The following is a 57,272-nucleotide window of genomic DNA, read 5'->3' as shown; positions in this document are numbered from 1 at the left end:
GGCAAGAAGCTCATCGCGCACACTGGCGTTCTCCGCCAACAGCTCGGCATGCCGTCCGTGCCACGCCTTGAGCGCCTTGGCAAATGGCTCGCGGGCGGATTTGTCGGCCGTACTGCAGAAGCGCTCGACCTTTTGCAGCAGCGCGTAGGTGGAAGCGGGGAGATAGGAGGCGCGCCCGCGCACCAGCCGCTCGTCTTCCCCGGATTGGGCATGGACGCACACCGCATAGGCCAGCGATATCCCAAGAACAAACAGGTGCGGTCGGTTCATACGCGTGGCCATCGCTTAGAACTCTTCCCAATCGTCGCCCGCTGCCGCGGCCATGACCGGCTTGCGCACGGCCGGCGCGGGGGCTGGTACTGGGGCGATCTTGCGCGCCGCCGTCACCGGCTTGCGTGGCGCGGCCTGCACCGCCACGGCCGATGCGCGTTGTGCTCCCGTGTTGAACACCTTGACCACCTCGGCCAGCGCATTGGCCTGGTGCTGCATCGATTCCGCGGCGGCCGCGGATTCCTCGACCAGCGCGGCGTTCTGCTGCGTCACGGCGTCCATCTGGCCGATCGCGCGGTTCACTTCCTCGATGCCCGTGCTCTGCTCGGCGCTGGCCGCCGTGATCTCGCCGATCACGCCGCTGACCCGCTGCACGCTGGCGACGATCTCCTCCATCGTGCTGCCGGCTTGCGACACGAGGCGGCTGCCCTCGGCCACTTCGGACACGGAAGCGCCGATCAGCTCCTTGATCTCGCGGGCCGCCGTGGCGCTGCGCTGCGCCAGGTTGCGCACCTCACCCGCCACGACGGCAAAGCCGCGCCCCTGCTCGCCCGCCCGCGCCGCCTCGACGGCGGCGTTCAATGCGAGGATATTGGTCTGGAAGGCGATGCCGTCGATGGTGCCGATGATGTCGACGATCTTCTTCGACGCGGCATCGATCGAATTCATGCGGCCGACCACCTGCTGCACCACGTCGCCCCCTTTCGCGGCGGCGCTGGCGGCAGCGGCGGCCATGTCGTTGGCCTGCCGCGCGCTGTCCGCATTGGCGCGCACGGTGGACGTCAGCTCTTCCATCGACGATGCGGTTTCCTCCAGCGCGCTGGCCTGCTCCTCGGTGCGCGAGGACAGGTCGTGGTTGCCGGCGGCGATCTCCGCCGACGCGACCTTGATGCTGTCGGTGCCGCTGCGCACTTGCGTCACGATGTTGAACAGCGAACGGTTCATCTCCGCGAGGGCGCGCAGCAGCGTGCCCGTTTCATCGTTGCCGGTGGCCTCGATGCGGCTCGTCAGGTCGCCGGATGCGACGCGCGTCGCGGTCTCGACGGCCGCATGCAGCGGGCGCGTGATGCCGATCGTCAGCCACCAGGCGCTGGCCGAGCCCAGCACGAAGACCAGCAGCGTCAACGTCAGCACGAGCTGCCGGCTGCGGCTGTTGATCTCGTCGATATGCTTGGCGTTGCGGTCGATCTGCGCGCGCTGCAGCTGCAGCAGCTCCTGCACGGCGGCCTGGTAGGCGGTGGTGCCGGGCACGAACACGGAGTCGAACACCTTGCCCGCCTCGTCCAGCTGGCCGGCCGTCTTCAGCTTGGCGATCTGGTCGCGCGAGCTCAGATAGACCTTGCGCTGCTCGGAGATCTTCGCGAACAGCGCCTTTTCCTCGTCGGTGACGATCAGTTCCTCGATCTTTTTCTGCAGCTCCGTCGACAGGGCCGACGACTTCTTGCTCTCGTCGGCGAAGTAGGCGCCCAGCGACAGGTCGCTCGACTTGGCGATCGCCGTCGTGCGGCGCACGCCGCTGTCGATCTTGCCGGACCAGTCGCTGATCAGGCGTTCCTTCGCCAGCGGCGAGTCGAGCATCGCGCGGGTGGCATTGGCCACGTCGTTCAAGCGCCACAGCGCGATGGCCGCGATGGCGATCGCCAGTGAGATCGTGACGGCAAAGCCGAGTGCGAGACGTTTGCCGATGGCGAGATTACGGAAAAAATTCATGTAGGCCTCAGTTTGGATTTTCCCAGTTGCAATTTCAGTTGCGGAATTTATATTTTTGAATTTCTCGATAGCAACTAACCGAGAAGATGTTACCTTAGGAAAACATCGGTAACAGCCCGATTTGGGGGATGCGGATCAAATTTGGTTGAAAATGGCGCGAAAATGTCACGCTTCCGTTGTAAATTTGTTGAGGTGGCGCATGGCGCTATATCGCTGTTGTGCAGTTAAGACAGCAAACCAACCGATGGCGCCCAGCTCGGTGACAGCGCCCTCAGAACGACGCCTTCACCGTCAACCGGAAGGAACGGCGCTCCGCCGGATGATAGTGGATGTCCGCCACGCCTTCCGCCGGCTCTCCCGGCAGGCGCGAGGCATAGTAGTAGTCCACGTCGCTGACCCTGCGATCGAACAGGTTGAACGCATCCAGTTGCGCAGCCCAGCGCCGGTTGAAGCGGTAGCCGAGCCGCGCATACGCGATCGCGGTGGTGCCCGAGCGCTGGCTGTCGTCTTCGATCAGCGGGCGAGGCCCGATGTAGCGCATCTGGAAAGCGGCCGACCACGGGCCGACGTTGGTCATGGTGGCGCCGAACGACGCCACCTTGCCGATCGCGCCGGGAATGTGGTCGCCCGCTTCGTCATGCCCCGTGTAGCGGGCGCGCGACCAGGCCAGGTCGAGGTCGAGCAGCAGCCCCGCATTCGCGATGTAGTGGTTGTTCCATTCGACGCCGGAACGTTTGCTGCCGCGGCTGGGCGACGTGTCGCCCGCATCGCCGGAGAACACCAGTTCGGAGGCCGCGCGCAGCTTCCACACGGCGAGCGAGCTTTGCAGGCCGGGGACGATTTCCGTCCGGGCACCGATCTCGGCGCCGCGCGTCTTGACGAGCGGCGTGACCGGATCGACCGGCTCGCGCTCCTTCGGCGCCAGGTGGACGGTGGTGCCGCGCGCATCGTTGCTGTGAAAGCCCGCGCCGTATTGCACGAACAATTCGGTCGCCGCCCAGGGACCCAGTACGATGCCCAGCTTCGGCGACGTCGTGCCGGCGCCGACCTTGCCGGAGTTCTCGGCGATGTCGCTGGCCACGTCGAAGCGATAGCGGTCGTGGCGCAGGCCCGCCGTGGTCCGCAGCCAGTCGCGCCACTTGATCGTGTTCTCGACGAAGAGGCCGACACTGCCCTCCCTCACGGTGGACTCGCTGATCGTGCGCAGCGTGCGCTGGTCGCGCGTGGCGTACAGCGCCAGCGGCGACAGGTAGTCGTAGCGCCCCTGCACCCCCACCTTGTTGGCGATGTCCAGCGTGCCCCAGTGACTGAACCACGTGTGCGCAATGTCGAAGCCGCCCATGCGGCGCTTCTCGGTCTGGCGGGTCTGGTCGCCGTTTTCCGGATCGTCGAGGAAGTAGGTGAAGTTGGCGAACAGCGTCAATGCCGATTGCACGACGTAGGCATTCGCCTGCAGCAGCCTGTCGGCGCTGCGCTTGCGCAGCGTCGCCGACAGGCTGTAGCGCGACGTTTCGCCCGCATCGCTGGGATCGATCGTGCCGTAGCGATCGATCCGGCCACCCTGCACCGCGCGCAGCGGAATCTGGTTGCTGGCATACCAGGCGCCCTGGTAGAACATCCCGGTGACGGTGAACTGGTCGTCCCTGGCGCCCTGCGAGTAACGCAGCACGCCCAGGCTCTTGTGGAACGCTTCCGGCACCACCCACTGCCCGTCGTTGTGGGCGTACTCCGCGCCGTACAGAAGATTCCCCGCGCCCAGCGGCGTCGAGCCGGTGAGCACGGAGCGGACGTACTGGTGCTCGCCGACGGTGACGGCGGCGGTGTTTTCCTTCAGCCGGTTGGCCAGCGTCATGCGCGCGGCGCCGGCCGACGCGAAGTCGCCTTCGTCCGCATAGTAAGGGCCTTTGCGGTAGTTGATCCGGTCCACCAGTTCCGGGATCAGGAAGTTCAGGTCCGTGTAGCCTTGCCCATGCGCGTGGGTGCGCATATTGACCGGCATGCCGTCGACGAAGGTCGCGAAATCCGTTCCGTGATCCAGGTTGAACCCGCGCAGGTAGTACTGGTTGGCCTTGCCGTCGCCGGAGTGCTGCGTGACGATCACGCCAGGCACGAACTCCAGCAGTTCGCCGGGACGCAGCGCCGGGCGACTGGCCATCAACTCCGCCGTGACGGAACCCTGGCTGGCCCCGTCCGAGGTCCCGATGCCGTTATCGTAGTGTCCTACCAGTTCAACCCTGGCTGCCGCATCCATCTGTTGCGCCTGCGTCGTGACGGCCGCGCACAGCCCTCCCGCGATCAGGAAGATCGTTGTCTTGTTCATATTGAAAAGTGAAGTGACAACCCGGCTCACCTCCCGTGCGCCGGATCGAACAGCGCTGCGCCGTCGCCGGCGCGCGCCCCCCGTCTGGCCGGTATCCGGACTGGCAAGGCGAACCGTCCTGCCTTCCCATGCCGGCGGCACAGTGGCTTTGGAAGACGGCTTGTCGTCGCAGACGACGCTTGCTTACCGTTGCGGGGGCAGTACACCCTGGTCTGCGTGCTGCGGCTGCACGACCATGTGTTTCCCGTTTAACTGCGCGCATGAACGCGCGCGATGCACCAGACTGCGGCGATTATACCGGGCAGGCGCGGTGCAACGCCGTCGTCTCACGCCAGGCCGGTTTCCCCGGCCAGGTCCTGGCAGGTCCGGCGCAGGGCCCCGCGTAACCGAACGTAGCGCGCGGCGCACTACAGTTTGGCGCCGAGCTGCCGTTAACGCATCATGACCACCGTATCTTCCATGTCGAGCCTGTACGCGGCGCAGCGTACCGTGCCGGCGCCCTCCACCCGCCCCGCCTCTGGCGTGACCGCCGGCAGCGGCACCGCGCCATCGGCCATCGTCACGCTGAGCCAGGCGGGGCTGGACGCCGCCAGCCTTGCCGCCAGCACCACCCCGCCGCTGACCACCGCGCTGCGCTTCCACGACCGCGCGGCACCGCTGTTCGACGCGATCCGCACCGGCGCCGCGCTGCCCGCCAGCGCCGATCCGCTGCCCGACGATATCGACCACCACTTCACCCTCGACATCGTGACGGCGGGCGGCACCAAGGTCGGGTTGACGCTGGCCAGCCGCGGCGACGAGCTGCTGGTGCGGATGCATGCCGATGCCGCGCTGACCGATGCCGAGCGCACGGCCTTGGGCGATCTGGCACAGGGTTACCAGGATGCGATCGACGGCCTGGCCGCGCAGCCGCCCCGTGTGCGCCTGGCCGGTCTGACGAATGTGGATACCGGCGTACTGGCCTCGATCGACCTCGATGCGCAGGTGACGTTGCCGACCGTGCCGCCGGCCACGCAAGCGCTGGCCTTCCACCGCGATGCGCAGCAGCGCAGCGTGGCGCTGGACGGCCCCGCCGGCAAGGCGGAAGTGAGCGTGAAGACGGACGACCTGGCCGCGCTGGGCACGCGCCAGCAGCAGGACAAGGCGATTGCCGGCTACCTGCGCCAGTTCGACCAGGCGGCCGCGCGTGGCCATGCGGATGGCGACCTGATGGGCATGTTCAAGGACGCGTTCGCGGACCTGTCCCGTACCGCCACGCGGGACGATCCGGCCGCATCCGGCGCAAGCGCCGGGCGGTCGTGGAGCCCCACGCGGGAAGACCGCGTAGTGTTGACGGGGCTGGCCGACTTCACCGCGTCCGTCACCGCGACCACGCAGCACATCAACCCGGTGCGCCGCGACGAGGTGGACGGCTTCGCCTACCAGGTTGCCCAGCACACGCAGCTGGCCGGCGCCACGCGCGATGCCCGCTCGATCGCGCAGACGCAGGAATCGCACCTGACCGCGCAGTACCACGAGGCGCTGCAGCCGGGCGCGACGCTGGCGCTCGATTACGGGTCCGAAACGCAGAACTACAAGTACCACCAGATCGACGACTCGGCCAGCAGCGCCGTGCAGCTGCAGTACCGCGACGGGCGCCTGCGCCAGGCCACGTTGCGGCAGTCCGCCAGCCAGTCCGAGCGCATCACCGAGTTCGTGCTTGGCAAGCTGAAGTCCGACCGCACGATCCCGGCCGCCCAGCAGCTGATGCGCGACCTTGTCGCGACGCTGCAGCCGTATCGGGCGGAAGACGGCCGTGCCGGCGGCGACGTGTCGCCGGAGGTGCGCGAAGAGCGCCGCCTGCGTGCGCTGGACGCGCTGGGCGACGAGCTGGGATTGCTGGGCGCGGCCGGCGAGCTCGGTGCGCGCGACGGCAGGCTGCGGCTGCCCACGCTGGACTGAGGGCGCGCGGTAACCGCAACTTCCAACCGGCCCGCGCCAGCCGTGCAGCCGCCCGCGCCGTTGTGAAAGCGGCAGCGGTCTGTCGCGGCAATGCCGCACAACGCCGATAAATAGTTATCAAAACCCATTTTTTATTGCTTTTCGATATCGCGCCGGGATACATTCGTCCGGCGCTTCGCGTGCCGCCGTCCGATCCACCGCTCCATTCGATCCACCGCTCTATTTCCCGCGCGCCCCCGGGATCCCGAACCACCATGAACACCGTGCCCTCCTCCCACCTCAGCGCCGTCTGGACTACCGACGGCGTCGGCCGCTGCCTCTCCGTGCTCGCCAGCATCGATGGGCTGCTGCCGCCCATGTGCGGCGTCGCATTGCCGGCATGGATCGATGCGGTGCGTGCGGACGCCACGTGTTCCGGCGCCGTGGCGGAAGCGATCGGCGCGGCCTGGCCATTCCATGCCGAGCTGCCGCTGCGCTGCCTCGACGGCGCAACGCGGCACGTCGTCATCTCGGGTATTCCGCATGCCGGCGGCTACAGCGGCATGCTGGTGGACGTGACGACGCAGCACGCGGCGCTCGAACGCGCCCGGCGTGCGGCGGCCGAGCACGTGCTGCTGGTGGAGAACAGCTCGGACCTGATCGCGCACTGCGGGCCGGACGGCCGTTACGTCGCGATCTCGCCGTCCTACACGGCGATGATGGGCTGGGAACGCAGCGACATGATCGGCCGGCTCGTCACGGAGTTCCTGCATCCCGACGACCAGGCCCCCGCCCACGATGCGCTGCTGCGCATCTTCGCCGGCGCCGTGCTGCCCGACGTGGTGGAAGTGCGCAAACGCCATCGCGACGGCCATTACATCGCAGTGGGCACGAATGCGCGCGGCGTGACGGACCCCGCCACCGGCGCGAACCGCGGCGCGGTGCTGGTCTCGCGCGACATCACGCGCGACAAGGAGACGATCCGCAAGCTCGAGCTGCGCGTCACGCGCGATGCTCTGACGGGTTTGCCCAACCGCACATGGATCAACGAACGGGTGCAGGCAATGCTCGCGCAGGCCAGCGGCGCGGCGCAGGCTACCGTGCTGTTCATCGACCTGAACGGCTTCAAGGCCGTCAACGATACGCTGGGCCATGCGGCCGGCGACGAGCTGCTGCGCCAGGTCGGCAAGCGGCTGCAGGCCTGCATGCGGCCGGGCGATGCCGTGGGCCGGTTGGGTGGCGACGAGTTCGTCGTCGCCGCCGCGTGCAGCGACCGCTCGGCAGCCGCCGCGATCGCCCAGCGCCTGCTCGATGCATTGAAGGCGCCATTCGCCGTCGGCGAAACGGACGTGCGCGTGGGCGCCGCCATCGGCATCAGCCTGCATCGCGCAGGGCCCACAACGGCGGCCGCGCTGCTGGAACAGGCGGACAGCGCGATGTATGCGGCAAAGAGGCTGGGCGACGGCGGCTACCGGTTCTTCGAGAGCTGAGCCGCCGCCACTTCGCTCCCGCCGGTTACTGCACCACGCTCACCTGCAGCAGCGGCGACGCGGTACCGAACCATTCCACCCCTTCCTGCAGCACGCGCCACTGGAACGGATACGTGCCTGGCGTGGATGGCGCCGTCACGGTGAAGGCGAACGTCTTGGTCTGGCCCGGCAGCACGATTTCGGACGGGCTCGTGTTCAGCGTGGCGCGGCCGGTGCCCCAGATGGTGCTGTCGGCCGGGACTTGCGAACCGAGCTTGTAGCCTTCCCAGCCCCAGTTGGTCGTGCCGGTATTGCGCATCGTGATGCTGACGGCATAGCTCTTCCCGGCCTGCATCACGCTTGGCACCGACTGCGCGACGAATGCCGCGTTGCGCACGAGCGGGCGCTGCTTCTCGACGGCCGTGACGGCCTGCTTCCACGTGCCGTCCAAGGTCAGCAGCGAGAACGGCTGCTGGTCCTGGCTCAGCGAGAAGCTCCAGAACAGCGAACCGACGCCGGCCGCCGCGGTCTCCTTTAGTACTCACGGTAGGCGGTGGCACAGGTGGCTTCATCGGCTCCGCCCCGTCCAATGGCTCGGACAAGCCGCCCCGGCACAGTCCAACTCTTCGGACGCCCGCCTTTCCCACCCCAGCAACTTCTCCAACAAAAACAGCCACTTAGCAAATATTTAAGTTTGGCACAGCGTTTGCTATCAAGGAGCCACCGCCGCGGTGGCCTGCCGCGGCTTCAAAACAACGGAGACTGCAATGCGGAAAAAGCGCCCACTCACCCTCTACATCCTGATCGCGATGCTGCTCGGTATCGCGGTCGGCTACGCCTGCCACACCGTCTTTCCCGACAAGGCGCTCAGTGCCGAGATTTCCAGCCACATCTCGCTGGTGACGGATATCTTCCTGCGCCTCATCAAGATGATCATCGCCCTGCTCGTCTTCTCGACGCTGACGGTCGGTATCGCCGGCCTGTCCGACGGCAAAGCCGCCGGCCGCATCGGCGCCAAAGCGTTTTCCTGGTTCCTGCTCGCTTCGCTGGTGTCGCTGGCGCTGGGCATGCTGCTGTCGAACCTGCTGCAGCTCGGCACCAACCTCGGCCTGCCGCTGCCGCCGGTGGACGCCAGCACGGGCCTGAAGACGGCCGCGTTCACGCTGAAGGACTTCATCACGCACGTGGTGCCGAAGTCGCCGGTCGAGGCGATGGCCAATAACGAGATCCTGCAGGTGCTCGTGTTCTCCATCTTCTTCGGTGCCGCGCTGGGTGCGCTGGGCGAATCGGGCAAGCGGCTTGCGGGCGTCGTCGACGAGCTGGCGCAAGTGATGCTGCGCATGACCGGCACGATCATGAACTTCGCGCCACTGGCCGTGTTCGCCGCGATGGCGTCCGTCGTTACCGCCAACGGCCTGGGCATCCTGCTCACCTTCGCGCGGTTCATGGGCGGCTTCTACCTGGGCCTCGTCTGCCTGTGGCTGCTGCTGATCGGCGCCGGCTTCCTCGTGCTGGGGCCGCGCGTGCTGCGCCTTGTGGGCCTGATCCGCGAACCGTTCCTGCTGGCCTTCTCCACCGCCAGTTCGGAAGCGGCGTTTCCGAAGCTGCTGGTTGCGCTCGACAAGTTCGGCGTGCAGCGCCGCATCTCCAGCTTCGTGCTGCCGATGGGCTATTCGTTCAACCTGGACGGCTCGATGATGTACTGCACCTTCGCCGTGCTGTTCATCGCCCAGGCATACGGCATCGACCTGTCGCTGGGCACGCAGGTCACGATGCTGCTGTTGCTGATGCTGACCTCGAAAGGCATGGCCGGCGTACCTCGCGCATCGCTGGTGGTGATCGCCGCTACGCTTACCCAATTCCATATTCCGGAGGCCGGACTGTTGCTCCTGTTGGGCATCGACCAGTTCCTCGACATGGGCCGTTCGGCCACCAATGCCGTCGGCAACGCCGTGGCGACGGCCGTCGTGGCCAAGTGGGAAGGCGCGCTGGACACGCCCGCCCCCGCGGCGGCTCCGGCCGCAAAAAACGAGAGCGCGACCACCCGCGCCGCATGAAATCACTACAACAAGGAGATACCATCAAGATGAGCAAGCATATCAAGCACGCAGTCACCGCCGCGCTGGCTCTGGCCGGCGCCGGCGCCGCGCAGGCGCAATCCCAGGTCCAGCTCTACGGCATCGTGGACGCCGGCGTGGTGGCCGAGTACGGCACCCCGGGCGGCACGACGACGGCCGTCAGCGGCGGCATCGCGTCCGGCTCGCGGCTGGGCTTGAAGGGCAAGGAAGACCTGGGGGACGGCCTGGCCGCCGTGTTCGTGCTCGAAAGCGGCTTCGCCTCCGACACGGGCACCTCGAGCCACGGCGGCCGCCTGTTCGGCCGCCAGGCCTGGGTGGGCCTCACCGGCCCATTCGGCGGCATCAGTGCGGGCCGCCAGTATTCGCCGTACTACAAGGCGCTGGGCGACATGGCCGATCCGTTCGAGGACGGCTTTGCCGGCCAGGCGATGAACATCATTGCCGGCAACCGCCGCATGGACAACTCGGTGGCCTACCGCACGCCCGTGCTGGCCGGCTGGTCGGCCGAGGTGGCGTACGGCGCGGGCGAGGTGGCGGGCGACGCGACACGCAACCGCGAGCTGAGCGGCTCGCTGACGTGGGCGCCGGGCCCGCTGATAGTCATCCTGACGCACCACCGCCGCGAAGACCCGCTGCTGGCGGATCACGCCAGCAATTCCGCCGTCGTCCTGCGCTACACCTACGGCCCGCTCATCGGCCATGCCGCGTTCGTGCGCAACCGCGGCCCGGCCGGCGCGGACAGCCGCGACGGCCTGCTCGGCCTGACCTACAAGGCCGGCCCGCACCGCGTGCTCGTCTCCGTCGTGCAGCGCGACGACCGCACGGCAGCGCGCCGCGATGCGCGCCAGGTCGGCATCGGCTACCTGTACGCGCTGTCGCGCCGCACCGACCTGTACACTGCCTACGGCCACATCGACAACGACAACGGCGCCAGCTACAAGGTGGGCAACGCCACCGACGACGGTGCCGGCAACGCCGCCTTCAACCTCGGCATCCGCCACACGTTCTGACGCAATGCGCATGGCGGATTTGCTATAGTTGCCCGATGCAAGCCCAGCTCGAGAACATGGCCGATCCGCCCGCGGCAACACCGGCTGCACCGGCCCGCGCCCAGCCCCCGCGGGGCGGGCCAGGGCATGCCTTGGCCCGCCTGGCCTGGTGCGCGGCGCTGGCCGGCGGCGTGGCGCTGGCCGGTGCCGCGTACTGGTGGACCGAACGCGTCAGCACGGAACGGCTGCGCGCGGCCGGCGCGCAGCGCCTGGAAGTGTATGCGGCCAGCCTGGAAAACCTGCTGGACAAGTACGACTTCCTGCCGCACATGCTGGAGCTGGACAAGGATGTGCTGGCACTGCTGGAACACCCGGGCGACCCGGCACGCCGGCAGGAGGTGAACGCCTACCTGGAGCGGCTGTCGAAGCAGGCCGGCTCGCGCATCATCTACATCGTCGACCTGCAGGGCCGCACGCTGGCGGCCAGCAACTGGCGCGAGAAGAGCAGCTTCGTGGGCGACGACATCCGCTTCCGCCCTTACCTGCAGGATGCGCTGCGCGGCCGCCCCAGCGGCTTCTACGGCGTGGGCACCACCAGCGGCGAGCCGGGGTATTTCTACGCGCGCGGCGTGTACCGCGACGGGCGCATGCAGGGCGTGGCCGTCGTGAAGGTGAACATCGAGGAACAGGAGCGCGGCTGGGTGCAAGGCGCCGACAACGTGATGCTGGCCGACGCCAACGGCGTGGTGTTCCTGTCTTCCGCGCCGGCGTGGAAATACCACACGCTGCGCGCGCTCTCCCCCGCCGTGCGGGCGCACCTGGCGCAAACGCGCCAGTACTACCGGCTGCCGCTGCCGGCACTGCCGATCAGCCGCGACGAAACGCGTGCCGACGGCACGCGCGTGATGGTCATTGGCGGACAGACAGGCGGCGGCGCCCGCCCCATGCTCGTGCAACAGCGCTCGCTGGCGCCGCGCCAGTGGACGTTCATCCACCTGTCGGACCTGAGCCACGCGCGCGCCAACGCCCGGCTGGCCGTGCTGTTCGCCGGCGTGGCGTATGGCTTCCTGCTGCTGCTGTTCCTGTACGTGCGCCAGCGGCTGCGGGCCAAGGAGCAGTTGCAGGACGCGTACAACAACCTGGAAATGATGGTGGCCGAACGCACCGCGCGGCTGGAACGCACGACGCAGCGGCTGATGGACGAGGCCGAGGTGCGCCGCGAGGCCGAGCAGCAACTGCACCGCACGCAGAACGAGTTGTACCAGGCCGGCAAGATGGCTGTGCTGGGCCAGATGTCGGCGTCCATCACGCATGAACTGAACCAGCCGCTGACGGCGCTGCGCACGATGTCCGACAACGCCGTGCAGCTGTTCGAGCGCGGCCGCATGGCCGAAGCGCGCGAGAACCTCGTGAAGATCTCGCAGATCGTCGCGCGCATGGGCACCATCACGGGCAAGCTGAAAGGCTTCGCGCGCAAGTCCAACGCCGAGCTGGGCCCCGTCTCGATCCACACGGCGATCTCCAACGCGCTGGTGCTGGTGGAGCGCCGCATGCAGCTGGACAAGGTGGCGTTCACGCTCGATATCAGCGACGCCGACATCTTTGCGCTGTGCGACAGCAACCGTCTGGAACAGGTGCTGCTGAACCTGATGAGCAATGCGCTCGACGCACTGGCCACGTTGGAACGCGGCGCGCCCCGCGCGCTTTCGGTATCCGTGACGGAAGCGGCGGGCGCGGTGCGGATCCGCGTGGGCGACAATGGCCCCGGCCTGTCGAACGAGGCGCGCGAGCGGCTGTTCCAGCCCTTCTTCACCACCAAGCCGCAGGGCGAAGGCCTGGGCCTCGGCCTGGCCATTTCGGAACAGATCGTGCGCGACTTCGGCGGCAGCCTGCGCGCGGAGCCGAGCGAGGCCGGCGCGTCGTTCGTCATCGAACTGCGGGCGGCATCAGCGGAAAGACACGATGGATAATATCGAGATCATCCTGGTCGAGGACGACCCCACGGTGCGCGACGGCAGCGCCCAGGCGCTGGACCTGGCCGGCTTCACAGTGCACGCCTACGACAGCGCCGAAGCGGCCCGCGAACGGCTGCAGCCGCACTGCCGCGCCGTGCTGGTCAGCGACGTGCGGCTGCCCGGCATCAGCGGACTGGAATTGTTGGCCGCCGTGCGCGCCATCGATCCCGAGCTGCCGGTGATCCTCGTCACCGGTCACGGCGATATCCCGATGGCGGTCCAGGCGATGCACGACGGTGCCTACGACTTCATCGAGAAGCCTTACTCGTCCGAGCAGCTGGCCGACGTGGTGCGCCGCGCCGCCGAGAAGCGCCGCCTGCAGCTCGAAGTGCACGAGCTGCGCCGGCGCCTGGCGCACAGCCAGGGCATCGATGCCGCGCTGCTGGGCAACGCGCCCGCCATGCGCGAGCTGCGCCAGCTGATCCTGGACGTGGCCAGCCAGCCGGCCGACGTACTGGTCTACGGCGAGACGGGCACCGGCAAGGAGCTGGTGGCGCGCTGCCTGCACGACTTCGGCGAGCGGGCGCGCCGCCCGTACGTGGCCGTCAACTGTGGGGCGATTCCCGACACGATCTTCGAGAGCGAATTGTTCGGCCACGAGGCGGGCGCCTTCACGGGCGCCGGCAAGCGCCAGGTGGGCAAGATCGAGCACGCATCGGGCGGCACCTTGTTCCTCGACGAGATCGAGAGCCTGCCGCTGGCCATGCAGGTCAAGCTGCTGCGCGTGCTGCAGGAGCGCTATATCGAGCGCCTGGGTTCCGTGCAGCCGCTGCCGGTGGACGTGCGCGTGATCGCCGCGTCGAAGGCGAACCTGCAGGACCTGGTGGACGTGGGCCAGTTTCGCGCCGACCTGTACTACCGCCTGAACCTGATCGTGCTGCACATCCCGCCGCTGCGCGAGCGGCGCGAGGATATCCCGCTGCTGTTCGAGCACTTCATGCTCGATGCCGCGCGCCGCTACCGGCGCGACGTGCCGCCCGTTCCCGCCGCACACATGCAGGCGCTGCTGCGGCACGACTGGCCGGGCAATGTGCGCGAGCTGCGCAACGCCGCGGACCGCTACGTGCTGGGCCTGGGCGGCGCGCTGCCCGGCGGCGCCAGTGCCGCGGCGGCCGCCACACCGCCCGCTTCGCTGGCGGACCAGGTCAGCGCATTCGAACGCTCGCTGATCGAGCTGGAACTGCGCAACGCGGGCGGCAACGTCGGCGTGGCCTGCGCGGCGCTCGGCCTGCCGAAGCAGACGATGTACCACAAGATGCAGAAGTACGGCCTGGTGGCGGAGGAGTTCCGGTAGACGAACGCTGATCCAGTCGGGAGAGCAGCTGCCGACCTGTGAGGCGGCCGCTGCCAGGATCGTCTGTTCACCAAGGCAAAGGTGCCAGCTCCCCATTGGCATGCTCGCCATAGTAGAGCGATGGCAGGAAGCGCGACAGGTAGGTAAATTCGGTATAACAGTGCCTCATCAGGTTGAGGCCCAATGCATCCGGCACGGCATGCCGGGGCTCGTCCGCGGCCAGCCCCAGCAGGAAGCGGCTGCGCAGCACGCAGCCGTATGGCGTGTCGCGCACCAGATGCAGCATGCGGCCGTCGCGCGGATCGCCTTCATCGTCGACGGCGATGTCGTCACCAAAACCGATGCTCGCATAGACCGCGGCCGAGATATCACCGCGCGCCTCGGCATCGGCCAGCTCGCCGGCGCCAAACAGCTCGCGCGGGTCACGGAATTTGAGCTGTGCGGCCACCGGCGGAATGCCGGCAAGCGATTCCACTGCATGAATCGTCGCGCCAACATAGTCCTGTCCCTTCTTCCAGTTCCTGTCCCAGCCGTAGTGGGCAACATGATCGTGCGGGTGCCACCAGCGGATGTGCTGGGTCGTTTCGAAGAACTTGAACCACCAATCGACCATGCGGCCACGGCAGCCCGGCAGGTCCGTGCGCACCGCGACCAGCAGGCAACCGTTGGGCAAGCGTGCGATACCGGTTTCCAGTGGCAGCGGCGCGCGGTCGAGCAAGCCGTCGAGCGGCCCCAGGTAGGTGTTCAAAACATCAGGCTGTGCAGACATAACGAAAATTCCCTGTTCAAAGTGGAAACGCGATTATACATTAAGGAAACGCAGTACGTTTCCTAATTATGCGGAGTAAAATCCACGTCCCGGAAACAGTGGAATGTGCAATGGAAGTTCTCCCAACCAGCAGCAAGCGCGCGCGCGGACGCCCGGCGCGGCCGGAACACGAAATGCGCGATGCGGCGATCGCCGCCGCCATGTCGCTGCTGCTCCAGAATGGCTATGCGGGCCTGACAATGGAGGCCGTCGCCAAACAAGCCGGGCTTGCCAAGAAGACGTTGTACCGCTACGCCGCGAACCGCGAAGACCTCCTCGGCTTGGTATTGCGGCATTGGACCGACAGCTTCGCGCCGCTGCTGGCGCAGGACGTGGCCGAACCGGCGGATGTGCGACCGGCATTGGTGACGATCCTGCGCTCCATCGCCGCGCAGGTGCTGACCGCCGAAGCGGTTGGGTTGTTTCGTCTGTTGGGCAGCGAGTTCCCGGGCCGCAGCGAATTGCTGGCGGTGTACCAGCGCAATGGCATGAACCGTAGCTTGAGCATGTTTACCGAGTGGATGGAACGGCACGCGGCAGCGGGCCTGCTGCGAGTGGATGACGCGCCCCAGGTCTGCTCGCTGTTGCTGGCGATGGTCATCGGCGAACCACTGCGCCAGATGTCGCTGGGTTTGTTGCCGCCAGTGCCGGAATGGAACCCGGCCCCACGCATCGACGCCGCGCTGCGCCTCGCGCTGGGTCAATCGTTAGTGGTGTAAGCGCCCCATCGTTGGTCGGCCACGATGCGCCACTGTGCGCTGGCCGCCTCGCGGTTTTTTCGCAAAGCCGTGAGCCCTGGGGCACGTTGCAGGCCTCATGACTGATGTTGGCCTGCCGGGCCGGCCAGCACCCGGCGATATCGCCCCGCGCCTGCGGCCACCGCTCAATGCGCCACCCGCAGGTGCCCCGCTGCGGACACCTTGTTCCGGCCATTGTTTTTCGCTGCATACAATTGCCGGTCCGCCTGTTCGATCAGGTCGGCGGGAGCGTAGGCACCGGTGCGCGCCGGGCCGGCTGTGGCAACGCCAAAGCTCGCGGTCACGACACCTGTTGCCGAATGCTGGTGCGGTATGCGCAGCGCCGCAAGCGACAGCCGGATCCGTTCGGCGACCGCGATGGCGCCGGCGGGGCCCGTGTTCGGCATGATGACGGCAAACTCTTCGCCACCATAGCGCGCGGCGAGATCGCCGGACCGGACGATCTCCGCCGCCAGCACGGAAGCCGTGCGCCGCAGGCAATCGTCGCCTGCCACATGGCCATACTGGTCGTTGAACTGCTTGAAGAAATCCAGGTCCATCAACAGCAGCGAGACGGTCGTCCCGCCACGTTCGGCGCGGCGCAACTCCTGCGCCAGCAGCTCATCGAAGCGGCGCCGGTTGGCCAGCTGGGTCAGCTGGTCGGTGTGCGCGAGCGCATGCAGGCCGATATTGTGCTGTTCCAGTTCGCCGGCGCGCACGCGCAGTTGCCGGTCCAGCTCCTCCCGGATGAGCAATTGCCTGATGAGTTTTGCCGCGAACGCGGCGAAGATCGCGCAGATGAGCAGCGCCGCCGCCCCGATCAGCGTGCTCGATCGCCGCCAATTGCCGAGGATGTCGTCTTTCGTGCGCCCTACCGCCACGAGAATGGGCACCTGTTCCAGGCGCCGGAAGCTGTAGAGGCGTACGAGGCCGTCCACTTTCGCCACCAGGAACGCCGAGCCGACGGAACGGGTGCGCAGTTCGTTGTAGATGTTACCTCGCGAGAGGTCCGTGCCGATCAGCTTTTCATCGAACGGCCTGCGGTAGACGACGGTCCCGTCCGATAACATCAGCAGGACCGTCCCCTGGTCGCCGATGTTCAACTCGTCATAAATGCGCTCGAAGAAATTGATGCGCAACGTGACGACCGCCACCCCGAGGAACCTGCCGTCGCCGCTGTAAATGCCGCGGGAAAGCGGCATGACCCACAGGCCGGTCGAGCGGCTTTTCACAGGCTTGCCGAAATGAACCGCCGTGCCCCTGTGCGCCTGGTGGTATTGGAAATACTCGCGATCCGCGTTATTTCCCTTCATGTGCCGGCCGAGCGACGTGGCGAACCACGCGCCATCCGCGCGGTACACGAACAGTCCGTGCAGATCCGGGAACGTGCCTGCCAGCTCGCCGAGATGCGCAGTCAGGCGGGCCTGCGCCGCTGCGTCATCGCCATCCTGAGCCACCCGCTCCGCGATGTCGGCCAATGCCATGCCGGCCAGCTGCATCGCGGCTTCCACCTGCACCCCGACCATCCGGGCGACGTTCGAACTGGCCACCTCGGCCTGGCCGATCTCGGTCTGCCTGCCGTGCGCCACGAACCAGCTCGAGAACCCGACGACGATCGCCGACGCCAGCGCGGCCGCAAGGATCACCGGACGAATCACGGGATGTGTCCATGCGCGCCGCCAGTGCAGCGGCGGGATGGGTGGTGCGGCTTGCTGGTGTGAAGTTGAGCCCAATGTGACGTCCTCCAGCGCGGCGGCGCCCGATTCGTCACATTGTGCCATCACATTGGCATGACTGCGGAAGATGGCATCGCGCGGCGCGCATGAAATGGCATGCCGCCACGGCAGCGCTGACGCGACATGGCGGCGATCAGGCCGGCACCGCCTCCAGCAACAGGGCATGCTCGAAGCGCAGCGCGATGCGGTTGCGCGTTGCATCGACCTCGCCCACGTCCCTTCCGTCGATGTAGTCGCGCAGGCGCCAGCGGCCGGGCCCCAGCCCGCGGATCTCGACCGGCCCGTCCCAGTGCGGCGCAAAGAACGCGAAGTACATCCTGCCGTCCTTCGCCACCGCGTGGCCTTCCGGCCTGTCGAAACCGATGTCGTACAGGTCGCCCCGGTACACGCCCCGCGGCAGCATCTTGTCGCGGTAGATGCCGATCCACTTGCGCCACTGCGCTTCGCGCTGCGGCGTCAGCAGGAACGAATCCTTCGGCTTCGGATCGATGGGCCACGTGAACTTGGTCGACAGCACTGCACCGATGCCGACCGTGGACGCGAAGTCGTCGCCGCCGTCGCTGAGCTCCACGTGATCGCCCGCGTAGGCGGCGGATGGCCCCATCAGCGCCTTCAGCGTCTTGCCCTTGTGGCGCACCTGCCACGACGACAGCGGGTCCGATGCCGGCACCTGGTTCACATAGGGCAGCGTGTGGAACGAGTACGACGTGCCGCATGGGCAGAACTCCACCACCGCGTTCGGGTTCACCTCGCGGGCAGTGTCGTAGACCATCTTCCAGAACGCGGGCAGCTGTTCGAACGATTCCTCCGGCCGCGCGTGCTTGTGCGCCGGGTTGTGGCATGGCGCCACGCCGTTCAGGTGCTGGCCGTCGATCTTGATGCCCTGGTAGCCCCATTCGCCGAAGATCTTGCGCACCCACGCACGGGTCATCTCGATCGTCGGCCCATATGCGGGGCACAGGTACAAGCTGTTCCACCAGCTGATCAGCTGCGGTGCGCCGTCCTTGTCCAGCAACAGCCGGTCGACGTGGTCGTGCAACAGGTCCGAGCCCGGGTCGACGGCAAGCGGCGCGATCCACAGCCGGGGCTTCATGTCCGCTTCGCGGATCTTGTCGACCAGGCCGCGCATGTCGGCATCGCCGCCGGGGAACCGGGTGGCGTCGAGCTGCCAGTCCCCTTCGTTGTTCTGCCAGCCGTCGTCGAGCACGGCCCATTCCAGGCCCAGTTCCTTCGCCTTGGCCAGCGTGCCCGTCATGCGCGGCACGGTGAAGTAATCGCGTTCGTAGCCCCAGGCGCACCAGATCGGCTCGTAGGATGCGGCCGGCGCATCCGGCGCAGCCAGGCCCCGCTCGGCCATCACCTGGCGGTAGCGGTCCAGCGCCGCGAAGTAGTCGCCCGTGTGCACGGCCAGGAACGTCTCCAGCGTCTCGAGCATTGCGCCGGGTTCCAGCGTGGCCTCCTGCTCGAACTCCACCGCCAGCGCAGCGCCGCCGGCCACCGCCTTCACCGGCAGCGCGACGAGGCGCGGCACCGTATCGAGGTGGCCGACCGCCAGGCCGCAGTCGCGTTGCCAGACGTCCACCGCCGGCGTGCCGCCGCCATAGTCGGAGGCGTTCATGCCCATGAAGTTGCGCTGCTCGAAGCTGCTCTCCATCGGCTGCACCCAGTCGCGCCGGTCCTGGTGCGTGGCGCCGGAATACGTCCAGAACTCCGCCTTGCGGCCGGCGGCCGGGCGCAGCGTGTGCGCGCTGTTGGCCCATGCCGACACCAACAGCGGCTGCGCGGCCGTGTTGCGGTAGGCGACGCGGATCACGGCGAAGGCTGGATGACGTTCGTGGAATGTGACGGCGACCGTCTTCTCGATACCCTCGGCCGATACGCCGGTCAGCCGGTGCCGTACGCCCGGGCCGTGCGGGCCGTCGACCCGGTCCGCTTCCTGGCGCGCCAGGCGGAAGCGCTCGACCCAGCGGCCATTGGACAGGCGCAGGCGCTCGCTCGGCGCGAACGGCGTGACGGCCGCGGGACGGGTACCACGTTTCGACACCACGCGGCAGTGCAGGTTGCCGTCGAACTCCAGCGCCATCGCCGCATCGCCGATGCGCGCCACCTCCCTGCCCTGCGCACCGTCCTTGCCGGCAGCCGCGCCGACGGCGCCCGCCAGCGGCGCCCCCGCAAGCCATTGCAGCAGCGTGCGCCGGCGGCGGTCGTATTGTTCGTTCATTGGTCTCCTCGTTGGTCTGGTCACACAAGGCCGGTCAAGCCGGCCCTTGCCGACTCAGACCAGCACGACTTTCGCGCCGCGCTCGCGCAGCGCCTGCACCGTGTCCGGCGCCGCGCCGGCGTCCGTGATGATGCAGTCGATCTGTTCGATCTTCGCGATCACGGACAGGCTGCGCCGCCCCAGCTTGGACGAATCGCCCACCGCGACCACCTTGCGCGCCACCTCCAGCATGCGCGCGTTCAGGCGTGCTTCCAGCAGGTGCGGCGTCATCACGCCGATCTCCGGATCCAGGCCGTCGAAGCCAAGGAACAGCACGTCCGCATGCAGCCCCTGCAACGCCGCCTCGGCCTGCGGGCCGCCCAGCGAATAGGAGCTGGGCCGCAGCACGCCGCCCAGCATCACCAGGGTCACGTGCGGCGCGCCGGCCAGCAGCACGGCGATGTTCAGCGCGTTCGTGATCACGTTCACGGACTGCAGCCGCAAGCCGCGGATCTGCTTGGCGATTTCGGCCGTCGTCGTGCCCGAATCGAGCACGATGGTCTGGCCTTCGCCGATCAGCTTCACGGCTTCCGCGGCGATGCGCATCTTCTCGGCGCGGCGCAACGTCTGCTTCACGCCGATCGGCAAGTCGTCATCGTCGCGCTGCGCCAGCGCGCCACCGCGCGTGCGCACCACGGCGCCGATGTCGGCCAGCGCGTTCAGGTCGCTGCGCGCCGTGACCTGCGAGATGTCGAACTTCGCCGCCAGTTCGGCCACCGTGACGCGGCCCTGTTCCGCGACCAGTTCGCGGATGTGCCGGCGTCGCTCTTCCACCAGCAGTTCCGCGTCTTCCGGCATCGTCCCCGCTTCATCTTTGGAAGCTTTCGCTTCCGCCTGTCTTATTCTTTTCATTCCCGATCTTTCTTACCCAAAACACAGTAGCCCGATGATACAGGACGCCCTGCGCAATATGGAACGAAAGATCGCGAAAGTATTAACGCCATGCGCGCGGATAGGCCTTTTCCGCGTTCAGTCGGTACAGCTTGTCGACGACGGCGCGCGGCAGCGCCAGGCCGCGCACCTGCCCATCCAGCTCGGGCACTTTGAAGCTGTCGGCGGTGACGAAATAGCGCCAGTCGCGCCGCCACACCGTGTCGAGGTCCGCCACGAAAGCGGCGTCGTCCTGCTCTTCGGATTGCGCCAGGTCGGAGCCGTACATCAGCCGGTCCTGGTATTTCACGAAGAAGTCGCGCACGCGCCGGCGGTCGCGCTGCGACTGGTACTGCAGCTGGCCGATGCGCGCCGCCACGTCCACGCTGGCCGTGGGGTGCGCGTCGAGGAAGGCGGCCAGCCGGTCCACGTCCCACTCCAGCGATGCCAGGTGCACGCCGACGAAGCGCAGGTCCAGATGTTTGGCCAGCAGCCGGTCGCGCGCGGCCATCTGCTGCTCGTAGCTGGGCATCTCCGGGTGCGCATACATGTGGTACGCCGGATGGGCCTTGAAGTACTCGCGGTCGTTCTTCACCGTCATGCGTTCGAGCGGCAGCCAGCAGTTGTGCGGTTCGCCCTGGTGCCCCAGCACCATCACGCCGCGTTGCGCGAGGCCGTCGAACACGCGGTCGAACCGCGCGTCGTCGACCATCACGAGGCGCCCGCGCCCATCGCGCAGGCTCATGCCGATGTTCTTCCACACCTTGACGCCGACGGCGCCGGCGGCCAGTGCGCCGTCCAGGTCCTTCAACGTCGCGTCGCTCCAGCCGGGCGCTTCGAAGCCGGCCGTCGAGAACGTCGCCGCCCAGGCGACGCGGTCGGGATGGGCGCGCGCCAATGCCGCGGCCACGTTGCGCTGCCGGTCGAGCGGCGGGAAGTCAGGGTAGTCGACGTTGATCGTCAGCGCCTTGAAGTTGTCCTTGCGGGCCAGCGCCAGGAACGCTTCCTGGCTGGCGCCGTGCAGGTGCAGGTGCGCGTCGATCTTCGGCACCTTGTCGAAATCGGCGACGCCGTAGCCGTCCGCGGCAAGCGCGGTTGCGGACAGCAGCGCCGCCATCAGGGCAGCCACAGGCGCGGCCAGCAAAGTGCGATACATGTCAGTCTCCTCCTTCGGTCATCGCGGCGGTGAGGCGTTCCAGCGCGGCGGCGTCCAGCGGTGTGCCGGCCGTGCGCGCGGCATACAGCGCGGCCCCAAGCACGGGCGCGAGGCGCGGCGGCGCGAGGCGGTATGGATGCGCACGTGCCGTCAGCGCATCCGCGAATGCCGTGCGCAGCGGGCCGTGCTTGCCGAACAGGCCACCGGTGTACGACACCGCGAGCGCGGAGTCCGGAGCGGCACCGAGCCCTGATCGCACCGCGTCGACCATGTCCGCCAGCTCGACGCCGGCGGCGGTGAGGATCGCGGCGGCGTGCGTGTCGCCGAGCGCCGCGGCCTCGGTGATCATGGGCGCCAGCGCCGCCACGCGGCTGCGCTCCCCCTTCATCTCGCCGTACACGAGGCCGCACAGGTCCAGGTCGTCGTGCAGCCCGAGCGTGCGGCGCATCAGCTCATACAACGGTCCGCGCGGCGTGCGCCCATCGCTCATGCGCGAGAACAGCGCCAGCCCGGCCCGGGCGATCCAGTAGGCCGAGCCTTCGTCGCTGAACAGTTCACCCCAGCCGCCGGCCCGGGCACACTTGCCGGCCAGTTCGCCGTAGGCCATCGAGCCGGTGCCGGCGATGACGCTGATACCGTCCGCGCACGCCAGCGAGCCGGCCCAGCTGCATACCATGTCGTTGCCGCACAGGTAGCGGCGGTGCCCCAGCACTCCATACGGCAGCGCGTCGAGCGCGGGATCGGCGGCGCGGTCCTCGCCATAGGCCGGCAGGCCGAAGAACGCCCATGCCACATCTCCCGCACCGATGCCGGCGGCGGCAAACACCGCGGCGCAACCGCGCGCCAGCACGGCCGCCACGCCATCGATGCCCATCTCGACGTGATAGGAGCCGCCTTCCTCGTGGCGCGCCAGCACGTTGCCGGCGCCATCGATCAATGCGAAGGCGGTTTTGCTGCCGCCGCCGTCAACCCCGAGGAACATGGCCGCCTCCCGTGAACGGATGGATCGTCACGCCGCGCACCACGCGGTTGACGGTGCCGGAGACGCTGGGCGTGTCCGGACGCAGGCCCAGCGCCAGCGACTGCAGCAGCGCGAACGATTGGCAGAACACGATGTACGGCAGCGCCAGCGCGAGGTCGTCGGCATCCTGCGCGCCGGCCGGCACGACGCAGTCGTCGCCCAGTTCCGGCGCGGGCAGTCCGCTCAGCGCGAGCACGCGGCCGGCCCGGGCATCGCCGCGCAGCTCGCGCAGCAGGTCGAGGTCGTAGCGGCGCGCATGCGGGTCATTGGACAGCAGCACGACCACCAGCGTCTCGCCATCGACGACCGTCTTCGGGCCGTGGCGGAACCCCAGCGGCGAATCGAACAGCGCGACCACCTGGCCATCGGTCAGTTCCAGCAGCTTCAACGCCGCTTCGCGGGCCAGCGCGCGCAGCGCATTGCTGCCGAGGTAGACCACCCGCTTGAAACGCGCGGCGACGAGCGACTGCAACTGCGGCAATGCCTGCTGCTGCACCGCGCTGGCCGGCGCGGCCATCGCAGCCCCCGTCCCGGATGGCAGGACGCCGAACGCCAGCGCCGTTGCCAGCAGCATCGACGTGAAACTGGTGGTCATCGCGAATGCCCGGTCGTGCGTGGCATCGGGCAGCAGCAGCGCGAACGCGTTGGGCGCGCCGGCGGCCATCCGGTACAACTCGCCGTCGGCATTGCACGTGACGACGAGGTGGTGTACGTCCGGCACCAGCTGGTTCGCCAGCGCCACCGCGGCCACGCTTTCCGGGCTGCTGCCGGAGCGCCCGAACGACACCAGCAAGGTCGGCACCGCCGGCTGCAGGAAGCGCAGCGGGCCGGAGACGAGATCGGTGGTGGGCACCGCTTCGGCGCGCCAGCCGGCGCCCAGCAGCGCCGGTGCCAGGCATTCGCCGATGAAGGCCGAGGTGCCCGCGCCAGCCAGCACGATGCGCAGGTCGGGGCGCGCCAGCAGCGGCGCCAGGAAGTCATCGAGGGCGGCGCGCTGCTGCGCCACCAGCGCGTCGATCGCGGGCCAGACGGCCGGCTGCTGCGCGATCTCGCGCGCCGTCAGGGCCGCCCCGGCCGCGTCCAGGCGCGCGCCGTCGATTCCCAAAATATCCCTGTCTGCTACCAGCATGTTTCCAGCTCCTTCGTTACGCCGCGCCCGGCGCAGGCATCCATGTATTGACGCAGCACCCTGGCCACGCCCTCTTTCAGTAAATCGGCCGGCCGGTTCGGCAGCCTCCCATCGCGCACGGCCGCATACTGGACCGGCAGGTATTGGCTGAGCAACGTCAGCGGCGGCGGCGTGCGTTCCAGCTGGGCCAGCAGCCGGGCCTGGGCCTGCTGCACGGCCGGATGCGGCCAGTAGTAGCGGATCCGGTCGCTCAGGCTGAACTGCTGGTCGAAGCGGATCCGCCGCGGGTCGCCGTCCGCATGCACGTAGTACTTGCGCCAGTAATCAGGCTCGGCGCGCATCACTTCCAGCACCGCGTTCTTGAAGTCCGAGCCGTCGCCGAACATCTCGTCCTCGATGTCGGCCAGCGCCCACAAGGTCTCGCGCAGCGCGAACGTCAGGCCGGGGCCGACCTTCAGGATCGCGAAGTGGTCGCGCACCAGCGCAGCCAGGTTGGCGGGCGTCTGGTAGTCCGTCGAGTGGGCTTCGTAGACCAGCGTCGGCTCGCGATCGATGAAGCGGCTCAGCGCCACCGCGTTTTCCGGTACGTAGTCGATGACCTTGTGGTGATCGAATTCCACGCCGGGCTGCACGACGAGGGCGATCACGCGCGGCCATGCGGCATCGAGCCCCACGGCGCCGAACGCGGCGCGGTGCGCGGCGATCGTCGCGGCGGCCGATGCCGGCGTCGTCACGCTGAGCGTCTCGAGGTCCTCGTGCGCGCCGCCGGGCACCGGTACTTCGGTGCCGACGACATACACGGGCGGCTCGCCGCCGGCGGCGCGCCAGGCCCGCTCGGCAACCCCGCACAGCAGCGCCGCCCGCTCGGCTACGACGGCGTCCGGCAGCGGCACCGGATCGCCGGCGCACGACATCGAGCAATCCAGGTGAATCTTGCGAAAGCCCGCCGTCACATACTGCTCGATCAGCACTTGGGCCTTGGCCATCGCCGTCTCCGCGGGCTCATGCTGCCACGCGTTCGGCCCCAGGTGGTCGCCGCCCAGCAGCACGTGCTCGCGCGCCAGGCCGGCGCGGTCGGCGATGCCGTACACGAACTCGCGGAACGCGGCCGGGGTCATGCCCGTGTAGCCGCCATCCTGGTTGACCTGGTTCGACGTCGCTTCGACGAGCACTGGCAGGCCCCGCACGACGGCCGTCTCCACGGCCGCTTCGAGCACCAGCGGGTGGGCCGAGCACACGGAGTGGATGCCGGCCGGCTCGCCCGCCTTGTGCCGGGCCACCAGGTTGAGTAGATAATCCATCGTCAAGCTCCTTGATTCGGTTGATCGTTCTCCGGCTGCAGCGCGAGGCACAGCGCGGCCGCCAGCGCCAGCGCGATGCCGGCCACCTTGTAGCCGTTCGGCAGCGTGCCGGCGGCGGCCATCGCGATCAATGTGGTCAGCAGCGGTGCGCCCGCATTCACCAGCGGCGAGACGACGAGCGCCTTGCCATGCCGGAACGCATACACCAGCGTCAGTGCGCCGATCGCATTGAGCACCTGCGTGACGGCGGCCAGCAGCGGGCCGGAAGGGCCGTAATTGATCGGCTGCGTGAAATCCGTCATCGCCAGCGCGGCGGGGATGACGAGCAGCGCGGACAACGTCATGTAGAAGAAGATGCTCTCCGCGTCCATGCTCGCATTGGCCAGCTTGATGAAATATGCCTGCAGGCCCCACGCCGCGAGCACCGCCAGCGCCAGCACGAACCACACGCCATACTCGCGGGGGCCCGCGCCGGGCGCATAGTCGAACAGCGGCAGCGCGCAGATGGCCAGCACGATGCCGGCCACGCCGAGGGCACCGGTGCGCTCGCGCAGCAGCAGGTACGACAGCGCGATCGTGATCACGGGCGACAGCGAGATCAGCGGAAAGATCAGGTACGCGGGCCCCGCCTTCACGGCATAGAACAGCACCATCTGGCCACCGGCACCGAGCAGGCCGATCGCCAGGCCGTAGGCAACCGAGCGCGGATCGCGGCGCACGCGCCAGCCGTTGCGCCGCAGCGCCACCAGCGCCGGCGGGATCATCGTCAGTGCCCACACCACGTAGACCAGCGTTTCGGGGAAGCCGTATTGCGTGGGCAGCCCGGCGCACGCGCCCCACACGCCCCACAGCAGCGTGGTGGCCAGCGCATAGCCGAGCCAGCGGGGGCGCCGCACGGGGACCGCGGCCTGGGTGGCAATCGTCGTCGTTTCCATCGGCCCGCCTCAGAACTTCACCGTCATGCCGGCGACATAGGTGCGGCCCCACGTCTCGAAGCCGTACAGCCCGTCGCCACGGCCCAGGTTCGAGCGCGTCACGGCATCGCCCAGGTTCTTCCCTTCGATGAACAGCGTGACGTTCTTCGTCACGTCCCACGAGGCGGACGCCGTCACCCACGTCAGCGAATCGACCTTGGCCGGATAGCCGGCGATCACGTTGGTGCTCTGCGTGTAGTCGCCCGTGTAGTCGAACGAGATCGATGCGTTGATGCCGTTCTTCTCGTACAGGAAGCCGAGCGACGAGGCGGTCGGCGCCACGCCTTCCAGCTGGCCGACGTACTCGCCGCCCTGGTAAGCCTTCGTCAGCGTCTTGGCGAACTTCGCGTTGATGCCGAAGCCGTTGTCGAACAGGTGCTGCACGCCGATCTCGAAGCCGCGCACGCGCGCCTTGTCGCCATTGACCGGATGCGTGACCGTGTACAGGTAGCCCGGCACGCCGATGTCCACGTGCTCGTCGGTCTGGTACGTCACGAAATTCTTGATCTGCTTGGCGAAGATGGCCGCCGTGATGGCCGATTTCGGCCGGTAGTACCATTCGATCGACACGTCCTGCTGCACCGCCTCGGTGGGTTTCAGCTTCGGATCGCCGACGATGCTGAGCAGGTAGGTGCGATCGAGGGTGTTGTCGGTGCGGGTCGGCGCCAGCTTGTCCAGCGACGGCCGCGCCATCACCTTCGCCACCGCGCCGCGCACGACGAAGTCCTCGCGTGCCCACCAGCTCAGGTTCGCCGACGGCAGCAGCTTCGTGTAGCTGCCCTTTTCCGATACCGGCTCGGCCGGGCTGTAGGTGATCGTCGGGCTGCTGGTGGGGATGTCCGGCGTCGGGTCGTCGATCGCCACGATGCGGTCGATCGCGCTGTTCGAAGTGGTCCGGGTGCGCACGAGGCGCGCGCCGATGCTGCCGTTCCAGTTGTCGCCCGCCAGGTCGAATTGGCCGTACAAGGTGGTGGTCTTCTCGCGCACCGCATACGAATCGGTGGGCACGAACACGGGCTGTGATTTCGCCACGTCGAAGGTCTCACCCGTCGGGTTGCCGTTGGCATCGAGGATCGGCTTGCCGTCGAGGCTCTTCAGCGCCGCGAAATAGGCCGGTACGTCGAAGCGCACGAAGCTGCCGGGGAAGCTGCCGCCGGCGTTGCGCATGTAGTTCGGCAGCGTCATCGGCGACACGACGTTGGCGCCGAGCGACGCGAACGTGGTCGTGTACATGTCGCAGTACTGGCATGCGCCGCCGCTCTTCTCGTTGCCGATGGAATTCCGGTCCTTCTTGCGGTTGGTGGCACTGGCGCCGAACTGGAAGCTGCTGACGTGCCACGTGCCGTCCAGCGCCAGCCGGCCTTCCAGCGAGGCGCCGTCGACGGTGTCCTTGATGTTCGTGCCGGTGAGGCCGGCGAAGTGGATGCCGTAGTCCTTGTTGCCCAGGCGCCCCGCGGCCAGTTCGGTGGCCAGGTCACGGCCGTCCTCCAGCGTCACGCGGATATCCGGCAGGCCGCCGTCATTGGCGCGGTAGTAGCCGGTGTTGTGGCCGGCGATGCCGGCGACGACGAAGTTGTCCTTGCCGCCCGAATCGCGCTCGGACGTGGAGCGGTATGCGTCACCGGTCAGCTTCAGCGATGGCGTGGGCTTCCACTCGCCACGCAGGCCGAACTGCCGGGTGTCGACGACACGGTCGGTCGTCACGTTCGACATCTCCGGCACCAGGTCGTGCACCGTCAGGCTGGTGATCAGGCCATTGTTGACGACGACATCGGACCAGCGCCCCGGCGCATGCTCGATGTAGTACGACTGCTGGTAGCCGACCTGCGGCGAGTCGAGGCGCGTGGCCAGCGCATCGGCGATCAGCTTGAACTGCGGCGTGATCTTCCACTCGAACGCGCCGGACAGCGCGACGCGCTTCTTCTCCTCGAAGATGGAGCCGAACGACACGCAGCACGGCGCCAGCAGGCCGCTCTCGCCCGCGCCGATGGCACCGTCGCCATTGACGTCGAAGCTGCCCGGCGAATCCGCGTTATAGGTCATGTAGCCCAGCGAATCGGTGCGCACCTTCCGCTTCGAAAAGACCGCGCCGACCAGCACGCCCATCGTGTTGTTGTTGAACGTGTTGCTGTACACGCCAGACAGCTTGCCGCCGCCCTTTTCCGACAGGTCGTTGCGCTCGCCTTCGAAACGCAGCGAACCGTGCTGGCCGGGGTTGTCCATCGGCCGCGCGGAGCGCAGGTTGACGGAGCCGCCGATGCTGCCCTCGATCTGCATCGCATCGGCGGACTTCATCACATCGGCACCGCTGATCACTTCGGACGGCAGCACGTCGAACGCGAAGTCGCGGCCGTCGCCGTCGGTCGCCAGGATGCGCTTGTTCAGCGTGACGATGTTGTAGCCCGAGCCCAGGCCGCGCACGTTGATGTACTGCCCTTCCCCGCCGCGCGTACGCGACACGGACACGCCGGAAATGTGCGTCAGCGAGTCGGCCACGTTATCGTCCGGGAAGCGGCCCAGCTCCGTCGCCGAGATCGAGTCCTGGATCACGTCCGCATTGCGCTTCAGTTCCAGCGACTTGGCCAGCGCCGCACGCGCGCCGCTGACCACGACGATTGCCGGCTCCGCGTTCGCCGGCGCCGCGGCGCCAGCCACCTGCACATCGGTCTGCGCGAACGCCGCGCCGCATACCGCCATCTCCACCGCGACCGCCATCATGGTGCGCCGCATTCCCAACCTCGTCCCGCTTTTCTTCCCGCTTTTGATCCCGTCTCGCATCGCCGCTCCTTCGTATTGTTGTCGCGTGACTACAATAGTATTAGTCAACAAAAGAAAAGGCAAGTAACTTTCGAAACCTTTCGTTTAATGTTGTTTCGGCGTCGAATGCGGGCTGCAGATGGACGTGATTCACCGGCCGTCAAAAAAAACAGCGCCCCCGCTGAGGGGCGCTGCGTTCAGGTTTGCGCCGCGCTGGCGGGATGGTCAGCGCGCGGTGCCCGCGGTGGTGCCGTATTCGTCGGCGCCCAGGTCGATCGTGCCGCCTTCCAAGCGCTGTTGGCCGTCGTAGTCGCGGTTGCCGTTGGCGGGAATCGAGCCGGAGGAGTAGTAGGAGGTCCACAGCGGGGACGACCAGCCGGTCAGCGCCGCGCCCAGGCTGCCCTGGTTGATCGCCGGCGAGGTGCCCTGCAGGCGCAGGTTGCCCTGGTCCGGCGCGACGTAACGGGGGTCCTGGAAGACGGTCGTCCCCGGGATGCCGCGGCTGCTGCTGGTGCTCGGCGCCCACCACAGGTTGCGGCCCCAGGTATTGCCGCTGCTGCCGCCCGGGCTCGCGATATAGCTCTCCGCGATCGTGCTGGCGCCGAAGATGACATTGTTGTTGAAGCTCGAGTCGATCACCTTGTACTGCAACGTGATCTCGCTGCCAAAGCCCTTGTTCTTGTAGAACGAATTGTTGTTGACCTTGATGCGGCGCGCGGCGCCCAGGTCGGATTCGTAGCCGCCCAGCGACAGGCCCGCATCGCGGTTCAGGACCACGAAGTTGTTGGTCATCAGGATGTCTTCGGTGGCCTTGCCCGGGTGTTCGCTGGCGAATTCGAAACCGATGTCGTTGCGCGTCGAGACGTTGCGTTCGAAGACGATGTAGCGCCCGCCGTCCACGTAGAAGCCGGCCGCGGAACCGTCGAAGTTGTACCAGGGGTTGGTGGTGGTGCTGTTATTGGCCGCCCGGTTGCCGCGCACGATGCCATTGCGGACGCGGTCGTTCTCGCCGCAACCGCCGCACTCGCCTTCATAGCCGATGAAGTCGTAGCCGATATTGTTGTTGTCGTAGACGTCGTTGAACAGGACCTCGAAACGGTTGACGTTGCCGTTGACGACCAGCGCCTCGCTGGCCTGCAGCACGTTGTCGTGGACCCGGTTGTTCTCGATGCGCACGTCGGTGATCCCGGCGGAACTGGTGCCGAACACCGCCAGCCCGTGCGCACCGACGAGGCAAGAGTCGGATTCGGCGCACGTGCTGGTGTGCTGGATGTGGTGGATGTCGTTGCCCACGATCTGGATGTTCGAACCGCTGCCCTCGACCAGAATGCCGACCGGCGTACGCTCGTGGTCATCCGTGATCAGGCCCGTGACGGTGAGGTTCTCGACCTGCACATAGTTCGAATTGCGGATGGTGACCAGGCCTTCGCGGCCGGACGTCGCCACGCCCGTGCCGTCGACAATGGCGCCGGCTTCGCCGCGCAACGTGATGAAGGCGCCGGCCGCGCCGCTCCTGCCGTTGAAGAGCACTTTCTGGTTGTACGTGCCCGCCTTGACCAGCACGACGTCGCCGGCCTTGGCCTGGTTGACGGCGGTCTGGATCGACTGCCCGGGATTGACAGTGATGGTCGCGGCATGGGCCGCCGCGACTGCACTCCACAGCAGGAGCGGAGGCGCTACGAGGGAGACGATCGTTTGCGGTACTTTTTTCATCATCACTCCTAGGATGCTCGCAGGACGAGCAGGGTTGCGGAGCGCCGGCAGGCGCACCGGGATGTTTCGATGGATGGAACGCCGGCACAAGGTGCGGGATTCAAGCCCACCCCACGTCGATCGGCAGCGCGCGTTCGACACGCCCGGCGGCCGCCATCCGTACCGGCGAAGAGATCATATTGGAACGATTTCGAAAACTCAACAAACTTTCGATGTCTTTCGAATTTTTGTGTTCAAGAGGATCGAGGCAGCGATCGCGGTGCGCGCACGGCACTGCTGAAGAGCACGGTGCAACGTCTGTACAGGAAGGGGAATACAAGCCGAGCTCCCGGCGGGCAACGCCGGGGCGCCGATCGGTTTTGGAAGATACCGCGCGTCGCTACGCTGATGGTTTGCGGGGTTTGCCGGGCTGGATCGATGCCTGCAGGATGTCCAGCACGCGAGCCAGGCCTTCGGGCATGCCGCCCTCCTGGCCCGTCACCTGCACGTGGTACTTGGCGGAGTCGTCGGTCCTGCGCGCGGTTTCGTTCTCGGCGGGCTTAGGGACCTTGGCGTCCACCGGCTCATTGGATGATCCCGGCGCCGCGCCGGCATCCGTGTCCGGCTCGTGCGTCTGTTCGTCTGTCTGGTTCGAAGGTTCAGTCATCGCGTAGGGGTAGCCGGGTGGCGTTCCAATAAGGGTGCCTTATTATCGACGATCCGGACTATCGCTGCACTCCCGTCGTCTCTTCAGTGGGCAACGCTTCGGCAATGGCATTCTTTAGCAACGAAATCTCGGGATCGCTACAGGTAGGCGTATCAAGCCGACGGTAGCGCAAGTTCGCTTGCCGGTACGAAGGATGCAATAGCACCACGCAGGTGGTTGTGACGTCGCCTATTCGGATTGCCTTTCTGATGGAAAGTTCGCGTGCGTCCAGTTCGCGGAACTTGAGCGTTCGCCAGCTGGCCAGGTCGGCTGCGATAGCCGCGAAAACCCGTGCCGCGGGAAGACCGAGGATAACGATGAGCCGCGGTCGGACGACCTGCACCTGCTCGAGCAGGAAGTCGTGCGTAGCCGCGACAAAGTCCTTGTTGCGCCTCACGTAACCAGGATTGGGCCCCGTGCAGCTGCCGCCCTTACGCAGCCCCATGATCGCGTTGGTGAAGAAGCAGCTTTGCAGGTCCAGGCTCGCCGCCTTCGCAAGCTTGAGAAAATTGCGCCACGTGGCGGAATCGACATCGGAAGCGAGGCCGGCGAGCATGGCCTGATGTTCGCTCTTTGTCGAGAAATCCTGCCCCACCACCATCACATCGGGAAGACCTTGTTCTTGCTCCGGTTCCCAGAAGCCCGATCCCCCAGGGAAGAAGGCAGTCCCTCGAACCATTTCCGCTACGGGTTCAAGCTCGGGTGGCCATGCCGAGATGTTCGCTTGTTTGTTGAAGAGGTACGAGGTGAGGTCAGCTCGCGTTACGACGTCGGTCATTGGGCACATGCGTTTTTCGTCAGACGTTCGGGGCGCCGATCGTCGCCAACGTGTTGGCAGTCAGCCGCCCACTGCGCGGCTCGGGCGACAGTCCCGCTTCGGGCGCGATGTCGCCGGAATGCAGCACGTTACTGCGGTAGAAGATGGCCCGGTTGAACTTCGCGGCGACGCTTGCCGTGCGTTCGAACATCGCCGTGTCGCCGCGGATGTAGGTAAAGACGCGAGTGCCCTGCCGCTGGGCTTCCCGCATCACCTCCTCCTTCAGGCACGGCGCATAATCGGTGATACGCTGCGCATCCATGCTCTCGAACCCCGTGCTGCGATGGCGGTAGAACGACGTGCCGCCGAAGGTTTCGCCGCACAGGTAATGCACGCTGGCGATCAGGTTGCGCTCGACGCTGTCGAAATGGGGCACACTCTGGATGGGACGCAGTGCCTGCGGTGGCGTCGTGGCCAGCGACAGCACGCACGACAGCGGCGTAATTGACGCATCGGCGCTTGCCCCAAACGTAGCGAGCATCAAGTCGCGCAGGTGCGCATACACCGCGCTCGCATACGCCATGTCCAGGGGCTTACGGATGCCAGGATAAAAATCGCCTTCCTGACGCTGGAACGCCTGCCCCGCTTCCGCCCGGCGCAGCATGGCGTCCGGGTCGAGCAGCAGGTCGTCGACGATCAGCACGGGTTCCCGATCGGCCCCGACGTGGAGTACCTGGTGGGTGGGGGACGGATGGAACGCGAACATGCGATTACGCCGCGCGCGCCAGCCGCTTGTTGCGCCGGTCGATCATCGCGTAGATGTGGCCGAGCGACGCCAGCATCGTGTAGGCCGGGCCGAGCAAGCCTTGCGTGTGCAGCCTGGCGATCGCGTCGCCATCGAGTTGCGCGAGGCGGGCGTCGTCGATCGTGTACAGGCCCTGGACCTGTGTCGTGTCGTCGTTCCCGAACGTGATCTCCAGCTGCATCGGCACCAGCAGTTTCAGTTGGACAAGCGTGTCGATGAATTGCCGTGTCGGCTCTTCGCCGTTCAGCAGTTCGGCCAGCCGCCCCTTGGCTTCCTCGAGACAGGCCGTTTCCTGTCCATCGGCGTCGAAGATGCGCTCGCCGTCGGCGCCGATGCCGGCGTGCTCCGTGTCGATGCACACGACGTAGTGCTCGCCCTCCCCCGGCTGGCCGGCTTGCCCGAGGAAGAACGGTTGCCGCGAGACTTGCAGCGGTACGTAGATGCCTTCCCAGCGGCCCTCGTCGACGAACAGGTTTTCGCCGTCGTGAAATCCGAACAGCGCCACGCAGGCGAAGCGCCCCGTGTCCTTGTCCTTCGTGAAGGCGATCGGGTATTGGACGACGAGTTTCAGGAACTCGCTCAATACCACGGGCACCATGTTCAGCGCCGCGCCGGCGGCTTCCACACGAGCGCTGTCGATGCGGATCTGCCGATGCGCGATATTGTCCAGTGAAACGAGATGTGCCATGCCTGTCTCCTTGTTCTTGGTGGTTGCCTACACCGCCGGCAGGCCGTAAGCGTGGATCTTGGCGATCAGCTCGCGGTGGGCCGGCAGCATCCTCAACGCCTTCTTGATGGCCGCGCTGTTCTGCGCCAGGTGCTCCTGCGCCGCGCGTTGCTCGCTGGCCGACGGCCGCAGGAATTCGGGGTCCGTTTTAAAACCCATGCCATACAGGACGTACTGGTAGCTGGCCGCCGGGAACACCTCGTTATTGCTGGTGAAGTCGCAGTTGCCGGGCGGGCGGTAGCGCCACAGCCGCATCAGGTCCTGCAGGCTGTCGGGTATGGTCTCCGCGGCGCGGTTATCCGTCCAGAACGCATTGTCGGTGCGCTTGCTGAGGATGTAATGCAGCTTCAGGAAATCGATGATCCGGTCCCACCGGTACAGGAACGTATCGTTGAACCGGCGCGCGACGATGTCCACGATGTCGCGGCTGGCGGGCAACTGCTCGGCGAGCATGTCGGCCGACAGTTCGACCAGCACCAGCGCGGACGCTTCCAGCGGCTCCAGGAATCCCGCGGCCAGGCCCACCGCCACGCAATTGTTTTTCCAGAACAGCTGGCGGTGGCCGGAGCGGATCGGGATGCGGCGCGTATTGACTGTCTTGCCCGCCGGGCCGATGTACGCGCGCAGTGCGGCTTCCGCTTCGTCATCGCTCGTGTACCTCGTCGAATACACGTAGCCGATACCGCGCCGGTTCACGAGGCCGATGTCCCAGATCCAGCCCGCCGCCTGGCCCGTCGAGATGGTGTGCGTCGCGATCGGCGCATCGGGGTGCTCGTAGGGCACCTGGGCGGCGATGGCCTTGTCGATGAACAGCACGTCGCCCTTGTCGACGAACGGCACCTCCAGGTGCTTGCCCAGCAGGAGCGACGAAAAGCCGGTGCAGTCGACGAACAGGTCGCCCGCGATCTCGCCCTGCTGGGCGGTGACGATGGCCGTGATATCGCCGTTCGGTGCACTCTTCACTTCGGTGACGTCGCCCAGCACATGCTTCACGCCCAGCTTGTCGACGCAATGGCGCGTCAGGAAGCCGACGAACTTGCCGGCGTCAAGGTGATACGCGTAGTTGGCCACCGACGCGTATTCCGGCGTGGTGATCATCTTCGGCGCCAGCCCGTGTTCGCAGACTTGCTCCTGCAGGCACACGGTGTCGGAAAACGAACGGCCCGCGCAGGCCGTCTGCCAGTACGGCACCAGGTCCATCTGGCCGAAGCCTTGCGGCAGCATCAGCGGGTGGTAGTAAAAGTCGTCGGCGGTGCCGTCGACCCAGCGTGCGAACTTGGCACCCTGCTTGAACGTGGCGTCGCATTCGCGCATGAAGTCCGTTTCCGAGATCCCCATTTTCATCAGCGTGCTGCGCATCGTGGGCCAGGTGCCCTCGCCCACGCCGATCGGGCCGATGGTGGGCGATTCGACCAGAGTCACGGTGATGCCGCTCTCCGCCCGGGCATGCCGGGCCGCGATGCGGCCCGCGGTAATCCAGCCGGCCGCGCCGCCGCCGACGATGACGATGTGTTTGATTTGCTGGTTCATGTCCGCCTGTGAATGAAACGGTAAAAGCGCAGGGGCGCCGTGCATCGCGGCGCCCCTTCCATCACGTTAAAAAGCTCAGAACTTGGCGATCACGCCCAGTGCGAACCGCCGGCCGGCATCTTCCGCCAGCAGGAACTGATTCGTGTAGCGGCCGTACTTCTTGACCACCGCCCGATTCAGGTTGGTTGCCTCGAACACCACCGACAGGTTCTTCGTCACCTCGTAGCTGCCGCTCATGTCCCACTGGCCGTACGGCGCCACCTGGGTCACGCCGTCGCCATTCAACTGCGTGAGCGATTGCAGGAACTTGTCGCGCCAGTTGTAGGCCACGCGCAGCTGGTACGGCCCTTTCTCGTAGAAGCCCACGACGTTGGCCGAATCGCTGATGCCCGTGACGGCGAACTTCTGGTTGATGTCGCCGGGGTTCAGGTTCTTGTTGCTGCGTACCACCGTGCCGTTGACGATGAAGCCCAGGCCGTTGTCGAACGTGTGCTGCACGGCCAGTTCGAAGCCATGCACCACCGCGGACGGTCCATTGCTGGGCCGCGTTAGCGTGAACACGGCCTGGCCGTCGGCCGCATCGGGCTTGAGCGGGTCGGTGCCCGTGCTGGGGTCCGTCAGCACGCCGGTGCTCGTGTTGAACGTGCGCGTCGTGTTGCTGGAGACGATGAAGTTGCTGACGTCCTTCCAGAAGAAGCCGCCCGAAATATAGCTCGCGGGCTTGTAGTACCACTCCAGCGACAGGTCGAGGTTGTTCGACTCGAACGGCTTCAGCGTGGGATCGCCGGACGATGCGGTCAGCGTGCCCGGACGCGTCGTGACGATGTTCGTCGCGGGCGACAGGTCGTCGAGGCGCGGCCGCGTCAGCGAGCGGTAGATGGCCGCGCGGGCCACCAGCGTGTCCGTGATTTCCAGGGTCGCACCGAAGTTCGGCAGCACCGAGTAATACGAGTTCTGGACATTGATGGCCGACTTCGCGCCATACACGGCGGACAGCTCCGTGGCATCGAGCACGTTGAGCCGCTCGATGTTCCCTTGCGTGCCGGAGACGGTGATGTCGGTGTGTTCCATCCGGGCGCCGGCGTTCATCCGCAACGGCATGTCGGCCAGCGTGCCGGCGAACGCCATCTCCACGTAGGCGGAGGTGGTCTTCTCGCTGACCGCGTACGAGTTGTCGCGAATGACGGCATCGAAGTTCTTGCCGCTCTGCTGCTCGACCCAGTCGAACTGCTTCTCGCCGTCGTGGCGCAGCCAGACGGTCGGCGTACGTCCGCTGCCGCTGACACGGCTCAGGAAGTCGCTGCCCGCGTCGAAGACGGTCATCGTGCCGGCCGGGATGGCTGGCGAGTCCGGATAGCCGCAATACGTGCAGTGGATGCCGACGCCTTCGTTGTCCCAACGCGTCAGCGCCTTGCTTTCCGTCGCCCGCTGCAAGCCGAACTTGGCCGAGACGAGGCCGTCGCCACCGCCCCCTTTCCAGACGCCGTCGACCTTGTACTGGCGCACCGCGTCGTCGACGGCCCAGCCACGCCGCAGCATCACGTGGGCGCGCGAATTGGCCGGGTCGAGATAGTTCGAGACGGAGTGCGTGATCGGCCGGCCCTGCGCATCGCGTTCGTACACGAGGCCCGTGGCGGGCGCCTCGAACTCGCTCACCCACGGCAGCGTGGCCGAGTCGGACTGGAACCGCGCGCGATTCTTGTAGCCGATCAGCGAGAGCTGGTCGCCGCCGCCGTTGTTCGGATCGCGCTTCGCATCCGACTTCCACGCGTCGAACGCGAGGTTGAACTTGTTCGTGATCTTCCAGTCGGCGTTCAGGCCATACGACTTCGTGCTGGTCAGGCGGTCGAATTTCTTCGCATGGAAGTCCGTCGCCAACCCCAGCTCCTGGTACAGGTCGGTGATCGTGCCGTTGCCATCCGTGCGGGCGCGCTGCACGTTCGGCGCCGTGAACCAGTGGCCGTAGGACGTCGCATCGGTCTTGATGTCGAAGTCGGAATACAGCGCGTCGGCCGTCAGGGTCAGCGCGCTCGACGGCCGGTATTGCAGCACCAGGTTGGCATTGGTGCGGGTGCGCTCTTCGAACGTCACCTTCGTGTCGTAGTTCCGGGGCGAGAACACGGCGCCCGCAAAGCCGGCACCGCCGTTCAGTTCGGCGGTGGGGATGCCGGCGTTCGTCAGCCAGCCATCCGTTTGCGCCTGGTTCAGGCGCGTCTTGGCCTTCTTGCGCGAGACGGCCAGCAGCGCGCCGAACTTGCCGTCGGCGAAGGTATCGCTGACCAGCAGCGAATATTCGGGCGTGGTCTCGCCGCGGTTGTCGTCGTGCAGCGCCTTGACCGTGCCGGCCACCTTGAACCCGCCCAGCGCCAGCGGGCGAGCGGTGGTGATGTTGATCGTCGAACCGATGCCGCCTGACTGCATCGTCGCCGTCCCCGTCTTGAAGACGTTGATGCTGTTGACGAGGTCGGACGACACGGTATCGAAGTTGAACGCGCGGTTCTCGTTCTCCGACGCGATCTGCCGGCCGTTGACCAGCACGGTATTGAAGTCCGGCCCGAAGCCGCGCACGGTAATCTGCTTGCCCTCGCCGCCCGCGCGGTCGATCGACACGCCGGTGATGCGCTGCAAGGACTCGGCAAGATTCTGGTCCGGGAACTTGCCGATGTCTTCCGCCGATATGGCATCGACGATGCCGCTGCCCTCACGCTTCGTGTCGAGGGACGTCATCAGGCTGCGCCGGATCCCCTTGACGACGACGGTATTGCTCTTGGCGGCGTCGCCGGCACTGTCCGGCGCAGCCTCCTGGGCCGCACTGTTGTGCGCCGCCGCCAGCATTGCCGTCAAGGCCAACACGGCATTGGAAACGTTTCTATTTTTCATCGCGCTCCTCTACTCCTTGTATTGTTGTGCTGTTTTGGGGGAAGACTCTCGCGCGGTGGACCACGCGAGCAGAGCAGGCCGGCAAGTGACAGGAAGGGCATGGCGAGGCCATGTGCCGGTGAAGAGCGATGGTATGTCAGTTCTACAAGTTTGCAAAATTTTAATGGTTACTGATGTAGTTTTGGTACAGCGGGTTTATTTCAGTGCGAAGTTGTGCTAAACGCCATGGCTTTGGAACGCTCCAATATGCAAGTCTCTATCGCCGGGAGTCCGACCGTCCGGCGAGGCAAAGTCGAGCTACGGGAACGGATATGGGATGGCGGTACGCGTTGGCCGGCACATGCGGAATGCCCCGCTGGCCGGTGATTCCGATCAACGTAGTCTGCCTTCACAACGCGGCGTAGGCGTTGGGGTCCTCGCGGCCGCCGTCAGGGGCCAGGTTGCGAGCGGCATGCTCAACAAATATACTGGCAGCAACGACCGCGTGCCGGTCATCGTGCCCGGGTGCCCTTTGAGTTTGCTGCAAAACGTCCTGTTGCTGGTCCTGCTGGTGCTTGCCGCGGGCATCCTGTCCCTCACGGAGATCGCGTTCGCCGGCGCGCGCAAGATCAAGCTGAAGCTCCTTGCGGAAGCGGGCGACGCGCGGGCCGTGAAGGTGATGGCGCTGCAGGAGCAGTCGGCCGAGTTCTTCGCGGCCAGCCAGATCGGCCTGAACGCCATCTCCATCATGGGCGGCATCGTCGGCGAAAGCGCGCTGCGCCCGCACTTCATCGGCTGGATCGCCACGTTCTATACGGGCCCCGCGCTCGACAACATCGGCTTTGCCATATCGTTCGTCACCGTCACGCTGATGTTCATCCTGTTCGCCGACCTGATGCCGAAACGGCTGGCGATGATGGCGCCGGAACGCATCGGCGTAGTGCTGGTCGAACCGATCTCGCTGTTCATCCGCATCTGCAAGCCGCTGTCCTGGCTGATCAACTCCGTGGCGAACGTCATCTTCCGCATCTTCAAGATCGATACGGCGCGCGAGGACAGCATCACGTTCGACGAGATCTCGGCCGCCGTGGAAGCGGGTGCGCAGGCCGGCGTGCTGCAGAAGCAGGAGCAGCATTTCATCGAAAACGTGTTTCAGCTCGAGTCGCGCTCGGTCGCTTCCGCGATGACCACGCGGGACAACGTGGTGTTCTTCACCTTGAACGAAAGCGAAGAGAGCATCCGGCAGAAGGTCTCGGCGTATTCGAAGTTCCCCGTGTGCGACGGCACGATCGACCGCGTGATCGGCTATGTGGACACGCGCGACATCCTGGTACGGCTGCTGCACAAGCAGGCGCCCGTGCAGCTGAACGAATCGACGATCCGCACGGTGCCGATCATCCCCGACACGCTGACCTTGTCCGAACTGCTCGACCGCTTCCGGGTCAGCAAGGAAACCTTCGCCGTCGTCATCAACGAGTATGCGCTGGTGATGGGCGTGATCACGCTCAGCGACATCATGCTGACGGTGATGGGCAGCTGGGGCAATACGCAGGAAGAAGACAAGCAGATCATCCAGCGCGACGACGGCTCCTGGCTGATCGACGGCAGCACGCCGGTGGAAGACGTCAAGCGCACGCTGGGGCTGGACAGCCTGCCGGAGGAAGAACACTACGAAACGGCGGCCGGCTTCATGATGTACATGCTGCGCAAGGTGCCGAAGCCCACCGACAGCGTGGAGTACCAGGGGGTCAAGTTCGAGGTGCTGGACGTGGATCACTACCGCATCGACCAGCTGCTCGTGAAGCACCTCGCGCCCAAGGACGGGACGCGGCGCGACACAGCGCCCGGCGCCAGTTCATCCACATAGGCCGGCAGCCAGGTCCGAGCTCAGCTCTCGGCGTCATAATAAAACTCGCGCAGCTCCTGGGCACAGCGGCATGCCGCGGCGAGCCTGGCCGCCCAATGCACGGCCGCGTCCCGCGACGGCAGCTCGAGCACGCAAAAGCCCCCATCGAGCTCCCTCGTCTCGCGGTAGGTGCCATCGGTGCAGCCGCCATCCGCCGCAACCCTTACCGGCGCGATCTTGTCGTTGATCCCGCCACCGAACACATAGACCCTGGCCGCCTTTGCCTCGCGGATCACGGCATGCGATGCGTCGCTGACCGCGGGCATCTCTTCGGCTGGAACGTCCATTGCGCTGGCGGGGAAGGAGATCAGGAATTTCGTCATGGCGGGGGCCTCAATGGTGGGTTCACGTACGTGCATTGCGACGAGACGGCGGCTTTGGCTGGCCGGGCGGAACCATCAGTGTACGGCAGTTGTCGACCCGCTGACGCAACTCGTCATCGCGTGAATGTCCGAAATCCGTTCAACGAAACCGGCAAAACGTTCAGTGAGCGCGGCTTTCAGCATCAGGTCCGCGACCTCTCGCGGGTGCGACAACAACGACACGTGGCTGGCCGGCAGTTCGATCGTTCGGGCTCCCATGCGCTTCGCCATGAAACGCTGCAGATCGGGGTTGATCGTGCGATCCTCTGGTAGCGGCGGGCTGCCTGACGGAAGCATCGAAGCGGCTGAACAGTTCGCTGCCGGCAGTGAGCCGGCGCCTGGGCGCCATGGAGGCGCGTTTGGGCGTACGCCTCATCGACCGCCACGCGCGGCGCTTCCAGCTGACGGAGGAAGGAGCCCTCCTGCACGAGCGTGCGCGCCGGATCCTGGCCGAAGTCGACGAAGCGGAGGCGGAAGCCAGCGCAGGAGGCACGGCGCCGCGCGGCAGCCTGCGCATGATCTGTCCGGTGCACATCTGGCGCGTACGGATCGCGGGGCGGTGGCACGTTTTTCCGGTATGTATCCGGGGGTCCAGGTCGAACTGGTCCTGTCGGATGCGCAGGTCGACGTGACGGCCGGTGAGGCCGACGTTGCCCTGTCGGTGGGACTACCGCCCAATCCCCTCGTCGTGGCGCGCCGTTTCGCGGAAGGCCGGCGCGTTGTGTGCGCGTCGCCTCCTTACCTGGCGCGCCACGGCATGCCGCAAGTGCCGGAGGATCTGGCGGACCACGATTGCCTGCGCCTGGTGCGCGGGCGGCGGCGTGTCGACCGCTGGAGCTTCCAGCGCGACGGCGACGTGTTCGAGGTACCCGTCAGCGGACGCCTCGTCGCGACCAGCAGCGAAGTCATGTGCCAATGGGCGCTGGACGGTCACGGCATCGGCCTCAAGGGGCTGTGGGACATCAGGAACGAGCTGGACGAGGGGCGCCTGGTCGAATGCCTGAGGTCCTTAGCATGCGACGACGTCGACCTGTACCTGGTGTACATGCGGCGGCCGCACCTGCCCCCGCGGAAGCGCGTGTTCGTCGACTTCTTGATGTAACACGCCGCGGCGATGGTCTTTCCACAGCACGATTGTGACAAAAAAGACACGAAACGCACGGTTGAGATCAGGGATTATTTGATAACGCTACCACGCCCATCTGCTTTCACGCAGCCGTGACATAAGATGACTTTACGCTCATGCGATGCAAGCCTCGCCGGGGCGCGCCTTCCAACCCAGGAGGGCCGGACGACGGCGTGAGAGCATCAGCTCGTAAGTCGTGCCGCCGCTGCAATTCGCTCAGTAAGAGAAGTTTCTGTTAGCACTATCATCGATTGACACACGGTGCAGACCCGTCTGGCCAGGCCCCGCGGCAACGCGCCACGGGGCCGCCGTGCAGGTGAGGTCCGCACGAACTTTACGATAGGAGCACTTCTTTAATGAAATCACCCATCCTGCGCCGCATGCTGCTCGGCGCCGCACTGCTGGCCGGCTTCGCGCAACAGGCCGGCGCCACCATCACGACGTTCACTGGCGACACGACAGGCGGTCCGACCTGGGACCGGATCAACGAGGACCCAGGCAACTGGCCCTTCTACCCGGCGGTTCCCAACGCGACGTACCGCGCGTTCGACGTTCAAGCCCTCGAGTATCTGGACGACATCAACTTCGCCACGACGTGCGCTTTCGACTGCTCGATGTACATCTACACGGGCGCGTTCGACCCAGCAAGTCCTACTGCCAATTTCCTCTTCGCGGACGGCTATGGGGTCACCAACAACACCGCATTCTTCCACGGCCCGCTGGAAGTGGGGCACTACACGATTCTCGTCACGGGCGCGGACGCCGCATCCTACGGCTACTTCAGCACCACGGTATCCGCCATCGGTGCGTATGACATCACGCCGCTTAATCCCGTGCCGGAGCCTTCCGCCTGGCTAATGCTCGGCGCCGGACTGGTCGGCCTCGGCGTCGCGGCGTGGCGCCGCCCTGCCGTATCCATCCACACTGCAACCTGACCAGGAGAACCGATGAACACCATGCTCCGCAATACGATCGCCGCCGCGCTGCTGCTGGCCGGCGTCATCCAGCAGGCGTCCGCCGAGATCGTGACGGTCACCGGCGACACGACTAACGCGTCCACCTTCATCCCGCCCAGCTACTGGGGCGGCGCTCCTGACCCATCGAACACGGCCGTGGCTTACCAGGCTTTCGACGTCGTCACGACCGACGGTCCAAACCCGTTCAACTGGGAGAACTCGTTCTTGACGAGCTGTGAATACAGCTGCGTCACCTTCCTCTACAACGGTGCGCTCGACCCTGATGACTCGAGCAAGAACCTGATGACGATCTCGAACAATCTCTATCATTTCTCCTCGATGCAGACTTTCCTGGAGCCGGGAAAACACTATACCTTTGTGGTGACCGGCTACTTCGACGGGGACGCCGGGGCGTTCAGCATCACGGCCGGCAGCACCGGCGGCATCAGCATCAGCCCCGTACCGGAACCGTCAAGTGGGTTGATGCTGCTGGGCGGCCTTGCGGGCATCGGCGCGCTGGCGCGGCGCCGCGCGCGCCACACCGGCGAGCTTTCGTAACGTACGCTCTTCTCCAGCCGATTTGGAGAGACCGCGTCTGGTAGGGCGCGGTCTTCGAATCCCACGGCCGTCCGTCCGAACAAGCCATTCTTTAGAATGGCGCAAACGCATGCGTTTGTGGCATCCCGCAGGGGATGCTACGACTGAGCGAAGCGAAAGAAGGAGCGGACGCGCTGCGCTGATGGCGCGCGACGCCGCGCGCAGCTGCGGCAAAGTGGCGATTCGGAGAGCCCGCGCGCTGGTAGGGGCGCGGTCTTCGAATACTCAACTGAGCGAAGCGAAAGAAGACGCGAACGCGCCGCGCCCTCGGCGCGCGACGCCGCAGCGGAGCTGCGGCAAAGTGGCGATTCGGAGAGCCCGCGCCCTGGTAGGGGCGCGGTCTTCGAATCCGACCGACTCCGTCCGAACAAATAAAAAAGGCATCCCGCAGGGGATGCCTTTTTTATTTGTTCTGGCGGAGGCGGTGGGATTCGAACCCACGATACAGGTTTTGCCCGTATGCTTCCTTAGCAGGGAAGTGCCTTCGGCCACTCGGCCACGCCTCCTAGTCGATCGCTCAACTATCGTCTTTTCTGCAACATTTCTGCGTCAGATCAGACGACCGCCATAGTAATTGCCACGACCACTTTGGTCAAGGAAATCGGCGGTTTTTTTCCGAAATAATTACTCTTTTTCCAGTTCAAACGCCTTGTGCAGCGCGCGCACTGCGAGCTCCATGTATTTCTCGTCGATCAGCACGGAAATCTTGATCTCCGACGTCGAGATCATCATGATGTTGATGCCCTCTTCCGACAGCGTGCGGAACATCTGCGAGGCCACGCCCACGTGGCTGCGCATGCCCACGCCGACCACCGAGATCTTCGACACTTTCGCGTCGCCGATCAGGCTCAGGAAGCCGATCTCGCCCTTCTGGCTGTTCAGTACGTCCAGCGCCTTGTTGTAGTCGTTGCGGGACACGGTGAACGTGAAGTCCGTCTTGCCTTCGACGGACTGGTTCTGGATGATCATGTCCACTTCGATGTTCGCATCGGCCACCGGGCCGAGGATGTGGAAGGCCACACCCGGGCGGTCAGGCACGCCCATGACGGAGATCTTGGCTTCATCGCGGTTGAAGGCGATGCCGGAGATGACTGCTTGTTCCATATTGTCTTCCTCAAACGAAATCAGGGTACCGGACTTGGCTTCCTCGGCCAGGTCCATCAGCGGATCGGTCAGCGACGACAGCACGCGCGTCGGCACGCGGTAGTTGCCGGCGAATTCCACCGAGCGCGTCTGCAGAACTTTCGAGCCCAGCGATGCCATTTCCAGCATCTCCTCGAACGTGATGTTCTTCAGGCGGCGCGCTTCCGAGACCACGCGCGGGTCGGTCGTGTAGACGCCATCCACGTCCGTGTAGATCAGGCATTCGTCCGCCTTCAGCGCGGCGGCGATCGCCACGGCCGACGTGTCGGAACCGCCGCGGCCCAGGGTCGAGATGTTGCTGTTCTCGTCGACGCCCTGGAAGCCCGTGATGATGACGATCTTGTTCTCGTCCAAATCCTTGCGCACGCGCGTGTCGTCGATCGACTGGATGCGCGCCTTGGTGAACGCGGAGTCGGTTTTAATGCCCACTTGCCAGCCGGTGTAGGACACGGCGTTCTTGCCGATCGCCTGCAGCGCCATCGACAGCAGGCCGACGGACACCTGTTCGCCGGTCGACGCGATCATGTCCAGCTCGCGCGGGTCGGGCGGGTTCTGGACTTCCTTGGCCAGCGCGATCAGGCGGTTCGTTTCGCCGGACATCGCGGAAGGCACCACCACCACCTGGTGTCCCGCATCGTGCCACTTGGCGACACGGCGCGCGACGTTCTTGATACGGTCCGTCGATCCCATCGACGTACCGCCGTATTTGTGAACGATTAAAGCCATAACTTGCGTTTTTCAATCGGTTGAAGTAAGGGAGCCCTTAACTCTACCTGCTGCAATGCAAAAGAACAAGTCAAAAAAAGTTGCGAAGCTATACACTTCCGGCATAAGCTCATGCGGAAATCGCAAGGTCGGGAAATTTTATTCGGCCACCCAGCGCAACTGGATAGCGGAGTTCAGCTCAGCGTGAACATAGTGGCAGTCCATGCCGATCCCGGCGGCAAACAGCAGCCGCCCCGGGATGGCGACGACCGGCAGCCGGGCCCGCTCCCACGCGGGGATGCCGAGCGCCTGGTAATGGTGCTTCAGGTCGCGCGACGGCCGGTTGCGGGCCGGCTTCAGGCGCTCGCCGCCGCGGCGGAACGAGATCGTCAGCATCTGTTCCTTCAGCCAGGCGGCCGGCACCCCCTCCTCCACCACGTCGAAATGCAAGGTGCCGCCATAGTCGGGAAACGCGATCGATGCTTCGCCGTTCCAGCGGAAGTGCTGGCTGGGGCGCTCGTCGTACGCATCTTCCTGCGCGCCGGGCAGCGCACGCCGCTTCGGCACCAGGTGCAGGCGGCCGCGGTGGCGGCGCACGTCGCAGTCCGGATGCGTGACGAGCAGCTGGGCATCCTCGCGCGCCGCCAGCAGTTGGGCCGTCATCTCGGCCAGCCACGCGGCGGACGGGATGCGGATATCGCGCACGCCGAACCAGTGGCGCAGCAGGTTGTTGCGGCGGTCTTCGCCCAGGCCGCGCAGGTAATCGACGGCGATGCTGTCGCCCTGCAGGCCGCCGTCTTGCAGCCCCTTTGCCAGGTCTTCCTGCGCCAGCTCCGTCAGCAGGCGCTGCGCCGAACGCGCATGGGCCGCGCTGCGCGCGAAGCGTTCCTGGAACCCGGGGAAAGCCGCGGCCAGCGCCGGCATCACCGTGTGCCGCAATGCGTTGCGGGCGTAGCGCGTGTCGAGGTTCGATTCATCGTCGACGTGGGCGATGCCGTGCTGCGCCGCGTAGGCTTCCAGCTGGGCGCGCGATGCCTGCAGCAGCGGGCGGGCCAGCAGGATGTCGGCGCTGCCCAGCAAGCCGGGCGCGTGGTTGAAGGCATCCATGCCGGACAAGCCGGCCGGCCCGGCACCGCGCGCCAGTTGCAGCAGGATCGTTTCGGCCTGGTCGTCAAGGTGGTGTGCCGTCAGCAGCGACGTGATGCCGTGCTCACGGCACAGCTCACCCAGCGCCGCGTAACGCGCCTGCCGGGCGGACGCTTCCGTGCCAGCCTTGCGGTCGGCCAGCGTCACGCGTCGCGCCATGAACGGCACGCGCAGCCGCGCGCACTCGGCCGCGCAATGGGCTTCCCACGCATCGGCGTTCGGGGACAGGCCGTGGTGGACGTGGAAGGCATGTAGCGGCAGGCCGGCCGCGTGTGAGAGGTGGAGCAGCACGGACGAGTCGAGGCCGCCGCTGTAGGCGATGGCGAGCGGGGGCGCGACCGGCAATGCGGCCATGACCTTGCCGAAGAGATTAGGAAGGTCTGCGAGTTGGGAACGCATGAGGAAACCAGAGGCGGAAAGCCGGGGTCAGACCCGGCGGGTCTGACCCCAGGGTTTGCGGTGGGGGTGAAAGGAAGCGTATCGGCGCTTGAAAAAAAACCGGTGTCCATCACCGGTTCCTGGAAATTATTCCTGCGGCGTCGTTTCCTTGAACTTGCCGTAGCTCATCAGCTTCTGATGACGCTGTTCCAGCAGGTCTTTCGTCTTCATGCCCTGGAACTGGCGCAGCGAGTCGGCCAGCGCGCGCTTCAAGAGGCGTGCCATTTCCTTCGGGTCGCGGTGGGCGCCGCCCAGCGGTTCGTTGACGATCTTGTCGACCAGGCCCATCGCCTTCAGGCGGTGCGCGGTCAGGCCCAGCGCTTCGGCCGCGTCGGCGGCGCGTTCGGCCGTCTTCCACAGGATCGATGCGCAGCCTTCCGGCGAAATCACGGAGTACGTGGCGTATTGCAGCATCAGCACGGAGTCGCCGACGGCGATCGCCAGCGCGCCGCCGGAGCCACCTTCGCCGATGATCGTGGCGATCAGCGGCACCTTCAGCTCGGCCATCACGTACAGGTTGTGGCCGATCGCTTCGGACTGGCCGCGCTCTTCGGCGTCGATGCCGGGGAAGGCGCCGGGCGTGTCGACGAACGTGAAGATCGGCAGGTTGAACTTCTCGGCCACCTTCATCAGGCGCATCGCCTTGCGGTAGCCTTCCGGTTTCGGCATGCCGAAGTTGCGCATCGCGCGCTCCTTCGTGTCGCGGCCCTTCTGGTGGCCGATGACCATGCACGGCTGGCCGTTGAAGCGGGCCAGGCCGCCGACGATCGACTGGTCGTCCGCATACGTGCGGTCGCCGTGCAGTTCGTGGAAGTCCGTGAAGATCTCGTTCACGTAGTCCATCGTGTACGGGCGCTGCGGGTGGCGCGCGATCTGCGATACCTGCCACGGGGTCAGCTTCGCGTAGATGTCCTTGGTCAGTTGCTGGCTCTTCTTGGCCAGGCGGTCGATCTCTTCGGAGATGTCGACGGCCGAGTCGTCCTGCACGAAGCGCAGCTCTTCAATTTTGGAATCCAGTTCCGCGATGGGCTGTTCAAAATTGAGGAAAGTAGTTTTGGTCATTGGTCCTCCCAGAGTATGAACCCGTCGGACTCGCGCTCGTGGCGGCGCCCCCGGCTCAAAAAATTTGTGGTTATTCTACCGGAACCGGATCGAGGCTACGCCATAAATACCAGGTAGCAACGGTGCGATACGGTTCCCAGTTCGCCGACACCTCGCGCGCATCGCTGCGCGACACGGGCTCGCCGGAAAAATAATTGTGGCTGATGCCTTCGATCAGCCGCGGATCGTCCAGCGGCAGCACGTTCGGCCGCAGCAGGTTAAAGATCAGGAACATTTCCGCTGTCCACCGCGTGATGCCGCGGATCTGGACCAGCTCCGCAATGACGGCTTCATCCTCCATCTCGTGCCACTGCGCCGCATGCACCTTCTTGGCCTTGAAGTTGTCGGCCAGGTCGAGAATGTATTCCGTCTTGCGCTTGGAGAGGCCGCACGCGGCCAGCTCCTCGGCGCCCGCCTTCATGACGAGTGCCGGCGTGAATTTGGGGATCGCCACCAGCAGCTTCTGCCACGCCGCGTTGGCGGCCTTCGGCGTCACCTGCTGGTTGACGATCGAGCGTGCCAGGGTGATGAACGGGTCGTCGTGTCCCACCAGGTGCAGGTCGCCGAACTGGGGAATCAGCTTGTTCATAATGCGGTCGCGCCGCATCAGTTCCGCCTTGGCCTCTTCCCAGTACGGCGGCAAGGCCACCTGGCGGCTGGAGCCGCCCGATTTGTCCCTGGACTGGAGAACCATTATGCGCGGCGCCAGTTCGTCGTGCCGTCAGGCTTGTCTTCCAGGACGATGCCCTGCGCCAGCAGGTCGGCGCGGATCTTGTCCGACTTGGCGAAATCGCGCGCCTTTTTCGCGGCCGCCCGCTCGGCGATCGCCGCTTCGATGGTCTGCTCGCCGAACGCGTCGGCCACGCCGGCCTGCAGGAATTCCTGCGGCGCGCGTTCCAGCAGGCCCAGCACGCCGGCCAGGCCTTTCAGCTGGCGCACGGTGGCCGGGGCCTTCGTGCGGTTGACCTCGGAGGCCAGGTCGAACAATACCGACACGGCGATCGGCGTATTGAAGTCGTCGTCCATCGCGTCGGCGAAGCGCTGCGCGTAGTCGTCGGTCCAATCGAGCGGCGCGCCATCGCCTTCCACGCCTTCGAGCGCCTTGTACAGGCGCGTCAGCGCGGCGCGTGCGTCTTCGATGTGGACGTCCGAGTAGTTCAGCGGGCTGCGGTAGTGGGCGCGCAGGATGAAGAAGCGCACCACTTCGGCGTCGAACTTCTTCAGCACGTCGCGGATCGTGAAGAAGTTACCGAGCGACTTCGACATCTTCTCGTTATCGACCCGCACGAAGCCGTTGTGGATCCAGTAGTTCGCCAGCGGTTTGCCGAACGCGCCTTCCGACTGGGCGATCTCGTTCTCGTGGTGCGGGAACTGCAGGTCCTGGCCGCCGCCGTGGATGTCGAACTGTTCGCCGAGCAGCGCGCACGACATCGCCGAGCACTCGATGTGCCAGCCCGGGCGGCCGCTGCCCCACTTCGAATCCCACTTCACTTCGGCCGGCTCGGATTCCTTCGATGCCTTCCACAGCACGAAGTCGAGCGGGTCGCGCTTGCCCGTGTTGACGTCCACGCGCTCGCCGGCGCGCAGGTCGTCGAGCGACTTGCCGGACAGTTTTCCATAGCCTTCGAAGCCGCGCACGGCGTAGTTGACGTCGCCGTCCTCGGCCTTGTATGCCAGGCCCTTCGCCTCGAGCTGCTCGATAATCGACAGCATCTGCGGCACGTATTCGGTGGCGTGCGGCACGTCCGTCGGCGGCAGAATGGCGAGCGCCTGCGTGTCCTCGTCCATGTAGCGCTCGAAGCGCGATGTCAGCGAGTAGATCGATTCGTTGTTCTCGACGGCGCGGCGGATGATCTTGTCGTCGATGTCCGTCACGTTGCGCACGTAGCGCACGTCGTAGCCCGATGCCTTCAGCCAGCGGTAGATGACGTCGAACGCCATCATCATCCGGGCATGCCCGACGTGGCAGTAATCGTAGACGGTCATGCCGCAAACGTACATGCGTACCTTGCCTGCTTCCATCGGGACGAACGGCTGCTTGTCACGCGCCAGCGTGTTATAGATCTTTAAATTGCTCATCGGACTCTCGTGCCGCCGGTCGCCGACGAACAATGGAAAAACCGGGCGCGTGCACCAGCGTGCGCACCGGAATTTCTCGTTCGCCTGAGGGGACGGGCAGACCCTTATCTAGTATTTCTTCTTTCCACCCTTAACGGTCTAGAATGGAAGCCGTCGCCAAGTATAGCATTGATAAAATGCCCTGGGCCTAATATCCAAACAGATCCAACAAGAGCAGAAAGACGGAAACATGCATATAAAAACGTTGATCGCCGGGCTGTTACTGTCCGGCTCCGTGCTGGCGGGACCGCAGGTGTCGCTGAAGACGACGGCAGGCGAGATCGTGCTGGAGCTGAACGACGAGAAGGCGCCGAAGTCGGTCGCCAACTTCCTCGCCTACGTGAAGAGCGGCTTCTACAAGGATACGATCTTCCACCGCGTGATCGACGGCTTCATGATCCAGGCCGGCGGCTACACGAAGGACCTGAAGGGCAAGCCCACGCGCCCGCCGATCCCCAGCGAGTCGAAGAACGGCCTGCAGAACGCGGCCTATACGGTGGCGATGGCGCGCATGGACAACCCGAATTCGGCCACTTCGCAGTTCTTCATCAACGTGGCGGACAACTTCGGCCTCGATTACCCGAACTTCGACGGTGTCGGCTATACGGTGTTCGGCAAGGTGATCTCCGGCTTCGAGGTCGTCGACAAGATCAAGGGCGTGCTGGTGGACGACAAGAGCTACGCGTTCCAGAACGTGCCGGTCAACCCGATCGTCATCAAGTCCGCCATCATCCTGAAAACGCCGATCGCACCGAAAGCCCCGCCCGGCCAGGCCGCTCCGGCAGCGGAAACGCAGCCGGCGCCGGCGCAGTAAAATAGCGCGCTGACAAGAAAGCCGTTAATAGATTTTTATCATCGGCTGCTGTAATATCGCGGCCCTCTCACTGACCAACACAGGAAAGCACATGACCACCATCACCATCACCACGAACAAGGGCACCATCGTTGCCGAGCTGGACGCCGAAAAGGCGCCGAAAACGGTCGAGAACTTCCTGCACTACGTGAACGCCGGTCACTACGACAACACGATCTTCCACCGCGTGATCGACGGCTTCATGATCCAGGGCGGCGGCTTCGAACCGGGCATGAAGCAGAAGCCCACCGACCAGACCGTCGAGAACGAAGCCAAGAACGGCCTGAAGAACGAGCCGTACACGCTGGCCATGGCCCGCACGTCGGCACCGCACTCCGCCTCCGCGCAGTTCTTCATCAACGTGAAGAACAACAGCTTCCTCGACTACCCGGGCCAGGACGGCTGGGGCTATGCCGTGTTCGGCAAGGTCACCGAAGGCAAGGAAGTCGTCGACGAGATCCGCAAGGTGAAGACCACGCGCAGCGGCATGTTCGCCGACGTGCCGGTCGAAGACGTGATCATCGAAAAGATCGTCGCAGCGTAAGTTTCACAGCGTGATCCTGTTCATCTCCGACCTGCACCTGCAGGCCGACCGCCCCGCGCTGACGGAGGCGTTCCTGCGCTTCGTCGACGAGCGGGCGCGCGCCGCCCGCCGGCTGTACCTGCTGGGCGACCTGTTCGAGTACTGGGCAGGCGACGACGACCTGGACGATGCGTTCCACCAGCGCATCGTCGCGGCGCTGCGCGCGCTGGCCGATGGCGGCGTCGAACTGTTCTGGATCGCGGGCAACCGCGACTTTCTCGTCGGCGCGCGCTTTGCCGAAGCGGCCGGCGTCACCCTGCTGCCGGAAACGTGGGTCATCGAAGACCACGGCCGCCGCATCGTGCTCCTGCACGGCGATGCGCAATGCACGGACGACGTCCGCTACATGGCCTTCCGCACCCAGGTGCGCGACCCGGCGTGGCAACAGCAATTCCTCGCGATGCCGCTGGCGCAACGCAAGCAGATCATCGCCGGCCTGCGCGAGAACAGCCGCAAGGACCAGGGCGAGAAATCGTACGAGATCATGGACGTGACGCCCCAGGCGATCGCCGACGTGTTCGCCCAAACGAACACGACCGTCATGATCCACGGCCACACGCACCGCCCGGCGCTGCACGATGTCGACGGCAAGCTGCGCTACGTGCTGCCCGACTGGGAGCCGGAAGCGACACCGCCGCGCGGCGGCTGGATCGCGATCGGCGACGACGGCGCGATCACCCGGCACAGCCTCGACGGTACGCCCCTCTGAGGTCTCTGATACCGGTGTCCGACACCGGTGTCAGACACCTGGCTGTCGCGATCCCCACACCTGCTGCTCAGTCCAGCCCAGCTCCGCGAAGTCCCGTTCCCGCAGGTCCGCTTCGCCGGACGAATAAAACTCGTCCAGCTGCGGCGGCTCGACGGATGTGCCGGCCAGCATCGCGTGCACCTGGCCGCGGTGGTGGATCTGGTGCTGGAACACGTGCGCCAGCAGGCGCTGGCGGGTGTCGCGCTGGATGCCCTGTTCGTCCGGGCCGCGCAGGATCGTCACCACCCGGTCGAGCACGTCGTCCGTCAGGCCACTACAGTAGCCGATCAGCACGTCGTTGTTTTCCCGCTGGGCCTGCCAAAGCGCCGCGCACGTGGCGTACGGCTCGGGCGGACGGAAGAACGCCTCGTAGTCCGGATGCGGCGGCGCTCGGCGCCAGTCGCGGCACAGCGCGTCCACATAAAAGCGCTGCACCGTCAGGTTGTGGTTCAGCGTCTCCTTGATGCTGGGGAAGAAGCTCGTGCGGCTGCGGTCCTCGAACTCGGCCTGCGACAGCGCCGCGCACGCGCGCAGCAGCCGGTGGTCCGCCCATGCATTGTTGTATGCCTGCGCCAGCAGGTAGCGCGACAAAGGGTGTGCCATCAGTACTCCCGTTGCAAAGAAATACAAAAACGATACTTGATTTCGCACCCTTGAGGCATATGCTGAACGCTAATACCGACCAGGGAGGCCATCATGCAAAACGATGCAAGCGGATCATCGATGCAGGAATCGCCGGCGTCAGGCGGATCGATGCAGAAGGCATCCCTGCCGGCCGCGCCGGCCCCGGCGCAGCCGGCCAGCTGCACACGGGAAACCGCGGCACTGGGGTGCATCTGCCCTGCCCTGCACGATGCCGCCGACTGGGCAACGGCGCTGGCCGCCGCCACGGCGCGCTTTCACATCGACACGCGCGAACGGCTATGCGCCTTCATGGCACAGGTCAGCCATGAATCGGCCAACTTCTGCCAGCTGGAAGAGTCGCTGTACTACCGCACGGCGGCGCGGCTGATGGCCGTGTACCCGAAGCGTTTTCCTACCGAGGCCAGCGCCACCCCCTACCTGCAAAACTCGGAAAAGGTCGCCAATTACGTGTACGCGCTGCGGATGGGCAATGGGGACGAAGCCAGTGGCGATGGCTACCGTTACCGCGGCCGCGGCCTGATCCAACTGACGGGGCGGGAAAATTACCAGCGCGCCGGCGCAGCGCTGGGCATCGACCTGGTCGGCCAGCCGGACCGGTTGCTGGAAAAGGAGATGGCGGCATTGTCCGCCTGCTGGTACTGGGACAGCCGGCGCATCAACACGCTGGCCGACCAGCTGGGGAAAGGCAACGACCAGGCAGTCTTTGAAAAAATCACGTACGCCATCAACGGCGGCCAAACCGGCTCGGCGGAGCGCTGGGCGGCGTACCAGCGGCTGCTCAGCGTGGTGCCCTGAGACCGCCCTACTGCTGCCGCGGCACCCCCACATACGCGGCGTTCAAGCGCTGGATCAGCGGTTGATTCATCGCGTGCGTGTGCCGGTTCCAGTGATTCATCGTGGTCTGCAGCTCGTTCTGCAGCCGGTGCGCCAGCTGGAATTCGCGGGCGCCCGCCGCCCAGATCGCGAACTCCGCTTTCGCCTCGAAGCTGCCGAAGCGCGTGACGGCCGACTCGAACTCGGCGCGCGCGTCGGCATTGCGGCCGGCAGCGGCCAGCGCACGCGCCGTCAATACGCTCACCTGTTCAGGGCGGAAGGTTGGCGCGCCCGCACGCAGGCGTTCCACGTGAGCCAGCGCTTCGTCGTGACGGCCGCAGGCGAGGTTCGCGCGGGCGGCGCCGAAGCGGATATCGGGGTCGTTGGCGAACGCGCCCTGCAGGCACGCCTCGTACGTGGCGGCAGCCCCTTCGGCATCGCCGGCATCGAGCTGCGCGGCGGCCAGGCGCATCTGGTTTTGCGCGGTCGGCGCGAAGTCGAAGGCGGCGCGGGCTTCGCGCAGCTCACGCGTCGGATCGAGGGCCTTCGCCGCGCCGGCCACGACCTTGCGTGCACCGTGCTGGAGCCGGGAATTCGGCAGGTAGACGCCGAAGAAGTAGACGACGCTGCCCAGCAACGGGAACATGAACAGGATTAACAGCCAGTACATCTGCTGGCGGCTGCGGATCGCGTGCACGGCGAAAAACAGCGCGACCAGCACGTGCACCCCTATCCCGAAAATCGCCATCTCGTCCTCTCCATCTGCCCGTAAAGCCCGTATTGTAGGGACTCCGATTTCTCAGTACAACTTAATGGATGAAAGCGATCGCTACTGCGCCGGTACGAAGCGCACCGACAGGCCGTCGCGCGTGGTGTGGATCGTCGTCGGCACGTACTGCACGCCCAGGTAGCGCAGCTCGTCCGGGCGGAAGTGGTAGATCGGCACATCGCGCACCAGGCGCTCGACGACGACGTTGGCCGCCGCCGTCAGGTTGCCCTGCATGCGCTCGTCCGTGCCGGGCACCGTGAAACGCTCGATCTGCGCGTCGCTCAGCACGACGGCATTGCGCACGTTGTCGACCAGCAGGCGCCCGGACAACGCGACGGTACCCTGCAGCGGCCGGCGCATCAACGGCGCCGTCACGATGACGTCCGCGGTCAGCGCCAGCCGGTCGTTGTCGCGCAGGATCGCCAGCTGCGGCCGCGCCAGCTGCAGGTCGAACACGCCCAGTGCACGCTGCTGCAGCGGGAAGCGCTGGTCGAGGCCGCGTTGCAGCCGTTCGACGGGAATCTCGACCTCGCGCGGGCCACTCAGGCTGGCGCAGCCGGCCAGCAGCGCGCCCGCCGCCAGCGGCAGCGCGAACAGTTGAAACAGGCGCCTCCTGCGCGCGCTAATCCGCAAACCCGTCCGCATCGTGTTCCCCTCTTCCATCGATTTTGAAGAGTGCGCATGATAGCGTATCGGGGCTGTCCGTTTGTTAAGGAGTGTAACGACGGTGCGCAAGCGAACGGTCGCGCAGCAGCGCAACGCTTACTGTGGCGGCATGTCCACGCACACCTACATCGGCTGCGCCGGCTGGAGCCTGCCGCGCGACAGCGCCGCCCACTTCCCCGGCGAAGGCAGCCACCTCGAACGCTACGCCGCCGTGTTTGCCGCGGCGGAAATCAATTCCAGCTTCCACAAGCCACACCAGCCGAAGACGTACGAACGCTGGGCCGCCGCCACGCCGCCGCACTTCCGCTTTGCCGTGAAGCTGCCGCGCACGATCACGCACGACGCGAAGCTGCAGGGTGTCGAGGAACTGCTGGCCCGCTTCGCCGCCGAAGCGGGTGCGCTGCAGGACAAGCTGGGTGTCGTGCTCGTGCAGTTGCCGCCGAAGCTGGCATTGGACCCGCACGCGGCGCAGGTGCTGTTCGCCGCGCTGCACCGCCTGCTGGGCTGCACGATCGCCTGCGAAGCGCGCCATCCGGACTGGTTCACGCCGGCCGCCACGCAGTTGCTGCGCGACGCCGGCGTGACACGCGTGCTGGCCGATCCGCCCGTCGGCTATGCCGGGCCGTTCGTACCGACATCCGAAGCGGCCTACGTGCGCTTGCACGGCAGCCCGCGCATCTACTACTCGCGCTACACGCCGCAGCAGCTGGAGGACGTGCGCGCCTACCTGGCGCCGCGCCCCGGCTCCTGGTGCGTGTTCGACAACACGGCCGGCGGCGCGGCCGTGCCGAATGCACTGGAGCTGACGGCGCTGCTGGGCGGTCAGGCGGCCAGCCCCTTGCCGTCGGAGCGGTAACGGTCGAAGCGCTCCGGCGTAACGAGCTCGCCGAAGTGCACGTTGCGCGTGGCGATGTCGTGATACGCGCCGACCAGACCCATCTCGCCCCGCTCGATGCACCCGCGCAGGTACTCGCTGCCTTCCAGGATCTCCGCGAGCGAATTCTCGATATTCCTGCGCGTGACCTGCTCCAGCATCTCCTTGCTGCCAGCGGGCGCATGGGGGTGCTCGCACTGGCATTGCCGGACCGCCGACTGGATCTTGCCGGTGATCGTGCCGATGCTGTGCGCGTGCTCGTTCTTGAGTGCCAGGCCGACGGCGCCGCAGCTCGAATGCCCCTTCACGACGATCAGCTTGGCCCCAAGCTTGTGGGCGATCTCGAGGCTGCCGATGATCTCGCGGCTCACGACGTTGCCGGCAATGCGGATCGTCAGCAGGTCGCCCAGGCCGGCGTCGAAGATGATCTCCGGCGACGTGCGCGAGTCGATGCAGTTGACGACGACGGCCATTGGGTGCTGTCCGCCCGCCGTCGCATCGACCTGGTGCAGGTAGTACTTCTTGATCCAGCGGCCGGCGCGGAAGCGCTCGTTGCCGTCCTTGAGCAATTGCAGTACTTCCTCCGGGCGCAGCTTGGTCTGCGTTTCCTTATCCAGCGCGGGCACGAACTGGATCGGGTCGGACAGGCGGTACTCGTCGCGCAGGCCGATCACGTTCAGCTGCACGTCGCGCTCGGCCGCGGCCACGCGGTAGTCGGCGATCGTCTCCAGCACGTCGCTGTCGATGTAGTCCGCATTGCTCGCGTCGATCAGCACTTTCGAGCCGTTCGGAATTTCCCACAGCGCCGTCTTGATCGTGGCCTTGTTCAGGAACGACACCTGGTTCGGCAGCTCCATCTTGATCACTTCGCCGATGTGCAGGCGGTACTGCTCGATCGCGAACGGGTTGCGGAAGTTACTGCGCAGCAGATAGAACACGCTGGCGGCCAGGCCGATCAGCACGCCCATCAGCAGGTCCGTCAGCACGATCGCCAGCACGGTGATCGCAAACGGCACGAACTGCGAAGCGCCCTTGTGGTACATGTCGCGGAACAGCGAGACTTTCGCCAGCTTGTAGCCCGTCATGATCAGGATCGCCGCCAGCGCGGCCAGCGGGATCATGTTCAACATCGGGCTCAGCACGAGCACGGCGGCCAGCAGCAGCACGCCGTGCAGCACGGCGGACGCCTTTGTCGCATTGCCCGTCTGGATGTTCACCGAGCTGCGCACGATGACGGACGTGACAGGCAAGCCGCCCAGCAGGCCGGCAAAGATGTTGCCGACGCCTTGCGCGACCAGCTCGCGGTTCGGCGGCGTTTCGCGCTTGTGCGGGTCGAGCTTGTCGACGGCTTCCACGTTCAGCAGCGTTTCCAGCGATGCGACGATCGCAATGGTGGCACCGACGATCCACACGTCCGGGTTGGCGAAGTGGCCCAGGTCAGGGAAGTTCAGGTAGGCGCCCAGGTTGGCCACGTCGAGGGGCGGGATCTCCACCAGGTGCGCCTGTTCCAGCCCCAGCGCCGGGAAGAAGCGGGCGAACAGCAGGTGCAGCGCAACGCCGAGCACGACGACGAACAGCGGCGCCGGCAGCAACTTCACGTTCTTCAGCGGCGTGCGGTCCCAGTACAGCAGGATCAGCATCGACAGCAGCGCGATGACGAGCGCGCCCGGCGTCACGGCGTTGATAGCGCTCGCAATAGCGGAAAAGGTATTTTCGCCGTTCGACTGCACGAACGAGTATTCGTCCGCGTTATTGCTGTCGTAGCCGATCGCATGGGGAATCTGCTTCAGGATCAGCAAAATGCCGATCGCCGCCAGCAGTCCCTTGATCACG

The 57,272-nt window shown here is 66.1% G+C and carries 48 protein-coding genes, 1 tRNA gene, 1 pseudogene and 1 riboswitch (2 of these 51 cut by a window edge); of the genes and pseudogenes, 17 read left to right on the top strand and 33 right to left on the bottom strand.

Translation table 11 applies throughout. The annotated features are described in order from the left end of the window. From IP92_RS20285 to IP92_RS20275, 3 genes are all read right to left on the bottom strand, one after another. A protein-coding gene (locus tag IP92_RS20285) for a hypothetical protein (protein ID WP_145878440.1) crosses the window boundary here: on the bottom strand, positions 1 to 270 show its 5' portion. The gene continues 270 nt to the left of window position 1, outside the view; the window shows 270 of its 540 coding nt (coding positions 1-270); the start codon lies at positions 268 to 270; the stop codon falls past the left edge of the window. 15 nt (positions 271 to 285) lie between these two features. Next, a complete protein-coding gene (locus IP92_RS20280; protein ID WP_145878437.1) occupies positions 286 to 1,980 on the bottom strand; it encodes a methyl-accepting chemotaxis protein in 1,695 nt (564 codons plus the stop codon). Positions 1,981 to 2,251: 271 nt separating this feature from the next. After that, positions 2,252 to 4,300: a TonB-dependent receptor gene (locus tag IP92_RS20275; protein WP_229418877.1), complete on the bottom strand. Its 2,049-nt coding sequence runs from the start codon at positions 4,298 to 4,300 to the stop codon at positions 2,252 to 2,254. A 69-nt stretch (positions 4,301 to 4,369) separates the two neighbouring features. Further along, positions 4,370 to 4,598: riboswitch (cobalamin riboswitch) on the bottom strand. A 143-nt stretch (positions 4,599 to 4,741) separates the two neighbouring features. Between IP92_RS20275 and IP92_RS20270 the strand changes: the two genes are divergently transcribed. After that, positions 4,742 to 6,241 carry a hypothetical protein gene (locus IP92_RS20270; RefSeq protein WP_145878435.1) on the top strand — a complete coding sequence of 500 codons (1,500 nt, stop codon included), beginning with the start codon at positions 4,742 to 4,744 and terminating at the stop codon, positions 6,239 to 6,241. 254 nt (positions 6,242 to 6,495) lie between these two features. Continuing rightward, positions 6,496 to 7,710, top strand: a complete 1,215-nt coding sequence (locus IP92_RS20265) for a sensor domain-containing diguanylate cyclase (RefSeq protein ID WP_145878433.1) — start codon at positions 6,496 to 6,498, stop codon at positions 7,708 to 7,710. 25 nt (positions 7,711 to 7,735) lie between these two features. Here the strand turns inward: IP92_RS20265 and IP92_RS20260 are convergent, their stop codons facing one another. After that, complete coding sequence (locus IP92_RS20260; RefSeq protein WP_145878431.1) at positions 7,736 to 8,140, bottom strand: NBR1-Ig-like domain-containing protein; 405 nt, start codon at positions 8,138 to 8,140, stop codon at positions 7,736 to 7,738. A 316-nt stretch (positions 8,141 to 8,456) separates the two neighbouring features. Between IP92_RS20260 and IP92_RS20255 the strand changes: the two genes are divergently transcribed. The 4 genes from IP92_RS20255 to IP92_RS20240 are packed head-to-tail and all read left to right on the top strand — an operon-like array spanning position 8,457 to position 14,065. After that, the gene (locus tag IP92_RS20255; protein WP_229418876.1) at positions 8,457 to 9,746 is read left to right on the top strand and encodes a dicarboxylate/amino acid:cation symporter; all 1,290 of its coding nucleotides are present in this window, start codon (positions 8,457 to 8,459) and stop codon (positions 9,744 to 9,746) included. A 41-nt stretch (positions 9,747 to 9,787) separates the two neighbouring features. Then, positions 9,788 to 10,777 carry a porin gene (locus IP92_RS20250; RefSeq protein WP_145878750.1) on the top strand — a complete coding sequence of 330 codons (990 nt, stop codon included), beginning with the start codon at positions 9,788 to 9,790 and terminating at the stop codon, positions 10,775 to 10,777. Between the two features lie 35 nt (positions 10,778 to 10,812). After that, the gene (locus IP92_RS20245; RefSeq protein WP_229418875.1) at positions 10,813 to 12,726 is read left to right on the top strand and encodes a sensor histidine kinase; all 1,914 of its coding nucleotides are present in this window, start codon (positions 10,813 to 10,815) and stop codon (positions 12,724 to 12,726) included. Further along, the gene (locus tag IP92_RS20240) at positions 12,719 to 14,065 is read left to right on the top strand and encodes a sigma-54-dependent transcriptional regulator (RefSeq protein WP_145878429.1); all 1,347 of its coding nucleotides are present in this window, start codon (positions 12,719 to 12,721) and stop codon (positions 14,063 to 14,065) included. The genes IP92_RS20245 and IP92_RS20240 overlap by 8 nt, the downstream gene beginning before the upstream one ends. Positions 14,066 to 14,132: 67 nt before the next feature. Here the strand turns inward: IP92_RS20240 and IP92_RS20235 are convergent, their stop codons facing one another. Next, the gene (locus IP92_RS20235) at positions 14,133 to 14,834 is read right to left on the bottom strand and encodes a DAPG hydrolase family protein (protein WP_158206847.1); all 702 of its coding nucleotides are present in this window, start codon (positions 14,832 to 14,834) and stop codon (positions 14,133 to 14,135) included. Positions 14,835 to 14,944: 110 nt separating this feature from the next. Here IP92_RS20235 and IP92_RS20230 point away from each other — a divergent pair, with 110 nt between their 5' ends. After that, a complete protein-coding gene (locus IP92_RS20230) occupies positions 14,945 to 15,592 on the top strand; it encodes a TetR/AcrR family transcriptional regulator (protein ID WP_145878425.1) in 648 nt (215 codons plus the stop codon). 164 nt (positions 15,593 to 15,756) lie between these two features. On the opposite strand, the gene IP92_RS20225 is transcribed toward IP92_RS20230, so the two are convergent. The 16 genes from IP92_RS20225 to IP92_RS20150 form a co-directional block, all read right to left on the bottom strand. Next, entirely contained in the window at positions 15,757 to 17,547 is a 1,791-nt protein-coding gene (locus IP92_RS20225) for a sensor domain-containing diguanylate cyclase (RefSeq protein WP_229418874.1), read from the bottom strand. Further along, entirely contained in the window at positions 17,480 to 19,567 is a 2,088-nt protein-coding gene (locus tag IP92_RS20220; protein ID WP_145878423.1) for a glycoside hydrolase family 36 protein, read from the bottom strand. Before IP92_RS20220 ends, IP92_RS20225 begins: the two co-directional genes overlap by 68 nt. A gap of 54 nt (positions 19,568 to 19,621) precedes the next feature. After that, a complete protein-coding gene (locus tag IP92_RS20215; RefSeq protein ID WP_145878421.1) occupies positions 19,622 to 20,458 on the bottom strand; it encodes a DeoR/GlpR family DNA-binding transcription regulator in 837 nt (278 codons plus the stop codon). 82 nt (positions 20,459 to 20,540) lie between these two features. Then, positions 20,541 to 21,632: an amidohydrolase family protein gene (locus tag IP92_RS20210; RefSeq protein ID WP_199271846.1), complete on the bottom strand. Its 1,092-nt coding sequence runs from the start codon at positions 21,630 to 21,632 to the stop codon at positions 20,541 to 20,543. 1 nt (position 21,633) lies between these two features. Continuing rightward, positions 21,634 to 22,614, bottom strand: coding sequence for an N-acetylglucosamine kinase (locus IP92_RS20205; protein WP_145878419.1), 981 nt, complete (start codon positions 22,612 to 22,614; stop codon positions 21,634 to 21,636). Then, positions 22,598 to 23,782 (bottom strand): SIS domain-containing protein, encoded by a 1,185-nt coding sequence (locus IP92_RS20200; RefSeq protein ID WP_145878417.1) that lies wholly within the window; start codon positions 23,780 to 23,782, stop codon positions 22,598 to 22,600. Before IP92_RS20200 ends, IP92_RS20205 begins: the two co-directional genes overlap by 17 nt. After that, entirely contained in the window at positions 23,773 to 25,083 is a 1,311-nt protein-coding gene (locus tag IP92_RS20195; RefSeq protein WP_145878415.1) for a D-tagatose-bisphosphate aldolase, class II, non-catalytic subunit, read from the bottom strand. Before IP92_RS20195 ends, IP92_RS20200 begins: the two co-directional genes overlap by 10 nt. 2 nt (positions 25,084 to 25,085) lie before the next feature. Beyond that, the gene (locus IP92_RS20190; RefSeq protein ID WP_145878413.1) at positions 25,086 to 26,018 is read right to left on the bottom strand and encodes a DMT family transporter; all 933 of its coding nucleotides are present in this window, start codon (positions 26,016 to 26,018) and stop codon (positions 25,086 to 25,088) included. A 9-nt stretch (positions 26,019 to 26,027) separates the two neighbouring features. After that, a complete protein-coding gene (locus tag IP92_RS20185) occupies positions 26,028 to 28,787 on the bottom strand; it encodes a TonB-dependent receptor (RefSeq protein WP_145878411.1) in 2,760 nt (919 codons plus the stop codon). 252 nt (positions 28,788 to 29,039) lie between these two features. Beyond that, positions 29,040 to 30,530 (bottom strand): right-handed parallel beta-helix repeat-containing protein, encoded by a 1,491-nt coding sequence (locus IP92_RS20180; protein ID WP_145878409.1) that lies wholly within the window; start codon positions 30,528 to 30,530, stop codon positions 29,040 to 29,042. Between the two features lie 376 nt (positions 30,531 to 30,906). Then, a complete protein-coding gene (locus IP92_RS20175; protein ID WP_145878407.1) occupies positions 30,907 to 31,173 on the bottom strand; it encodes a DUF2589 domain-containing protein in 267 nt (88 codons plus the stop codon). Between the two features lie 58 nt (positions 31,174 to 31,231). Continuing rightward, positions 31,232 to 31,990 (bottom strand): uracil-DNA glycosylase family protein, encoded by a 759-nt coding sequence (locus IP92_RS20170; RefSeq protein ID WP_158206846.1) that lies wholly within the window; start codon positions 31,988 to 31,990, stop codon positions 31,232 to 31,234. A gap of 19 nt (positions 31,991 to 32,009) precedes the next feature. Beyond that, positions 32,010 to 32,735 (bottom strand): DUF6445 family protein, encoded by a 726-nt coding sequence (locus IP92_RS20165; RefSeq protein ID WP_145878403.1) that lies wholly within the window; start codon positions 32,733 to 32,735, stop codon positions 32,010 to 32,012. Between the two features lie 4 nt (positions 32,736 to 32,739). Next, the gene (locus IP92_RS20160) at positions 32,740 to 33,462 is read right to left on the bottom strand and encodes a SapC family protein (RefSeq protein ID WP_145878401.1); all 723 of its coding nucleotides are present in this window, start codon (positions 33,460 to 33,462) and stop codon (positions 32,740 to 32,742) included. Positions 33,463 to 33,489: 27 nt separating this feature from the next. Beyond that, positions 33,490 to 35,031 (bottom strand): tryptophan halogenase family protein, encoded by a 1,542-nt coding sequence (locus IP92_RS20155; RefSeq protein WP_145878399.1) that lies wholly within the window; start codon positions 35,029 to 35,031, stop codon positions 33,490 to 33,492. A 75-nt stretch (positions 35,032 to 35,106) separates the two neighbouring features. Next, entirely contained in the window at positions 35,107 to 37,911 is a 2,805-nt protein-coding gene (locus IP92_RS20150) for a TonB-dependent receptor (protein ID WP_145878397.1), read from the bottom strand. Positions 37,912 to 38,422: 511 nt separating this feature from the next. On the opposite strand from IP92_RS20150, the gene paeA reads away from it, so the two are divergent. Beyond that, complete coding sequence (paeA, locus tag IP92_RS20145) at positions 38,423 to 39,757, top strand: polyamine export protein PaeA (RefSeq protein ID WP_145878394.1); 1,335 nt, start codon at positions 38,423 to 38,425, stop codon at positions 39,755 to 39,757. Positions 39,758 to 39,777: 20 nt separating this feature from the next. Here paeA and IP92_RS20140 read toward each other — a convergent pair whose 3' ends face one another. Both IP92_RS20140 and IP92_RS30555 read right to left on the bottom strand, forming a co-directional pair. Beyond that, entirely contained in the window at positions 39,778 to 40,119 is a 342-nt protein-coding gene (locus IP92_RS20140) for a YciI family protein (protein WP_145878392.1), read from the bottom strand. A 75-nt stretch (positions 40,120 to 40,194) separates the two neighbouring features. Continuing rightward, positions 40,195 to 40,425, bottom strand: a pseudogene (locus tag IP92_RS30555) (hypothetical protein); the annotation flags it as partial. On the opposite strand from IP92_RS30555, the gene IP92_RS30810 reads away from it, so the two are divergent. From IP92_RS30810 to IP92_RS30260, 4 genes are all read left to right on the top strand, one after another. Beyond that, on the top strand, positions 40,425 to 40,790 hold the full coding sequence (locus IP92_RS30810) for a LysR family transcriptional regulator (protein ID WP_199272020.1): 366 nt from the start codon (positions 40,425 to 40,427) through the stop codon (positions 40,788 to 40,790). The pseudogene IP92_RS30555 and the gene IP92_RS30810 overlap by 1 nt on opposite strands. Beyond that, on the top strand, positions 40,718 to 41,260 hold the full coding sequence (locus IP92_RS30805; RefSeq protein ID WP_199271845.1) for a substrate binding domain-containing protein: 543 nt from the start codon (positions 40,718 to 40,720) through the stop codon (positions 41,258 to 41,260). Before IP92_RS30810 ends, IP92_RS30805 begins: the two co-directional genes overlap by 73 nt. Positions 41,261 to 41,640: 380 nt before the next feature. Continuing rightward, on the top strand, positions 41,641 to 42,219 hold the full coding sequence (locus tag IP92_RS20125; protein WP_145878389.1) for a PEP-CTERM sorting domain-containing protein: 579 nt from the start codon (positions 41,641 to 41,643) through the stop codon (positions 42,217 to 42,219). A 12-nt stretch (positions 42,220 to 42,231) separates the two neighbouring features. Next, a complete protein-coding gene (locus tag IP92_RS30260; protein WP_229418873.1) occupies positions 42,232 to 42,798 on the top strand; it encodes an FxDxF family PEP-CTERM protein in 567 nt (188 codons plus the stop codon). A gap of 452 nt (positions 42,799 to 43,250) precedes the next feature. Here the strand turns inward: IP92_RS30260 and IP92_RS20115 are convergent. The 6 genes from IP92_RS20115 to cysS all read right to left on the bottom strand — a co-directional run bounded on the left by IP92_RS20115 (position 43,251) and on the right by cysS (position 49,449). Next, positions 43,251 to 43,343: transfer RNA gene (locus tag IP92_RS20115), tRNA-Ser, on the bottom strand. Positions 43,344 to 43,461: 118 nt separating this feature from the next. Next, positions 43,462 to 44,706, bottom strand: a complete 1,245-nt coding sequence (locus IP92_RS20110) for an aspartate kinase (protein WP_145878387.1) — start codon at positions 44,704 to 44,706, stop codon at positions 43,462 to 43,464. Between the two features lie 138 nt (positions 44,707 to 44,844). After that, positions 44,845 to 46,185: a tRNA lysidine(34) synthetase TilS gene (gene tilS, locus IP92_RS20105; protein WP_229418872.1), complete on the bottom strand. Its 1,341-nt coding sequence runs from the start codon at positions 46,183 to 46,185 to the stop codon at positions 44,845 to 44,847. A 171-nt stretch (positions 46,186 to 46,356) separates the two neighbouring features. Next, positions 46,357 to 47,331, bottom strand: a complete 975-nt coding sequence (locus IP92_RS20100; RefSeq protein ID WP_145878381.1) for an acetyl-CoA carboxylase carboxyltransferase subunit alpha — start codon at positions 47,329 to 47,331, stop codon at positions 46,357 to 46,359. 70 nt (positions 47,332 to 47,401) lie between these two features. Then, positions 47,402 to 48,064, bottom strand: coding sequence for a DNA-3-methyladenine glycosylase family protein (locus IP92_RS20095; RefSeq protein ID WP_145878379.1), 663 nt, complete (start codon positions 48,062 to 48,064; stop codon positions 47,402 to 47,404). After that, positions 48,064 to 49,449 carry a cysteine--tRNA ligase gene (gene cysS / locus IP92_RS20090; protein ID WP_145878377.1) on the bottom strand — a complete coding sequence of 462 codons (1,386 nt, stop codon included), beginning with the start codon at positions 49,447 to 49,449 and terminating at the stop codon, positions 48,064 to 48,066. The genes IP92_RS20095 and cysS overlap by 1 nt, the downstream gene beginning before the upstream one ends. 229 nt (positions 49,450 to 49,678) lie before the next feature. Here cysS and IP92_RS20085 point away from each other — a divergent pair, with 229 nt between their 5' ends. From IP92_RS20085 to IP92_RS20075, 3 genes are all read left to right on the top strand, one after another. Beyond that, on the top strand, positions 49,679 to 50,302 hold the full coding sequence (locus IP92_RS20085; RefSeq protein ID WP_145878375.1) for a peptidylprolyl isomerase: 624 nt from the start codon (positions 49,679 to 49,681) through the stop codon (positions 50,300 to 50,302). A gap of 91 nt (positions 50,303 to 50,393) precedes the next feature. Beyond that, positions 50,394 to 50,885, top strand: coding sequence for a peptidylprolyl isomerase (locus IP92_RS20080; RefSeq protein WP_145878372.1), 492 nt, complete (start codon positions 50,394 to 50,396; stop codon positions 50,883 to 50,885). 10 nt (positions 50,886 to 50,895) lie between these two features. Continuing rightward, positions 50,896 to 51,633 (top strand): UDP-2,3-diacylglucosamine diphosphatase, encoded by a 738-nt coding sequence (locus tag IP92_RS20075; RefSeq protein ID WP_145878370.1) that lies wholly within the window; start codon positions 50,896 to 50,898, stop codon positions 51,631 to 51,633. Between the two features lie 30 nt (positions 51,634 to 51,663). Here IP92_RS20075 and IP92_RS20070 read toward each other — a convergent pair whose 3' ends face one another. Then, positions 51,664 to 52,275, bottom strand: a complete 612-nt coding sequence (locus IP92_RS20070) for a DinB family protein (RefSeq protein WP_145878367.1) — start codon at positions 52,273 to 52,275, stop codon at positions 51,664 to 51,666. A 150-nt stretch (positions 52,276 to 52,425) separates the two neighbouring features. Between IP92_RS20070 and IP92_RS20065 the strand changes: the two genes are divergently transcribed. Next, a complete protein-coding gene (locus IP92_RS20065) occupies positions 52,426 to 53,112 on the top strand; it encodes a glycoside hydrolase family 19 protein (RefSeq protein ID WP_145878740.1) in 687 nt (228 codons plus the stop codon). A 7-nt stretch (positions 53,113 to 53,119) separates the two neighbouring features. On the opposite strand, the gene IP92_RS20060 is transcribed toward IP92_RS20065, so the two are convergent. Beyond that, positions 53,120 to 53,878 (bottom strand): tetratricopeptide repeat protein, encoded by a 759-nt coding sequence (locus IP92_RS20060; RefSeq protein ID WP_145878365.1) that lies wholly within the window; start codon positions 53,876 to 53,878, stop codon positions 53,120 to 53,122. A gap of 81 nt (positions 53,879 to 53,959) precedes the next feature. Beyond that, the gene (locus IP92_RS20055; RefSeq protein WP_145878363.1) at positions 53,960 to 54,544 is read right to left on the bottom strand and encodes a DUF1439 domain-containing protein; all 585 of its coding nucleotides are present in this window, start codon (positions 54,542 to 54,544) and stop codon (positions 53,960 to 53,962) included. Positions 54,545 to 54,626: 82 nt separating this feature from the next. Here IP92_RS20055 and IP92_RS20050 point away from each other — a divergent pair, with 82 nt between their 5' ends. Further along, positions 54,627 to 55,421 (top strand): DUF72 domain-containing protein, encoded by a 795-nt coding sequence (locus IP92_RS20050; RefSeq protein WP_307724865.1) that lies wholly within the window; start codon positions 54,627 to 54,629, stop codon positions 55,419 to 55,421. Here the strand turns inward: IP92_RS20050 and IP92_RS20045 are convergent. Next, positions 55,388 to 57,272, bottom strand: the 3' portion of a protein-coding gene (locus IP92_RS20045; protein ID WP_145878361.1) for a bifunctional SulP family inorganic anion transporter/carbonic anhydrase. 335 nt of this gene lie beyond the right edge of the window; the window shows 1,885 of its 2,220 coding nt (coding positions 336-2,220); its start codon lies off the right edge, out of view; it ends in the stop codon at positions 55,388 to 55,390. The genes IP92_RS20050 and IP92_RS20045 overlap by 34 nt on opposite strands.

Origin of the sequence: Pseudoduganella flava (assembly GCF_007830495.1) — a bacterium.
Taxonomy (GTDB): domain Bacteria; phylum Pseudomonadota; class Gammaproteobacteria; order Burkholderiales; family Burkholderiaceae_D; genus Rugamonas; species Rugamonas flava.
This window is presented reverse-complemented; position numbering and strand designations above follow the sequence as displayed.

Excerpts from the sequence above, each read along its gene's own strand:
- IP92_RS20080 (WP_145878372.1), top strand. The coding sequence starts at position 50,394 with ATGACCACCATCACCATCACCACGAACAAGGGCACCATCGTTGCCGAG.
- IP92_RS20265 (WP_145878433.1), top strand. The coding sequence starts at position 6,496 with ATGAACACCGTGCCCTCCTCCCACCTCAGCGCCGTCTGGACTACCGAC.
- IP92_RS20215 (WP_145878421.1), bottom strand. The coding sequence starts at position 20,458 with ATGAAAAGAATAAGACAGGCGGAAGCGAAAGCTTCCAAAGATGAAGCG.
- IP92_RS20110 (WP_145878387.1), bottom strand. The coding sequence starts at position 44,706 with ATGGCTTTAATCGTTCACAAATACGGCGGTACGTCGATGGGATCGACG.
- IP92_RS20065 (WP_145878740.1), top strand. The coding sequence starts at position 52,426 with ATGCAGAAGGCATCCCTGCCGGCCGCGCCGGCCCCGGCGCAGCCGGCC.
- IP92_RS20190 (WP_145878413.1), bottom strand. The coding sequence starts at position 26,018 with ATGGAAACGACGACGATTGCCACCCAGGCCGCGGTCCCCGTGCGGCGC.
- IP92_RS20155 (WP_145878399.1), bottom strand. The coding sequence starts at position 35,031 with ATGAACCAGCAAATCAAACACATCGTCATCGTCGGCGGCGGCGCGGCC.
- IP92_RS20160 (WP_145878401.1), bottom strand. The coding sequence starts at position 33,462 with ATGGCACATCTCGTTTCACTGGACAATATCGCGCATCGGCAGATCCGC.
- IP92_RS20150 (WP_145878397.1), bottom strand. The coding sequence starts at position 37,911 with ATGAAAAATAGAAACGTTTCCAATGCCGTGTTGGCCTTGACGGCAATG.
- IP92_RS20185 (WP_145878411.1), bottom strand. The coding sequence starts at position 28,787 with ATGCGGCGCACCATGATGGCGGTCGCGGTGGAGATGGCGGTATGCGGC.
- cysS (WP_145878377.1), bottom strand. The coding sequence starts at position 49,449 with ATGAGCAATTTAAAGATCTATAACACGCTGGCGCGTGACAAGCAGCCG.
- IP92_RS20070 (WP_145878367.1), bottom strand. The coding sequence starts at position 52,275 with ATGGCACACCCTTTGTCGCGCTACCTGCTGGCGCAGGCATACAACAAT.
- IP92_RS20205 (WP_145878419.1), bottom strand. The coding sequence starts at position 22,614 with ATGTTCCTCGGGGTTGACGGCGGCGGCAGCAAAACCGCCTTCGCATTG.
- IP92_RS20210 (WP_199271846.1), bottom strand. The coding sequence starts at position 21,632 with ATGTATCGCACTTTGCTGGCCGCGCCTGTGGCTGCCCTGATGGCGGCG.
- IP92_RS20100 (WP_145878381.1), bottom strand. The coding sequence starts at position 47,331 with ATGACCAAAACTACTTTCCTCAATTTTGAACAGCCCATCGCGGAACTG.
- IP92_RS30260 (WP_229418873.1), top strand. The coding sequence starts at position 42,232 with ATGAACACCATGCTCCGCAATACGATCGCCGCCGCGCTGCTGCTGGCC.
- IP92_RS20220 (WP_145878423.1), bottom strand. The coding sequence starts at position 19,567 with ATGAACGAACAATACGACCGCCGCCGGCGCACGCTGCTGCAATGGCTT.
- IP92_RS20170 (WP_158206846.1), bottom strand. The coding sequence starts at position 31,990 with ATGACCGACGTCGTAACGCGAGCTGACCTCACCTCGTACCTCTTCAAC.
- IP92_RS20240 (WP_145878429.1), top strand. The coding sequence starts at position 12,719 with ATGGATAATATCGAGATCATCCTGGTCGAGGACGACCCCACGGTGCGC.
- IP92_RS20165 (WP_145878403.1), bottom strand. The coding sequence starts at position 32,735 with ATGTTCGCGTTCCATCCGTCCCCCACCCACCAGGTACTCCACGTCGGG.
- IP92_RS20225 (WP_229418874.1), bottom strand. The coding sequence starts at position 17,547 with ATGCAACGCGCAACCGCATCGCGCTGCGCTTCGAGCATGCCCTGTTGC.
- IP92_RS20245 (WP_229418875.1), top strand. The coding sequence starts at position 10,813 with ATGCAAGCCCAGCTCGAGAACATGGCCGATCCGCCCGCGGCAACACCG.
- IP92_RS20235 (WP_158206847.1), bottom strand. The coding sequence starts at position 14,834 with ATGTCTGCACAGCCTGATGTTTTGAACACCTACCTGGGGCCGCTCGAC.
- IP92_RS20230 (WP_145878425.1), top strand. The coding sequence starts at position 14,945 with ATGGAAGTTCTCCCAACCAGCAGCAAGCGCGCGCGCGGACGCCCGGCG.
- IP92_RS20140 (WP_145878392.1), bottom strand. The coding sequence starts at position 40,119 with ATGACGAAATTCCTGATCTCCTTCCCCGCCAGCGCAATGGACGTTCCA.
- IP92_RS20125 (WP_145878389.1), top strand. The coding sequence starts at position 41,641 with ATGAAATCACCCATCCTGCGCCGCATGCTGCTCGGCGCCGCACTGCTG.
- tilS (WP_229418872.1), bottom strand. The coding sequence starts at position 46,185 with ATGGCCGCATTGCCGGTCGCGCCCCCGCTCGCCATCGCCTACAGCGGC.
- IP92_RS20195 (WP_145878415.1), bottom strand. The coding sequence starts at position 25,083 with ATGGATTATCTACTCAACCTGGTGGCCCGGCACAAGGCGGGCGAGCCG.
- IP92_RS20270 (WP_145878435.1), top strand. The coding sequence starts at position 4,742 with ATGACCACCGTATCTTCCATGTCGAGCCTGTACGCGGCGCAGCGTACC.
- IP92_RS20280 (WP_145878437.1), bottom strand. The coding sequence starts at position 1,980 with ATGAATTTTTTCCGTAATCTCGCCATCGGCAAACGTCTCGCACTCGGC.
- IP92_RS20200 (WP_145878417.1), bottom strand. The coding sequence starts at position 23,782 with ATGCTGGTAGCAGACAGGGATATTTTGGGAATCGACGGCGCGCGCCTG.
- IP92_RS20180 (WP_145878409.1), bottom strand. The coding sequence starts at position 30,530 with ATGATGAAAAAAGTACCGCAAACGATCGTCTCCCTCGTAGCGCCTCCG.
- IP92_RS20060 (WP_145878365.1), bottom strand. The coding sequence starts at position 53,878 with ATGGCGATTTTCGGGATAGGGGTGCACGTGCTGGTCGCGCTGTTTTTC.
- IP92_RS20095 (WP_145878379.1), bottom strand. The coding sequence starts at position 48,064 with ATGGTTCTCCAGTCCAGGGACAAATCGGGCGGCTCCAGCCGCCAGGTG.
- IP92_RS20055 (WP_145878363.1), bottom strand. The coding sequence starts at position 54,544 with ATGCGGACGGGTTTGCGGATTAGCGCGCGCAGGAGGCGCCTGTTTCAA.
- IP92_RS20255 (WP_229418876.1), top strand. The coding sequence starts at position 8,457 with ATGCGGAAAAAGCGCCCACTCACCCTCTACATCCTGATCGCGATGCTG.
- IP92_RS20085 (WP_145878375.1), top strand. The coding sequence starts at position 49,679 with ATGCATATAAAAACGTTGATCGCCGGGCTGTTACTGTCCGGCTCCGTG.
- IP92_RS20275 (WP_229418877.1), bottom strand. The coding sequence starts at position 4,300 with ATGAACAAGACAACGATCTTCCTGATCGCGGGAGGGCTGTGCGCGGCC.
- IP92_RS20175 (WP_145878407.1), bottom strand. The coding sequence starts at position 31,173 with ATGACTGAACCTTCGAACCAGACAGACGAACAGACGCACGAGCCGGAC.